The following is a 55788-nucleotide window of genomic DNA, read 5'->3' on the forward strand; positions in this document are numbered from 1 at the left end:
CGGCCGATGCCGCAGCAGCACCGGCAGCTCCGGCCCCAGGTGCCGCACCGGCCGCGCCGACAGCGGCACCGGCGGAAACGGCAGTGCCGGTCGGCCAGAAGGCGATCTTCTACGAGGAGCGCACCAGCACCGCCCAGGGCTCGGCCGAGCCCGGCAGCATCGTCTGGTCGCTGGTGCAGGAATCGCCTGGAGGCAATCTGCCGCCCGAACCGGCGATCCGCGCCGAGGCGACCATTCCCGGCAAGAACGTTCAGTTGCGCATGACCATCCGCCGCAACACCGACCAGACGCTGCCGGCGAGCCACATCATCGAGATGATCTTCCTGACACCCGAGGGCTTCGATGGCGGCGGGGTCGACAACATCCTGCGCGTCGCCATGAAGAGTTCGGAACAGGATGCCGGCAGCCCGCTGATCGGCATCCCGGCCAAGATCGCCGACGGCTTCTTCCTGGTCGCGCTCAACGACACCAAGGCGGACGAAGACGCCAATCTGACCTTACTCAGAGGCCAGGACTGGATCGACGTGCCGGTCGTCTACAAGACGGGCCGGCGGGCGCTGCTCACCATGGAAAAGGGCATTCCCGGCGAGAAGGTGTTCGACGAGGCGCTGAAGGCCTGGCAAGCCAAGACGGCGGGCTGAGGCCGGTCCGCCTGCCCAAGCTCTCCAACGGTTTAGAAGCCTTGGAACAGCATGTCGAGCGCGGCCACGATGTCGTCGTGATGCCTCGTCAGATTCAGTCGGCTTTCGCCCAGTTCAGTCGCCGCAACCGTGGCGATCAAATGGGTGGCCATGATCAATTTCCGCCCATTGATCTCGAAAATGGGATGGAGCTTTCGCATTGGTGATGGCGCCGCCGCGACCGGCAGAAGTGGAACGACCACCCGCGTCTTGAAATGGTCAAGCATGTCGGATTGCACGTCGAGTAGATAGCTGCCTTCGACGCTGCTCGCGAAGACATCATAGCGCGCCATCAGAATTGCCGATGTTCTTTCAGCGGAACACCGTGTTTTTCGACGTATTCGTTCCACGCTTCCATCGTGGCGCGGTTTTCAAGTTTCCACAGCCGCGTTTTCTCAGCAGAAACCGCTTCCGCAATGCCGGCTTCCGCCGCACGCGAGACATTCACGTCGAGCCCCTTGGCTTCCTTCATGAGCTTCGAGTCGATCGACAGGTTCGCCGGCTGGCGAACCGCATTCGCAGCTATCTTGCGCATGATGACCTCCGCAGCATGCGCATAATGTATGCGCATTTTCGTGTTGGAGCAACGGCGAAGCGTCTACCCCTCTATCTCCTCGCGCAGCATCTCCAGCTCCAGCCATTCCTCTTCCAGCGCGGCCAGCGTGGCGCGCTCCTTGTCGAGCGCGGCGATGGTCTTCTGGAACGAGGCCGGATCGCGCTCGTAATAGGCGGGGTCGGCGATGTTGTTTTCCAGCCGCGAGATCGAGGCCGTCACCGCCTCGATCTTCCTGGGCAGGGATTCCAGCGCGAATTTCTGCTTGAACGACAGTTTCTTAGCCGGCCCCTTGGGCTGTGCCGCCTCAGCCTTGCCTGTCGCTGCCGCGTCGCCGTTTTCAGGCTTTGTCCGCGCCTTGCGGTCGTCGAGCCTGGTGCCGCCGCGTTGCGCCAGCATGTCCGAATAACCGCCGGCATACTCGATCCATCGGCCGTCGCCGTCGGGAGCGATCACGCTGGTCACGGTGCGGTCGAGGAAATCGCGGTCGTGGCTGACCAGGATCACCGTTCCGGCAAAACCGGCGACCAGTTCCTGCAGCAGCTCCAGCGTCTCCATGTCGAGATCGTTGGTCGGCTCGTCGAGCACCAGGAGGTTTGCCGGCCGGGCCAGCACGCGGGCGAGCAGGAGGCGCGCCCGCTCGCCGCCGGAAAGTTCGCGTACCGGCGTGCGCGCCTGTTCCGGCTTGAACAGGAAATCCTTCATGTAGGAGATGACGTGGCGCTGCTCGCCATTGATGACGAGGTTCTCGCCGCGCCCGTCGGTCAGATATTGCGCCAGCGTCTCTTGCGGGTCGACCGCCTCGCGCTTCTGGTCGAGCGTGGCGATCTCCAGATTGGTGCCGAGCCGCACCGTGCCGGCGTCCGGCTTCAATTCGCCGGTCAACATCTTCAAGAGCGTCGTCTTGCCGGCGCCGTTCGGCCCGACCAGCCCGATGCGGTCGCCGCGCTGGATGCGGGTCGAGAACCCCTTGACCACCGTGAGATCGCCAAAGCTCTTCTCGATGTTTTTCGCCTCGATGACCAGCTTGCCGGATTCTGCCGCGTCGCTGGCCACCATGGTCGCCGAGCCCTCGGCGCCGCGATGGCCGCGAAAGCGCTGGCGCATGGTCTGCAATTCGCCGAGCCGGCGCATGTTGCGCTTGCGCCGCGCCGTTACGCCGTAGCGCAGCCAGTGCTCCTCGCGCACGATCTGGCGGCCGAGCTTGTGCTGCTCGCGCTCTTCCTCCTCCAGAACCTGGTCGCGCCATTCCTCGAAATGGGCAAAGCCCTTGTCGAGCCTGCGCGTCTGGCCGCGGTCGAGCCAGACGGTGGCGCGTGACACGCGCTCGAGGAAGCGGCGATCGTGCGAGATGACGACCAGCGCCGAGGAGGTACGGCTAAGCTCCTCCTCCAGCCATTCGATGACCGAGAGGTCCAGATGGTTGGTCGGCTCATCGAGGAGAAGAATGTCGGGCTCCGGCGCCATGACGCGGGCTAGCGCCGCGCGCCGCGCTTCGCCGCCGGAAAGGTCGTTCGACCGCTCCTCACCGGAGAGGCCGAGATGCTCCATCAGATAGGTGGCGCGGTAGGGATCGTCGGCTGGCCCGAGCCCTGCCTCGACATAGGCGCGGACATTGGCGAAACCATCCATGTCGGGCATTTGCGGCAGATAGCGCACCGTGGCCGAAGGCTGGCGGAACACCTCGCCGTCCTGCGGCTCGATCAGCCCGGCGGCGATCTTCAGCAGCGTCGACTTGCCGGAGCCGTTGCGACCGACCAAAGCGATTTTGTCGCCCGCCGATGCCGTCAATTCCGCGCCGTCGAGCAGCGGCGTGCCGCCAAAGGTCAGCTTTATCCCGTCGAGATTGAGAAGCGGCGGCGCCATAAATCAACTTTCGGGAAGCGGGTAGGGATGGGCGAGCAGCAGCGCAAGGCCATGGTCCAGCGCGATCTCGAGCCGGCCCTTGACCTCGTTGGATATGGTGAGCGACGAGCCAAATGCGACCGCGACATGGTTCAGCGGCCATTTGGCGCCGGTCACGGTCAGGCCGGAAAGATCGGAGAAGCCGAGGATCGAAAACAGCGTGCCGTCGGCATAGTTGAAGCCGGCCTTGCCCGGCAGCAAGGGGACGCCTTCCTGGGCGCCGCTGGTCAACAGCACCTTTATCCCTTCCTCAGCCAGCCGGACGCCGAGCGCCAGGTGCAGGAACGCGTGGTCGGCGCGCTTGCCGCCGAAGGCGCCGGCAAGCACGAGGCTGGTCGCGCCGCGCTCGAGGGCGGCGGCGATGGCGAGTTCGCCGTCGGTCATGTCCTTTTCGGCCGGAAATACTTTTCGCGGCACGGAAGCCAGATCGTCCGGCAAATCGGCCGGCACGGAATCGAAATCGCCGACCCAGAGTTCCGGCGTCAGGCCCAGCATCCGGGCATGGCCGATGCCGGCGTCGGCGGCGATGACGCGGGAGCCTTCGACCTGGCGGTCGAGCAGCGGCGTGCGGATGAGATCGCCGCCAAGCAAGATGGTGAATGTGCTCATATCGCGTGGCCCTTACCAGCCCTGCCCCAGAAACGGAAGACGAAACGGAAGGCGAAACGCAAGGCCCTGCCTTGAGTGCCGGCAAACTTCCGCTTGCGCGGCACTTCGGCCGGGCCTATGTGTCGAAACGCTCTAACGGGGTGCCGGACGCGATCTTCGCGGACCGGCTGAGAGGCAAGCCTGCCAACCCGCTGAACCTGATCCGGTTTGTACCGGCGGAGGGATTAGACGTTTCGGACAGCCCGACGCCTCAATTCCTTTCAACGCGAACGAAGGAGGCGCCGATGCGCACGCTTTTATACTCCCTTATCTCGGCAATTGTGCTCGCTGGCTCCGTGCCGGCATCCGCGCAGGACAAACTCACCGTCTTTACCTATGAGAGCTTCACCGCAGACTGGGGTCCAGGCCCCGTGGTAAAGAAGGAATTCGAGGCCGAATGCGGCTGTATCCTCGATTTCGTCTCGGTCGCCGACGGTGTGGCGCTGCTCAACCGCGTCAGGCTGGAAGGGGCTGCGACCAAGGCCGATATCGTGCTCGGCCTCGACACCAATCTGACGGCGGAAGCCAAGGCCACCGGCCTGTTTTCGCCGCATGGCACCGTGCCGGACGTCAACGTGCCGGGCGGCTGGAGCGACGATATTTTCGTGCCGTTCGACTATGGCTATTTCGCTGTCGTCTACGACACCGAAAAGCTGAAGAGCCCACCAAAGAGCCTCAAGGAGCTGGTCGAGGGCGATGCCGCCGACAAGATCGTCATCCAGGATCCGCGCACCTCGACGCCAGGCCTCGGCCTGCTTCTGTGGGTGAAATCGGTCTATGGCGACAAGGCGCCGGAAGCCTGGGCGAAGCTCAGGGCCAAGGTTCTTACAGTGACGCCAGGCTGGAGCGAGGCCTATGGACTGTTCACCAAGGGCGAGGCGCCGATGGTGCTGTCCTACACCACTTCGCCGGCTTACCATATGATTGCCGAAAACACCGAACGTTACCAGGCGGCCTCCTTCGAGGAGGGCGAGTATCTGCAGATCGAGGTCGCCGGCATCACCACGACCGGCGCCAAGAACCCGCTGGCGCAAAAATTCCTGACCTTCATGACCGGGCCGAAATTCCAGGACGTCATCCCCGAGACCAACTGGATGTTCCCGGCCGGCAAGACCGACAAGCCGCTCAACCCGGCCTTCGATAAACTGGTCAAGCCGACCAAGACCTTGCTGTTCAGCCCCGACGAGGTCGCGGCCAATCGCAAGGCCTGGGTCGACGAATGGCTGGCGGTGATGAGCAAGTAATCGTGGTGAGCTGATCAAGATGGTCGCTCTACGGCGCCCCCCTCTGTCCTGCCGGACATCTCCCCCACGAGGGGGGAGATCGGCCGTCACGCCGGCTTTTGCCAATCTCCAACGTTGCTGGAATGAGCGGAGCGCTGAAATTGCCAATCTCCCCCCTCGTGGGGGAGATGTCCGGCAGGACAGAGGGGGGCGCGAAGGAACGCGACGTTCGCTAAGCTCCAGTCAATCGCTGGTCTTGAGACAGGTGGTGCAGAGTGCAGCCCGCAACCCGCTCTGACTCCCGCGTCACCGCCGGCGTCATCGCGCTGGCGGCGATAGCGTTGTTGATCGGCGGGGCGTTCGCCGGTCTTGGCGTGGAGGGGGCGCGCGACCTGTCCGGCGCGGCATCGGCCTTCGATCCTTATCTCCTGCGCGTTGTTCGCTTCACGCTGTGGCAGGCGGTTCTGTCGACGCTGCTTTCCGTCGTGCCGGCGCTTTTCGTCGCTCGCGCCCTTTCGCGGCATCCGCGCTTTTTCGGCCGCGGCTTCATCCTGCAGCTTTTTGCCGTGCCGCTGGCGCTGCCGGCCATCGTCGCGGCGCTCGGCATTCTGGCCCTCTACGGCCGCGCCGGCTATTTCTCCGGCATTCTCAGCCAGATCGGCGGCCAGAGCTGGCCCGGCATCTATGGCCTGTCCGGCATCCTCGTCGCCCATATCTTCTTCAATCTGCCGCTCAGCGTGCGGCTTTTCCTTGAAGCGCTGGGAACAGTGCCGGCCGACCAGTGGCGCCTGGCGAGCCAACTCGGCATGGGTGCGGCGCCGGCCTTCCGGCTGATCGAATGGCCGGTGCTGCGGGCAGCGCTTCCCGGCGTCGCCGGACTTGTCTTCATGCTCTGCATCACCTCTTTCACCATTGTGCTCACACTGGGCGGCGGCCCGGCTGCGACGACGCTGGAGGTCGCCATCTACCAGGCGCTGCGCTTCGATTTCGATCCGGCTCGCGCGGTGACGCTGACGCTGCTGCAGATTGCCCTGACGTTTGTGGTGGCGCTGGCATTGACGCGGCTCGGCGCCAACACCGTCGGCGACGCCAACTTGCCGGTGGCGCCACGCCGGCATCTTTCGGCAGGCACCGCCGAGACAGTGCTGAACGCCCTGGTGATCGTTGCCGCGCTGCTGTTCGTCGCCGGGCCGATGGCGGCCACGGTGTTTGCAGGCCTGGGCGCCGATCTCGGCCGGCTGGCCGGTGAGAGCGCGGTGCGGCAGGCGACGCTAACCAGCGCCGTGCTCGCCTTGCTGTCGGCGCTGCTTTCGGTGGTGCTGTCGCTGTCGCTCATCATGGCGCGGCGGGCACTGGCCTTGAATCGCGGCATTGGCGCCAGGACGCTGCTCGAACATGCCACCGATACCGGCGCCGGTTTTGTCCTCGTCGTGCCGCCCATCGTCATTGGCGCCGGCTGGTTCCTGCTCCTGCGCACGGTCACCGACGTCCTTGCCATCGCTCCGGTCATGGTCGTCGCCGTCAACGCGGTGATGGCAATGCCCTTTGCCGTCAGAGCCGTCCGCCCCGCCTATGATGCGGCGAGCGAACGCCATGAACGGCTCTGCGCACAACTCGGCATTTCCGGCTGGAACCGGCTCCAGCTGGTCGACTGGCCGTCGCTCAGGCGGCCGCTCGCCACGGCCTTCGCCTTTGCCATGGCACTGTCGCTCGGCGATCTCGGCGTCATTGCGCTGTTCGGCAGCGATTCGGTGCAGACATTGCCTTATCTCTTGCTGGCGCGCATGGGCAGCTATCGCACGGCTGATGCCGCCGGGCTGGCGTTGCTGCTCGGTTTCGTCTGTCTCGCGCTGGTCCTTGTCGCGGACTGGTTGGGGCGAGGGGAGAAATCATGACGTTCACCAACAAGAGCACCGGGATCGAAAAAGGCGCGGCGGTGCGGCTGGAACAAGTCTCGTTCAGCTATGGCGAAACGCCGTTTCTGTTCGATGTCGAGTTCGCTGCGTCGAAGATCACCGCCATCATGGGGCCGAGCGGCTCGGGAAAATCGACGCTGCTCAATCTGGTGGCCGGCTTCGAGACGCCGCGATCGGGCCGCGTGCTGATCGGCGGCGCCGATGTCGGTACCGAGCCGCCTTCGGCGCGGCCGGTGTCGATGGTGTTCCAGGAAAACAATCTCTTTGCCCATCTTGCCGTCAAACGCAATGTCGGGCTCGGCCGCTCGCCCTCGCTCAGGCTGACCAAAGCCGACCATGCCGCGGTCGCCGAGGCGCTCAAGCGCGTCGGCCTCGCCGGCAAGGAGCAACGCCTGCCGCGCGAATTGTCCGGCGGCGAGCGGCAGCGCGTGGCGCTCGCCCGTGTCCTGGTGCGCGACCGACCGGTGCTTCTGCTCGACGAACCGTTCGCCTCGCTTGGGCCGGCCTTGCGCGACGACATGCTCGATCTGCTAGCCGGCGTTCATGCGGAGCGAGGCATGACTGTGCTGTTCGTCACGCACCAGCCGGAAGATGCGCGCCGCATCGGCCAGAACATGGTGTTCCTGGACAATGGCACGGTTGCCGCGACGGGTGTCGCCGAAGATTTCTTTGGCCGCTCTGGACCGGAAGCCTTCCGGCGATATCTCGGTGCAGGTCCGTTTGGCGACGGATCACGAGATGTTGCCCGGAAGCGGACATAATTTATGGCCAAACCAGCTTCAGGCGATGCGGCGTTTGCTTGCCATGGTCTGAGTAGTGTGGCTAGGTCGGCCCATACCGGTCCGGCGCAGGCCGTGATTTGCGACTACGGCGCCACGCGTCCTGTTCGAGGCGCAAAGTGTGCGGTAGCAGTTTGATTTTTACGCATGGTCTTCTCGAAAATCGGCATCGATTTTCGAAGTCATGCGTTGGGACCCGAAAGGAAGCTGTTCTGCCAATCGGCGCCGACAGACTGAGGATGAATTCGCTGGCGCGCTTTCTCGCGCTGGCCGGCTTTGCCGTGGCGCTGGCAAGCTGCCAGATGTTCACGCCTCCCGACGTCCAGGAATCCGGCTTCCAGCCTTCCGACAGGCCGATCACGGTCGACAATGTCGCCGCCAACAGCAAGCTCGCCGAAATGGCGAAGGCGCAGCATCCGCGCATCCTTGCCACCTATGGCGGCGAATATTCCGACCCCAGGCTGGAGCGCATGGTCGCCAAGGTCGTCGGCCGCCTGACCGTGGTGTCGGCCAACCCGACCCAGACCTACCGGATCACCATCCTCAATTCACCCAATGTCAACGCCTTCGCATTGCCGGGCGGCTATCTCTACATCACGCGCGGCCTGCTGGCGCTGGCCAATGATTCGGCCGAACTTGCCGCGGTCATCGCGCATGAAATGGGCCACGTCACCGCGAACCACGGCCTGCAGCGCCAGCAATTGGAGGCTGAGGAAGGGTTGGCGACCAAGGTCGTCTCCGACGTGCTCGGCGACAGCCCGACCGCCAAGGCGGCGCTGATCCGCGGCAAGCTCAGGCTGGCGCAATTCTCGCGCAACCAGGAGCTCGAGGCCGACGCCATCGGCATCAAGTCGATCGGCGAGGCGGGCTTCGACCCCTATGCCGCCGGCCGCTTCCTGCAGTCGATGTCGGCCTACACTGATTTCCGCTCGATCAGCGGCGCCACCGATGCCAGCCTCGACTTCCTCGCCACGCATCCCAACACGCCGCAGCGCATCGATCTGGCGCAGCGCCATGCCCGCCAGTTCGGCGCGCCCGGCGTCGGCTCGCGCGACCGCGATTCCTTCCTCGCCGGCATAGACGGTCTGCTCTATGGCGACACGCCGGAAGAGGGCTATGTGCGCGGCGAAACCTTCCTGCACCCGGGGCTCGGCGTGTCGTTCTCGGTGCCGGACGGCTTCATCATCGACAATTCGGCGGCGGCGGTGACGGCGACCGGGCCGGGCGACATGGCGATCCGCTTCGACGGCGTCTCGATCGACAAGACCCGCCCGCTGACCGACTATATCCGCAGCGGCTGGGTGGCCGGTCTCGACGACGGCAGCGTGCGCCAGGAGACGATCAACGGCAATGAGGCGGCGACCGCCCATGCCGGCGCCGAGGGCTGGCAGTTCGACATCGCGGTGATCCGCGCCGGCGGCCAGGTCTACCGGCTGTTGACGGCCGCCCCTTCCGCCAGCACCTCGCTGGACGCCGTGGCGCGCTCGGTCAGCGGCTCCTTCCGCATCCTGAGCGCGGCCGAGAAGGCGGCGCTGAAGCCGCTGCATATCCGCGTCGTCACGGTCCAGCCAGGCCAGAACATGGGTTCGCTCGCAGCGCAGATGGTCGGCGTCGACCGCAAGCTCGATCTGTTCCGGGTGATCAATGCGCTGTCGCCAGGCGCCGCCGTTTCGGCCGGCGACAAGGTCAAGATCGTTACGGACAAATAGCGATCAGGCGGCTGTCGCCAGAAACTCGGGGTTTTGCTCCACCAGCGCTATCCTGAGCTTTTCCATGGCGCGTGCCTCGATCTGCCGGACGCGCTCCTTGGATATGCCGAGCGCCTCGCCGAGCGCTTCGAGCGTCGCACCCTCGTCGCTCAGCCGACGCTCCTCGATGATCCTGAGCTCGCGGGCATTGAGCGCACCGAGCGCCGTCTTTAGCCAAACAGAACGGCGTTCAACATCGATCGTGTCGCCAGCCACCTCATCCGGCAACGGATCGTCCGAGATCAGGAAGTCCATCCGCTCTGTTGCCCCGGCGTCGTCGGCGAGTGGTGCGTTGAGCGAAGAGTCCGGCGCCGAAAGGCGGGAATCCATCATCGCCACGTCGGCCTCGGAGACGCCGAGCGCCACCGAGACCTCGCGGTAGAGCGAGGCATTCGAGAGCGGCTCGGCGCCGTTCGCGAGGCGAGCGCGCAAGCGCCGCAAATTGAAGAACAGCGCCTTTTGCGCCGAGCTGGTGCCGCCCCGCACGATCGACCAGTTGCGCAGGATATAATCCTGCATCGAAGCGCGGATCCACCATGTCGCATAGGTCGAAAAGCGCACCTCGCGCTCAGGCTCGAAACGGGCCGCGGCTTCGAGCAGGCCGACATGGCCTTCCTGGATCAGGTCGCCGAGCGGCAGGCCGTAGTGGCGGAATTTCGAAGCCATGGAAATGACCAGTCGCATATGCGCCATGGTGATGCAGTGCAGCGCGTGCTGGTCGTTGTCTCGCTTCCAGCGCAAGGCAAGAAGGTGTTCTTCCTCGCGCTCGAGATATGGGGCCCGCATCGCCGCCCGGACCATGGTTCGTCCTGCCGTGTCTTCGATCATGCCGGCTCCTGTTCGGCTTGCGGACGGACTGGCGGCCGCGATCTTGCCGGGCGCGGTTGAAATGTCGAAGTTACGCCCTACAACAGACAAACTCGCCATGCCGGGGAATGTTCCGACGTGGCGCCATGCAGGTTGCGTTGAGGGAAGGGCATAGTGGCAATTTGCAAAGATGCTCGCGCGCCAGTCGCTGTGGCTTTTGAGAATGGGATTTCTAAAAAGAGCTATCTTTGAAATCCAATTCCTTATTTTGCTTGCCTGCATCTGCCATTTTCCAGCCCTCCACAAAGCGCCGGATGCCGGCCAAGGACGGGATCACAGAAAAATGAAATGGCTTACATCGCTCATCATCGCCGGAACGCTGCAGGTTCTGGCCGTCACATCAGGCCATGCCGGCGCCAATCTTGATCAGATCAAGCAGGCCGGAATCTTCAAGGTCGGCACGGAAGGCACCTACGCGCCCTTCACCTATCATGACGCTTCAGGGGCGCTGGTGGGCTTCGACGTCGAGATCGCCAAGGCAATCGCGGACAAGCTCGGCGTCAAGTCCGAATTCCTCGAAGGCAAATGGGACGGGCTGATCGCCGGCCTTGACGCCAGTCGCTACGATGCCGTCATCAATCAAGTCGGCATCACCGAGGCGCGCAAGGCCAAGTATGATTTTTCCGATCCCTACATCGCCTCCAAGGCCGTGCTGATCGTGCGCGGCGACAATACCGATATCAAGACCTTCGCCGACCTCAAGGGCAAGAAGTCGGCGCAGTCGCTGACCTCGAATTTCGGCAAGCTCGCCGAAACCAACGGCGCCGAGCTGGTCGGCACAGACGGCTTCGACCAGTCGATACAGCTGCTGCTTACCGGCCGCGCCGACGCCACCATCAATGACAGCCTGTCCTTCCTCGACTTCAAGAAGCAAAAACCCGACGCCAATGTGAAGATCGCCGCGCAAGAGGAAAACGCCGACTATTCCGGCGTCATCGTACGCAAGGGTGATCCGGAACTGGTCGCTGCCATCAACAAGGCGCTGGCCGACATCAAGGCCGACGGCACTTATCAGAAGATCGCCGACATCTATTTCGGCCAGGACGTTTCGAAGTAAACGCATTCACCGAGCGGGCCGGTCGCCAGTCGGCCCGGACTGTTGCGCGGCGAGCCGTCTTTGACGGCTCGCCGCTTTTCGCATGATATGCAGGGCGATCTCGCTAAAGCGCGTCGCATTGAACGGATTCATGCGACGCGCTTTAAGTTCTTGTTTTGATGCATGTCGTTATCGCAAAACCGCTGCGCACTTTTGCGCGACATGCACTAGGAGGGGCCTCTCGTGCCGCACTGGCTGCAATTGATGCTGGACTCGTTGCCGACGCTGTTGTGGGCGGCGCTGATCTTCACCGTGCCGCTGACGCTGCTGTCGTTTGCCTTCGGCCTGTTCGTCGGGCTGGTCGTGGCGCTGGTCCGTTTGTTCGGCCCGAAACCCCTGGTCGCCGTGGTCCGCTTCTATGTCTGGATTTCCCGCGGCACGCCGCTTCTGGTGCAGCTCTTCCTGATCTTCTACGGCCTGCCGTCGGTCGGCATCCTGCTCGACGCCTTTCCAGCGGCGCTGATCGGCTTCACGCTCAATATCGGCGCCTACACGTCGGAAATCATCCGCGCCGTCATCGGCTCGGTGCCGAAGGGGCAGTGGGAGGCGGCCTATTCGATCGGCATGACCTGGAGCCAGGCGATGCGGCGCACGATTCTCCCGCAAGCCGGCCGCGTCGCGGTGCCGCCGCTGTCCAACACCTTCATCTCGCTGGTCAAGGACACCTCGCTGGCCGCCGCCATTACCGTGCCGGAAATGTTCCAGGCCGCGCAACGCATCGTCGCCACCACTTATGAACCGCTGATCCTCTATGTCGAGGCGGCGATCCTCTACCTCGTTTTGAGTTCCGTGCTGTCGGCGTTGCAGACGCGGCTGGAGGTGCGCCTCAACCGCTATGGCGGTTTCCTGGAGGCGCGGTCATGATCGGCCTCACCGATATCGAGAAGCGCTTTGGCGACAATCTCGTGCTGAAGGGGGTGACCGTCACCATCGAGGAAGGCAGCGTCACCGCCCTTGTAGGCCCCTCGGGTGGCGGCAAAAGCACGCTTTTGCGCTGCATCAACCTGCTGGAGATCCCGACCTCCGGTACGGTGCGCATCGGCGACGAGACGCTGGAATTCCGCCCGGGGATCAAGGTCTCCACAAGGGATATCCAGCGCCTGCGGTTGCAGACCGGCATGGTGTTCCAGAATTTCCAGCTGTTTCCACATCGCACCGCGCTCGAGAATGTCATGGAGGGACTGGTCACCGTGCTCAAATGGCCGACGGAGAGGGCGCGCGAGCGGGCGCTTGCGCTGCTCGAAAAGGTCGGGATGGCGCACAAGGCCGATGCCTGGCCGGCAACGCTGTCGGGCGGCCAGCAGCAGCGCGTGGCGATTGCCCGGGCGCTGGCGCCGTCGCCGAAAGTGCTGCTCTGCGACGAGCCGACCTCGGCGCTCGATCCCGAACTGGCGCAGGAGGTGGTCGACGTGCTCGGCCAGCTCGCCAGCGAGGGCACGACCATGGTGATGGCGACGCATGATCTCAGGCTTGCCTCCAAGATCGCGCAGGAGGCGGTTTTTCTCGACGCCGGGGTCATCGTCGAAAAAGGTCCGGCCGCCGTGCTGTTCAGCAATCCGCAGCAGCAGCGCACCAGGCGGTTCATTGCGACTTTGAAGCAAGAGGCGGAGAAGGAAGGTGGGGGAGAAAGTTCGGGTGCGATTTCTCCGTAGGCTGGCGCCGCACCCCACCCCGCTGCTTCGCAGCGACCCTCCCCACAAGGGGGAGGGTAATCTCAACAAAAAACCCGGCGCTAGGCCGGGTTCTTCAGAATTCAAAAGCGAAAAAGCTCAGGCTGCTTCTTCCTGCTCGGCTTCCTCGTTGTCGGCCTTGGCGCCGCGCTTGGGGCCCTTGTTGAGGTTGACCTCGATGAGGCGCACCGCTTCGGTTTCCGACATGCGGTTGACGGCGGCAATCTCGCGCGCCATGCGGTCGAGCGCCGCCTCGTAGAGCTGGCGTTCGGAATAGGACTGCTCCGGCTGGTTGTCGGCGCGGTAGAGGTCGCGCACCACTTCCGAGATCGAGATCAGGTCGCCGGAATTGATCTTGGCATCATATTCCTGGGCGCGGCGCGACCACATGGTGCGCTTGACGCGGGCGCGGCCCTGCACGACCTTCAGCGCGCGCTCGACATAATCCTCTTCCGACAGCTTGCGCATGCCGATGGAAGTCGCCTTGGCGACCGGGACCTTCAGGCGCATCTTGTCTTTCTGGAAATCGATGACGAACAGCTCAAGCTTGTGGCCCGCAACTTCCTGCTCGTCGATCGAGACTATCTGGCCGACGCCATGCGCCGGATAGACAATGTACTCGCCGGTCTTGAAACCGTGACGTGCTGCGGTGGACTTCTTCTGCGGGGTGATCGTTGCCATTACGCCCTGAACTCCTTGTTGTGGTGCCGGCATGGCGGCGCCGGCTGAACTCGTGCGGTCGGGCTACCGACCGTTAGCCGCACAACAGATGAACCCATCCGGAAAAGCGGAGACCGGCAAACCGCATAATTGCGACTGCCTGCCCCAGATTGCTCTGGTCCGGATTGAGAAATTCACCTTTCAGTGATTTGGGGCGTTGGCGCCATAAATCGACGTTGTGTCACCGGCATGTTTCGCTCGTGTAGCACAAAAAGTCGGAAGAATCAAGGTTTTGCTGCACACGCGAAGGCCGAAGGCAACCGCTGCCTGTCAGGGCGGTTAATGTATCATGGCTGTTACGCAGCGTCATGCCGGTCAAATCGGCATTGCCATTACGGTGCCGCGCGCCCTTCTGGGCACGCAAAGCTAGTCACCTTCACCAGGCTCGGCGGAGAAATATTTCTCGAACTTTCCGGCCTCGCCATCGAAGGTCTTGGCGTCTGCCGGAGGCTCTTTCTTGGCCGTGATGTTGGGCCATTTTTCGGCGTATTCGGTATTGATCCGCAGCCATTTGTCGAGGCCCGGCTCGGTGTCCGGCTTGATCGCGTCCGCTGGGCATTCCGGTTCGCAGACACCGCAGTCGATGCATTCGTCGGGATGGATGACGAGCATGTTCTCGCCTTCGTAGAAACAGTCGACCGGACAGACCTCGATACAGTCCATGTATTTGCATTTAATGCAATTGTCGGTCACGACATAGGTCATCGGTCGGGCTCCGGGACGTCCCATTTTTGTTAGAGCGACGTGCGTCCAATTGGACGCACAAAGTACGCTCTAACACTTTGAATCTACGCGTCGTGCTTCCGAAAATCGATACCGATTTTCGGGCCGATGCGGTAGCTTTTTTGGTGAGGTAACGCCTTTGCCTGCCGCTGGCAAGGGCGGCCATCCCCACCGATATCGGCGTTTCCGGAATGGAATTCCAGACTGTTGCCCTGGTGGAGGTTGGCGATTGCCTAGTCCTCGCCCAGCAGGCGGTCTGTTTCCCTGCGTTGCTTCTTGGTCGGGCGGCCGCTGCCGGCCTCGCGTAGCGCGGGAATCGCGTCGGGAATGGCTTCGCTTTTCGGCGCGGGCGGCGGCGAGATGTCCTCATAGAGCGTGCGCGCTTCCTCGGCAGGGCCGCGCCGGGTCCCCGTGCCAAGCACCTTCCAGATGAAGATGCGCCGCTCGAGCGTGATGGTGAGAACGTCGCCGGGCCGGACCATATCGGAGGCCTGCGCTGCTTTGTCGCGATTGATGCGGACGCGCCCGGCCACCACCAGCTTGGCCGCCAGTGAACGCGATTTCACCGCGCGCGAAAAGAACAGCCATTTGTCGATGCGCTGGCGGCCTTCAGCAACCATCGGACCGGGCTGAGCTATTTCTTCAGCTGGTCGCGCAATGCGGCGAGCTTGGCGAAGGGCGAGTCCGGATCGAAGCGCACCGGGCGTTCCTCACGCGGCTTCGGCTGGAAGGCGGGCTTTCCACCCTGCGGGCCGCCCTTGCCGTCCTGCCTGCCGCCCTTCCAGTCGGGCCTGTTGTCGCGGCGATCGGGACGCGCGCCTTGCGGCTTGCCATCGCGGCGTTCCGCGCCCTCACCCTGCGGCTTGGGCTTGAACTTCGAGCGGTCGAAGCGTGGCTTGCCGGCGCCGTCGCGCTGGTCGCGGCGTCCCTGATGAGCCGGCCGGCCGGCCGGAGCGTCAGCCGGCTGGCCGGCATCTGCCGGTGCATCGACGCGGCCATCCTGCGCGGCCTGGCCGTTGCGCGACCGGTTGTCCCGATGATTATCACGGGGGCGGTTGTCATGGTGGCGGTGGCGTGGGCGCTGGTCGAAGCGACCCTGCCGCCATAACAGGATGGGTTTTGGTTCTTCGGCTTCCGGAGCGGGGGCTTCCGGTGCGGGCTCGCCGGCGGCGATCTCCGGCGCCGCGGCCTCTGCCGTTGCTTCCTCGCTTGCAGGCGAAGCCTCGGCGACGGGCTCTGTCGTTGCGGCTTCTGCCGGCGCCGGTTCGGAGAGGACTGCGGCCTCTGCCGCCGGCGCAGGCTCCGCAGGCATTTCGGTGGCAGTTTCGGCCACGGGCAGGTTTTCTACCGTGACTTCGGCCTGAGCTTCCGGGGCCTGAGCCTCCGGCTGGTCCTCCGCGACAGACTCCGCTGCCGCTTCGGCGGTGGCTTCCGCCGGAATTTCGGCCGCGGTCTCCGCAATGATGGCCGCATCCGACGCTGGTTCCGAACTCTCGGCCGGAGTCTCGATGGCTGCGTCGGCGGTCGCCGCTTCCGCAGCCCTGACCTGCTCGGCTTTCGCCGCCTCTTCCGCCGCCAGCCTGGCCGCGACGGCTTCACGCGCGGCGTTGTCCTGGGCTTCGAGCCGCGCCTTCACCTCGATCGCCGGCTTCGGCTCGGCGCGGTAGCCGAGGCCTTTCAGAATCTCTTCCATGTCATCGGCGGTGGCGCCAAGGATCGACATCATCGGCGGCGTCACCATGAAGGACTGACCGTCATAGGCGCCGTCGGGGCGCTGTCCCAGGCCCGGCTTCCAGTTGGTCGCCGGCCTGATCAGGTCGGCCAGCCGCTCAAGGATGTCGACGCGCACCGCGCGCCGGCCGAGATTGCGATAGCCGGCGAGCTTGTAGAAGGTCTTGTCGAAAGTGGGGTCGATGACCACCGAGGTGCGGCCCGAGGCCAGCGCATGAACCACGTCGCCGAAGCCCGGCTTGTCCTTGCCGTCGTTCTTCAGCGCCCACAACAGCGTCACCAGTCCGGCCGGCGCCGGCTTGATCAGGGCCGGCACGAAGACATGGTAGGCGCCGAAGCGCACGCCGAGCCGGCGCAGCGCCGCACGACCTTCCTGGTCCAGCGACTTCATCTCCTCGGCGATGTCGCGGCGATTGATAAGGCCAAAATGCTCGACGAGCTGGAAGGCGATGCCGCGGCCGATACCGGTGATCTGCTCGGCGTTCTTGAGGTCGACCAAGGGCTTCAGCAAGGACTCGACCTGGAAATTGACGAAGCGCTCCGCACGCGCCGCAACCTTGTCGCGGGCCGGACCGGTGAGCTGCTCGTCGGCCAGCAAAACAAGGCGCGGCTTCAGCGGCTCGTCACCCGCGACCAGCGTGCCAACCGGCGCACCGATCCAGCGCAGCGTGCCGTCGGAGCCGAGCGCGATATCGCCGTTGGCGCAGGCGCCGAAGCGTTCGGCCCGCGCCTCGAATTCGGCTGCAAGCGCCTTCTGCGCCGCCGTGCGCACCGCCTTGGCGTCCTCGCCGCCGGCGCTCTGGTCGGCGGTGAAGCGAAACCCCTGCAACTCGCCGACATGATGGCCTTCGACGAGGACGGTTCCGGTTGGGCTGATTTCGGCTTCAGGCATGGTATTTTCTCTAAGGCGCCGCATGAGGACGGAAGTCCTGCGGTCTACGAAGCGTTTCGTCAACCGCTCATGCAGCGCATCCGACAATCTGTCTTCGATTTCGCGCGTCTTTTCCTGCCAGTGTGCCTGATCGGCCAGCCAGCCGGGCCGGTTGGAAACGAAAGTCCAGGTGCGGATCTGGGCAATCCGGTGCGACAGCGTGTCGATGTCGCCCTCTGTCGTGTCGGCACGGCGCACCTGCTCGGCCATGTAATTTTCATCGACATGACCATGCCTGGCAAGGTCCATGTAGATCGAGGCGATCAAGTCCGCATGCTGGGCCGGGGCGATCTTCCTGTAGTCGGGAAGCGCGCAGGCTTCCCACAGCAGCGCCACGCGCCCGGGATCGGTGGCGAGCGCCCTTATTTCCTCGTCGCGGGAAAGATGCTCCAGCGCCTGCGCGTCCACCGCCGGCAATGCGCGCGTCAGGCCTTCGACCGGCGCGTTGGTCTCGATCGAGCGCTTCAGCGCATCGAGGCTGGCGAAATCGAAATGCGCGGTGCGCCACTGCAGCACTTTCACCGGGTCGAAATCATGGCCTTCGATCTTCTTGACCAGTTCCTCGTCCAGCGGATCGACCTGGCCGGTGACACCGAAGGTGCCGTCGCGCAGGTGCCGGCCGGCGCGGCCGGCAATCTGGCCGAGCTCGGCCGCCGTCAGATTGCGGTACTGGTAGCCGTCGAATTTACGGTTCTGGGCGAAGGCGACATGGTCGAGATCGAGGTTGAGCCCCATGCCAATGGCATCGGTGGCGACGAGGTAGTCGACATCACCCGCCTGGAACAGCGCCACCTGCGCGTTGCGGGTGCGGGGGCTGAGCGCGCCAAGCACGACGGCGGCCCCGCCCTGCTGGCGGCGGATCAGTTCGGCGATGGCGTAGACTTCGTCGGCGGAGAAGGCGACGATCGCCGTGCGCCTGGGTAAGCGGGTCAGTTTCTTCGAGCCGGCATAGGCCAGATGCGACAGCCGTGGCCGGGTCACCACAGACACGCCCTTCAACAGGCGCTGGAGGATGCTGTGCATTGTGGCAGCACCCAGCAGCAGCGTCTCCTGGCGGCCGCGCAGATGCAGGATGCGGTCGGTAAAGATGTGGCCGCGTTCGAGATCGCCGGCAAGCTGGACCTCGTCGATGGCGACGAAGGCGGCGTCGGTCTCGCGCGGCATGGCTTCCACCGTGCAGACCGAGTATTTCGCTCCGGCCGGCTGGATCTTTTCCTCGCCGGTGATGAGCGCCACCTTGTGGGCGCCGACCTTCTCGCAGACACGGCTGTAGACCTCGCGGGCAAGCAGCCTGAGCGGCAGGCCGATGACCCCGCTGTCATGCGCCACCATGCGTTCAATGGCGAGATGGGTCTTGCCGGTGTTGGTCGGACCGAGCACCGCGGTCACGTCGCGGCCCGACAGGATCAGCGGCTCAGTGTGTTTCGGCTGGATGTTCATCGGCTCGGAAATAACGCTTCTGCCGCTCGTTGCCGGGGAGCACGCCAATGGTGGCGCGTGTGACAGGGCACACATAGGGATTTCGCGCGCGAAGCGAAAGCGGAATGTTCCGCCGGCGGGCCGAAGCTGCCTGCCACGCGCTTTTAAGCACGTCGCGTTTGGGCGGATTCATGCGACGCGCTTTAAGTTCTCGTTTTACGCATGTCGTTATCGCAAAACCGCTGCGCACTTTTGCGCGAATTAACAGTTGGAACGAGTCTGGAACGAATCGGCGACGAATCACTGACTCACGCGGATTCAGGTTTTGTTCACGGCTACATCTGGGTTTTTCATCGATGAGTCTCACCACATGCTGAATCGGTGAATTGGCCCGATTCATGCTAGGAGAACGCTGTCGTTAATCTTTGCCGGGGAACGATCCTGGCGAACCGGTCACCTTGTCCAAGATTATGAAATTATTGATGTTTCCTAATGCGCCTTAACTTTTCCGGCGATGGTTTCGGGCCTTGTCGTTAACGTCCCGGTCAAAGCCGGAACGAAACGGCGACGAATCAGAGATAGCTCGATATTCCTGTTTTGTTCACCCCAACATGTTGTGTTGTGAACAGGTTTTCCACCGAGAATCCACAGGTTGTGGAAGAGGTTTTGCACACGCGGCGCAGCCGCCCTTAACCTTTGCGTGCCGGATTGGGTCAGGGCGTTGCGCATGGCGGCGAATGGACAAGACATTCCCGCTTGGTCGCTGTCGAAGGCTCAGGTGATGTACTGGCCGCCGTTGGCGGTAAGGGTCGAGCCGGTGATGAAGCCGGCGTCCTCGGAGGCGAGGAAGACGACGCAGCGCGCGATCTCTTCCGGCTCGCCGAGACGGCCCGCGGGGATTTGTGCGATGATCGATTCCCGCACCTTTTCAGGCACGGCCATGACCATGTCGGTGGCGATGTAGCCGGGGCAGATGACATTGACGGTGATGCCGGCCCGCGCCCCTTCCTGGGCGAGCGCCTTGGTGAAGCCGATGTCGCCTGCCTTGGATGCCGAATAGTTGACCTGGCCGGTCTGGCCCTTCTGGCCGTTGATCGAGGAGATGGTGATGACGCGGCCGAATTTGCGGTCGCGCATGCCGCCCCACAGCGGATGCGTCATGTTGAAGACACCCGACAGGTTGGTGTCGAGGACCTCCTTCCACTGCTCGCGCGTCATCTTGTGGAACATGGCGTCGCGGGTGATGCCGGCATTATTGACCAGCACGGAAACCGGACCGAGATCGGCCTCGACCCGCCCGATGCCGGCGGCGCAGGCATCGTAGTCGGCGACCGACCATTTATAAACGGGGATGCCGGTCTCGGCCTTGAATTTCTGCGCCGCTTCGTCATTGCCGGCGTAATTCGCGGCAACCGAATAGCCGGCATTCTTCAACGCGATCGATATGGCCGCGCCAATGCCGCGCGACCCGCCTGTGACGATTGCAACCTTGCTCACGCGTTTCCCCTTTTTTGATACCGCCCTTTTTCGGGCTTTTTATGCATTGAAGAAAGTGCGGGCGGCTCGCGCCGCCCCGGTCATCAATATCAATATCGTTAGAGTGTTTCCACGCACATGGCGACACCCATGCCGCCGCCGATGCACAGCGTGGCAAGGCCCTTCTTTGCACCGCGTCGCCGCATTTCGTAAACCAGCGTGTTGAAGACGCGGGCGCCGGATGCCCCGACCGGGTGGCCGATGGCGATGGCGCCGCCATTGACGTTGACGATCGAGGGATCCCAGCCCATGTCCTTGTTGACGGCGCAGGCCTGCGCGGCAAAGGCCTCGTTGGCCTCGACCAGATCGAGATCGCCGACCGACCAGCCGGCCTTGGCCAGCGCCTTGCGCGACGCGGGAATGGGGCCGGTGCCCATGATCTGCGGGTCGACGCCGGCAGTGGCCCAGGAAACGATGCGGACCAGCGGCGTGATGCCGCGTTTTGCGGCTTCCGCTTCGGTCATCAGCACGGCGGCGGCGGCGCCGTCGTTGATGCCGGAGGCATTGGCGGCGGTCACCGTGCCTTCCTTATCGAAGGCGGGCTTGAGCTTGGTGATGGCTTCGAGGGTCGCGCCGTGGCGGATGTATTCGTCCTGGTCGACGATCGTGTCGCCCTTCTTGCCCTTGATGGTGACGGAGACGATCTCGTCCTTGAACTTGCCGGCCTTTTGCGCGGCCTCTGCCTTGTTTTGCGAACCGACGGCGAACTTGTCCTGGTCGTCACGGGTCAGTTGCCACTGGCGGGCGACGTTCTCGGCCGTATTGCCCATGTGGTAGCCGTAGAAGGCATCGGTCAGGCCGTCCTTGATCATGGTGTCGATCAACTTGAAGTCGCCCATCTTGACGCCGCCACGCAGATGCTGCGCGTGCGGAGCCATCGACATCGATTCCTGGCCGCCGGCGACGATGATCTTCGCATCTCCCATAGCGATCTGCTGCATGCCGAGCGCGATGGCGCGCAGGCCCGAGCCGCAGAGCTGGTTGAGGCCCCAGGCGGTCGCCTCCTGCGGCACGCCGGCCGCCATCGCCGCCTGACGCGCCGGGTTCTGGCCTTGCGCCGCGGTCAGGATCTGGCCGAGGATCACCTCGTCGACCTCCTTGCCGTCGACACCGGCGCGGGCCAGCGCTTCCTTGACAGCGATGGCGCCCAGTTCATGGGCCGGCGTGTTGGCGAAAGCGCCGTTGAAGGAGCCGACCGGGGTGCGCGCCGCGCTGGCGACGACGATGGTGTTGGAAGCGGACATGTTCTTCTCCAGACTTCAGGGGATCGTGTTTTTGAGTGTCGTTAGGGACTTTTCTTGCCCGTTCCACAACTCAAGTCAAACCGGAAATGGGCATGCCGGCCACGCGCCGCAAGCAGCTTGCCTGTGCTCATGGGAAGCGTGCCGTCGTTGCTGCGCAGCATATTTAGCCCGCCATGCAGCATTAATTGATCCCGCACTGCACAAACCGCTTGGAATTGTGACGCTTTTGCGCATATCCTTGAAAAGGCGCAATCGTTATCGGCTGCTTACTCAAGGCGCCGGTGTCCGGGGAGGGATGCAGATGGCCGCGAAAGACGAACCAATCATCATCAAGAAATATGCCAACCGCCGCCTCTACAATACGGGCACCAGCACCTATGTGACGCTCGAGGATCTGGCCGACATGGTCAAGAAGGGCGAGGAGTTCACCGTCCAGGACGCCAAGACCGGCGACGACATAACGCATCCGGTGCTGACCCAGATCATCTTCGAACTGGAGAACAAGGATGGGCAGAACATGCTGCCGATCCCGTTCCTGCGGCAGCTGATCGCCTTCTACGGCGACCAGATGCAGATGATCGTGCCGAGTTTCCTCGAACAGTCGATGATCGCGTTTGCAAAGGAACAGGAACGGTTCCGCGAGCAGATGAAGGGCGCGCTCGGCAAGTCACCGCTGGACATGATGAAGATCGCCACGCCGATCAAGGCGCTGGAAGAGCAGACGCGCCGCAACATGGAGATGTTCCAGAACGCCATGCGCCTGTTCACGCCATTCCCGCCCGCTGGCTCGAATGGTCCTGCCGCGGCGCCGGCCGAACCGGCCAGGAAGGATGCTCCGGAAAAGCCCGACGACCTTCAGGAGCTGAAGGATCAGATCGCCGCCATGCAGCGCAAGCTCGACACGATGTCGTGATCCATCCTTCGTCATCCTCGGGCTTGACCCGAGGATCCATGCCGTGACCGTCGTCAACGAGCGCGGCGAGACAGAATTCTGCGCCGCCGCAACGCCTTGACGTCACGGCATGGATCCTGGGGTCTGCGCTGCGTCGCTTGGCTCCTTGCTTCGCCCCAGGATGACGACGTTAGAGACGTTTCCGCTAACCTCGAAAGACTCATTCCGGCCAAAGCGGCCCCTCGTAGCGGGCGCGTGGCCTGATCACGCTGTTGCTCACGACCTGCTCCACGGCATGCGCCGTCCAGCCGACGCTGCGGCCAAGTGCGAACAGGCGAAACGGTGCGTCGGGGGGCAGATGCAGGCTGCGCGTCAGCGCGGCGAGCGCGAAATCGACGTTGGGGCGCATTCCCGTTTCCGCAAAAACGGCATCGCGTAGCCGCACGAGTCCGCTGTCCATGTCGATGCCGGACAGCAGCGCCTGGGCGCGCGGGTCGCCGTCGGGATAGAGCGCATGGCCAAATCCGGGCAGCGGCCTGTCGTGGCCAAGCCAGCGCCCGATAGCCGCGTCCGGCCCGAGCCGCGTCGCATCGTCGACAAGCACCATCAGCGCTTCGGCAGCGCCGCCATGGCGCGGTCCGGAAAGGGCGGCAATGCCGGCAAGCAGGCAAGCGGCAACAGGCGCGCCGGTGGAAGCGGCGACGCGGGCGGCGAAGGTCGACGCGTTCAATTCGTGATCGGCCAGCAAGACCAGCGCCCGGCGGATCAAATCCGCGCCTGCGCCGTCGACGGACCAGCCCTGCGCCAGCCTTTGGTGCATGACGCCGCTGCCTGGCATCGCACCCAGCGCCAGGGCCAGGGCGCCTATGGCGCCGGCGCCATCTTCATGCAGTGAAGCCGAATTGCGTCCGAGCGAGGCCCTGCCTTCAGCGGCCAGCGCGGCCAGTCTCGCAAAAGCCGCCGCCCGGCCGGTTTCAATGCCGTCATCCGAGCCCGGCGAAGTGAGCGATACGGCAGCGCCGGAAGCCCAGAGCAGCCTTGCCGTTTCCTCCAGCGTGGCCGTGGCGGAAAGAACTGCCGCGTCCTCGCCCCGATAGATCAGGCGGCCATGCTCGACGGTCGAGATCGAAGTCGATATCGCCGGTTCGCCCCAGGCGATGGCGCTTTCGGCGATTGCCTGAGGGCTTCGTCCGCGCGCCCGGCGGGTCGCCAACGCCGCGATATCGTCGGCGCGATACTGGCTGCGGCGTGGGTCCAGCCGATCCGGCCTGACGCCGATGCGCCCGCGGCTGACATAGGCATAGAGCGTCTGCGCCCGCACTTTGAGCCTTTCCAGCGCCTCTTCCCGTGTCAGCCACTCAGACATGTCCCACCCCTTGGCATATCGGCTCCGGCACATTGATTCACTTGATCAATATTGATGGATTTGTCGCTCACCATTATCTCCAATGCGAAATCGGTCAAGGAGACAACCATGGCAAACGGGCTCGACGACGTGGTCGCGGCGGAAACAGTGCTCTCCGATGTCGACGGTCTTGGCGGTCGTCTCATCATCCGAGGCCAATCGCTGCAGGAACTGGCTGGCCGATGGTCCTATTCCCAGGTGGTTCGCCTGCTGCTCGACGGCTTCTTCGAGGATCTTCAGGGTGACGGACAACTGGCAGACGCAATCGGGCAGGCGCGTGTCGAGGTGTTCGAGCAGATCGAACCCGTGCTGCCCTATCTTGCCTCGCTCGACATCTACAGCGGCATGCGCGCCGGCGTCGCGCTGATGCCGGACGGCGATGGGCTGATCGATGCACTCCGGCTGATCGCCGCGCCCGCGGTGCTGACACCGGCCTTGCTGCGCCTGCGGCGCGGCGAAAGCTCGATTGCACCGGAGGTGAAGGCCGATCATGCCGCGGATATGCTGCGGATGCTGACCGGCATACCCGCTTCGCCGACACCGGCCAGAGCCCTCGATGCCTATCTGGTCACGGTCTGCGACCATGGCCTCAATGCATCGACCTTCGCGACCCGCGTGGTGGCGTCGACGCAGGCCGGCCTGACGTCTTCGGTATTGGCCGGGCTCGGAGCGCTCAAGGGGCCGCTGCATGGCGGCGCGCCCGGCCCGGTGATCGAGATGCTGGACGCGATCGAGGCAAGCGGCGACGCGGCCGGCTGGCTGCGCGCCGAAATCGCGCGCGGCGGGCGCATCATGGGGTTTGGCCACCGCATCTACCGCGTGCGCGATCCGCGCGCCGACGTGCTGAAAGCCGTGGTTCGGCAACTCGGTAGCGAGGATGGAGTTGGTCGTCGTCTGGCGTTCGCCGAAAAAGTGGAGCAGGCAGCGCTCGAGGTGCTTCGGGTCGCCAAGCCGTCACGCTCGCTCCAGACCAATGTCGAATTCTATACCGCGCTGCTGCTGGAGGCGGCAGGCTTCCCGAAAGAGGCGTTCACCAACGTCTTTGCCGCCGGGCGCGTGGCCGGCTGGATCGCCCATGCGCGCGAGCAGCAAACGACCGGACGCCTCATCCGCCCGCAGTCACGCTATATCGGGCCGATGCCGGAGCTTGTCGCCTGAGGCTTGTTCCCACGCCAAAGACGACGGGATCCGGTTAAACCAGCTCCCGTTGCTTTGGCTGCTGCCGGCGTCCTTTCATGACGAAAATTTCATCTGTTTGCCCAAATGCGCTGATGTTATTGCGTTGCACAAGACATATATGCTGCACTGCAATATAGCCGACCGAGAGCAATCCGGCCGATAATCAGGGACAACGCCCAAGGACAAACGCCATGACGACGAACGGCAAGGCGGAGGAGAAAAAGAAGATCAACATCGCGCTGCAGGGCGGCGGCTCGCACGGGGCGTTTTCCTGGGGCGTGCTCGATCGGCTGCTGGAGGACGGGCGGCTTGAGATAGCGGCGGTTTCGGGCACCAGCGCCGGCGCCATGAACGCGGTGGCGCTGGCCGACGGTTTCGTGCGTGGCGGCGTCGATGGCGCGCGGCAAAAGCTCGACGATTTCTGGCGCGCGGTGGCGCTGAAGGGCCGCTTCAGCCCGGTGCAGCGCATGCCGTGGGACGTCGCCTGGGGCAATTGGTCGATCGAGAACACGCCCGGCTATCTGTTCTTCGACACGATGTCGCGGGTGTTTTCACCCTATGTCGCCAACCCGCTTGGCCTCAACCCGCTGCGCGACGTGATCGAGCAGGAGATCGATTTCGGCAATGTGCGCGCCTGCAAGTCGATGGAACTGTTCATCTCGGCGACCAATGTCGAGACCGGTCAGCTGCGCGTCTTCTCCGATGGCGAGATCGACCTCGACACGGTGATGGCGTCGGCCTGCCTGCCGCAATTGTTCCGCGCCGTCGAGATCAAGGGCGTGCCCTACTGGGATGGCGGCTATGGCGGCAATCCGGCGTTGTTCCCGTTCTTCAAGACGGCCGCCACCGAGGACGTGCTTTTGGTGCAGATCAATCCGGTGGTGCGCGAAGGGACGCCGAAGAGCGCCAACGAAATCCAGAACCGCATCGACGAGATCACCTTCAACGCCGGGCTGCTGCGCGAATTCCGTTCGATCGCCTTCGTCAAGGAGCTGATCGCGGCCGGCCGGCTGCCGCATGGCGAATATCGCGACATCCGCATGCACCGCATCGACGCCGACGAGGCGTTCAAGGACCTGTCGGCGTCATCCAAGGTCAATGCCGAATGGGCCTTCCTGACCTATCTGCGCGACCTCGGACGCACCGCCGCCAGCGACTGGCTGGAAGAGAATTACGACGCCGTCGGCAAACGGCCGACGCTCGATCTCTCCGGCGAGCTCGACGACGGCTTCAAGCCGGTGCGCGGCCCGGCGCCCGGCCGGCGGGTCAAGGAATTCCTCGCGGCGCGCAAAAAGCCGGAGACGGCGCGCCGCCAGGCCTGAGGCGCCAAGCCTGAAACGCCTGGGACCGTCAGCCTTTTTGCAAGGCTAGATCGATCACCCTGATCAGTGCGGCCGCCGCCTGCCGTTGTTGGTCCGGATCGCTGATGCGCGTCTTCATGCCTTCCAGCCCGTCGAGCAGCATGTCGGCCAGCAATTTTGCCGACAAGCCCTTGGCGGCAAGATCGACGCCGTTTCCGACTGCCTCGTCCTCGATCGCCGTGGCGACGTGCTCGACAAGACCGCCGCGCCAGCATCCGACCAGATCAGCCACACTCGATTTCATGTCGAGGAGCTCGGCGCCATGTGGAGAGGTGACGACGGCGCGCATCATCGAGATCAGCGCTTCGTCGATGGCCCGCGTCATGCGCTCGGCGAAGGCGCCGTCGGCGGCAAGTGCCGTTTTCGCCTGCTCGATCGAACGGCCGAGCAGCATCATGGCTATGGCGCGGAAAATGTCGGTCTTGTTCTTGAACAGAAGGTAGAGTGCCGGCCGCGACATGTCGGCGGCGCGCGCAATATCGTCCATGGTGGTGCGGGCAAAGCCATAGGCCAGAAACACCTTCATCGCGCCGTCGAGGATACGGGCGCGTTTGGGGTCGATGTCGGCGATGTCTTCAATTTCGATCATGGGCAAACACTATCTGCCACGTCTCTATTGACAAAATAACGAAATTTGTCAAGATGTATGAGGACGAAATGGCCAGATAGCCATTTCGCCTCGGGCAGTGGACGACAACAAGGGTATCCCCATGCGCCTCACCGTCGACGGGCAATCGTTCGATATCAATGCCGATCCCGAAATGCCGCTGCTGTGGGCGCTGCGCGATCTCATGGGCAAGACCGGGCCGAAGTTCGGCTGCGGCATTGCCGCTTGTGGCGCCTGCACCGTGCATCTCGACGGCCAGCCGGTGCGTTCCTGCTCATTGCCGGTCGGTCAGGTCAGCGGCGCGGTGACCACCATCGAAGGCATCGGCATCGAGGGCAAGCTGCATCCGGTGCAGCAGGCCTGGCTGGAAGAGCAGGTGGCGCAATGCGGCTATTGCCAGGCCGGCCAGATCATGAGCGCGGTGGCGCTGCTTGATGAGGTCGCGGAGCCGAGCGATGCCGACATCGACAATGCAATGGGCGGCAATCTCTGCCGCTGCGGCACCTATCCGAAGATCCGCGCGGCGATCAGACGAGCCGCCGTTCTCAAGACGGCGGGGCTCTGATCATGGCCAGTGTCGGAAAGATCGCCCGCCGCACGTTTCTCATCGGTGCGGCTGCTATCGCGGGCGGTGTCGCCGTCGGCTATTATTACTACCGCAAACCCTTTCCCAATCCGCTGCAAGGCGATCTCGCCGTGGGTGAGGCGACCTTCAATCCCTATGTGAAGATCGGCGCCGACAACACCATCACCATCGTCGCGCCGCGCGCCGAGATGGGCCAAGGCATTTCGACAACGCTTGCCGCGATGGTCGCCGAAGAACTCGATGTCAGCCTCGATCAGGTCAAGGTCGAGCCCGGCCCGGCGTCCCATGCCTATTACAATGCGGCGATCCTGGAAGAGGGCGGCCCCTTCGCCTTCTTCGACGAGAGCATGACCGCCGAAGCGGTGCGCGCCGGCATGGGCGTCGCCGGAAAATTCCTTGCCTTGCAGGCCACCGGCGGTTCGGCCTCGACACGTGATGGCTTCGACAAGATGCGGCAGGCGGGTGCCGCCGCGCGGCAGATGCTGATTGCGGCGGCCGCGCAAAAGCTCGGTGTCGCTGCCGCCGATCTGGAAACGGCCAATGGCAGGATCCTGCACAAGGCGTCGGGCAAATCGCTGACCTATGGCGATGTCGCTGCAAGCGCTGCCGTAATGGCGCCGCCCGCGGATATCAGGCTCAAGGACAGAGCCGACTGGAAATTGCTGGGGAAGCCGCAAAAGCGGATCGACATGCTGGCCAAGGTCACCGGCGCGCCGATCTTCGGCATCGATGTGACGCTGCCGGACATATTGTTCGGCACGGTCAAGATGAGCCCGCGCTTCTGGGCAAAGCCGGTCAAGGCCGATCTGTCAAAGGCCGAAAAAATGCCTGGCGTGGTCAAGATCGTGCCGATCGAAACGAATTATGGCCACGGCTTCGGCATCATCGCGGAAAACACCTGGGCGGCGTTCAAGGCGGCCGACGCCATCGAGGCCGAATGGGCCGATCCCGAATACCCGCTGGACAGCGCCGCCATTTCCGATGCGCTGAAGCAGGCGCTCGGCACCAAGGGCTCAGTGATGCGCGACAATGGCAACGTCGACACCGCCTTCGCCGATGCGCCGCGCGAAAGGATCGTCGAGGCCGACTATGCCGTGCCGTATCTGGCGCATGCGACGATGGAACCGATGAACGCCACGGCGCGGCTGAAGGACGGCGTGCTCGACATCTGGTGCGGCAACCAGGCGCCGACACTGGTGCGGCAGCTTTGCGCCAATCTGGTCGGTATCGAGCAGAACAAGGTCAACGTCCACACCACCTTCCTCGGCGGCGGCTTCGGCCGGCGCGTCGAGGTCGATTATGCGCTGTGCGCCGCGCTGATGGCGAAGGAGACGGGCGGGCGTCCGATCAAGGTAACCTGGACGCGCGAGGAGGACATGCGCCACGACGCCTACCGCCCGGCAGCCGTCGGCAGGTTCCAGGCGCGGCTTGACGATAACGGCCTGCCGGTCGCAGTCGACATGAAGATCTCCTCGCCGTCGATGATCGCCAGCACCTTGCGCCGGCTGTTTCCCTCGATACCGGCGCTCGGCAACGACAAGTCCATTGTCGACGGCGCCTACAACCAACCCTATACGATCCCGAATTACAGGGTGGCCGGCATAGCGGCCCCCGTCACCATCCCAGTCGGCTCCTGGCGGTCGGTCGGCAGCTCGATCAACGGTTTCTTCCATGAAGGCTTTCTCGACGAGATCGCCGTCGCAGGGAAAACCGACCCGGTCGTACTGCGCAAGACGCTGATGGCCGCCTATCCCGCAGCGGTGAAGGTGGTCGAGAAGGTCGCCGAGATGGCGAAATGGGGCGAGGCGCTGCCCGCCGGCAAGGCCAGGGGCATGGCGTTTACGCTCTCCTTCGGCAGTTGGGTCGGCGAGATCGTCCAGGTCGCCGACACGCCGGCCGGCATCCGCATCGAGAAAGTGTGGATTGCCGCCGATGTCGGCACCGCGCTCGATCCCGGCATCATCGAGGCACAGCTCATCTCCGCCGCCATCTACGGCCTGTCGGCGGCGATGGGTCAGGAAATCACCTTCGCCGACGGCATGGTCGAACAGTCGAATTTCCACGACTACGACGCCATGCGCATCTTCCAGTGCCCGGCCTTCGAAGTCGCCATCCTGGAAAATTTCCACAAGATGGGCGGTGTCGGCGAAGTCGGCACACCGCCGGCCGCTCCGGCGCTCGCCAATGCCGTCTTTGCGCTGACCGGCAAGCGCATCCGCACGCTGCCCTTGTCGAAGGAGGTGGCCTTCGCATGAGATTCTTTGCCACCCTGCTGACGGCTGCTGCCATGCCGTTTACGGCAGCTCCGTTCGCGAGCGCACAGGAAGACCGGGCAAAGCCATCCGCAATGGCCGATGCGGCCAAGGGTCTGGCTGAGTGGGACAAGATCCAGGCGGTGTTCTCGCATCCGCGCTGCGCCGGCTGCCATGTCGCCGACGATCGGCCGCGCTGGTCCGGCGCGCATTATGGCGGAACGCGCGTTCATGCCTTCAATGTCCAGCGCGGCGCCGGCGGCTCGGGCTTCGGCAATCCGGGCCTGCGCTGTACGACCTGCCATTTCTCCAGCAATTCCAATGTGCTGCATGGGCCTCCCGGCGCCGAGAACTGGCATTTGGCGCCGGTCGAGATGGCCTGGTTCGGACAGTCCTCGGCGCAAATCTGCGCCCAGATCAAGGATCCCGCCCGCAATGGCGGCCGCAGCCTCAGGGATGTCGCGCTGCATGTCCGCAACGACAGGTTGGTGGGCTGGGGCTGGGCGCCGGGAAAGGATCGCGAGCCGGCGCCGGGCTCGGCGGAGGAAACTTATCAAGCGATCGAGAACTGGATGGCAGCGGGTGCACCGTGCCCGGCACCGCAATAATCCATCAACTTTTCTGACTATATTGCGGTGCAACTTTGATGTAGAAGCGCGTTTCGCCGATCACGGCAATTTGAACACGGCCTTGCGCGCACCCATATCGGCAGCGCGTCCGAGTTTAGAAGACGCGGTAGTTGTTAGTAGACACGGTCTGGCCAAACCCGCGCACTGGAAAACGACGATGCCGAAATTCAGGTTCCACAAGCTTGCAGCCATTATTGTGCTTATCGGTTTCGCTGCCTGGATGGCGACGGGACAGTTCTCGTCCGTCGGCAGCGCCGTCGCCGACGGCAAGCCCAAGGCAGGCGAAGTCGAGCAGTCCAAGGCCGACGCGGGCAAGCCCCAGACTGGCGAACAGGGGACTGCCAAACCGGGGACAGCCGAAGCCGAACAGCCCAAGGCGGTCTTGCGCACTGTCGCTGTGGTGACGCCGCCGCGGCGGACCTATGCGCGCGCCATCCGCATTTCCGGACTGACCGAGGCCGACAAGCGCGCGGTCCTGGCGACACGCGTTGCCGGCGTCATCGACAAGCTGCCGGTCAAGCAGGGGCAGCATGTCAAGACCGGCGACCTCGTGCTGATGCTCGCTGCCGAGGAAAAGCTTTCGGCGGTCGGCAACGCCAAGCAGCTTGTCGTGCAGAGGCAGGCCGAACTCGCTGCCGCCCAGCGGCTGATGAAAACCGGCAATCTGCCCAAGCTGCAGCTTGATACGGCCCGCTCCAACCTGACGCTGGCCCAGTCGCAACTGGAAGCCGCGCAAGCCGAGCTCGACCGCAATGAAGTCAAGGCGCCCTTCGACGGCGTCATCGACCGGGTGCCGGTGGAGCTTGGCAGTTCGGTGATGCAGGGCGGCGAGGTGGCGACCATCCTGAAGCTCGATCCGGTGATCGCCCGCGGCGAAGTCAGCGAACGTGATCTCGGCTATCTCAAGATCGGCGACGAAGCCAATGTGAGTCTGGTCAGCGGTCAGATCGTCAAGGGCACGGTGCGCTACATCAGCCGGGATGCGTCTTCGGCAACCCGCACCTTCCGCGTCGAGGTCGCCATCCCCAATGGCGATGGCTCCGTGCCGGCCGGCATGACGGCAGAAATCGCGCTCAGCGCCCAGCCGACCGACGCCGTGATGCTGCCGCGCTCGGTGGTGACGCTTGGCGACAAGGGCGATCTCGGCATCCGCGCCGTCGACAAGGACGACAAGGTGGCGTTCTTCCCGATTGACCTGGTCGACGACACACCGACCGGCCTGGTGCTTGGCGGCATTCCCGCCGATGCGCGCATCATCGTCGCCGGCCAGGAACTGGTGAAGGAAGGCGAAGTGGTCAAGCCGGTCGAGGCCGACCAGGCGACCATCCAGAAGCTCTTGGGCGAAGCGACGACCGGGACGCAGTAATCATGGATATCGTCAAACTCGCAATCAACAATGCCCGCCTGACCATTTCGGTGCTGGTGTTCCTCATCCTTGCGGGTGCGGTCGCCTATCAGTCGACACCGAAGGAAGCGGAACCCGACGTTCCGATTCCGATGATGTATGTCAGCCTGATCTATCAAGGCATCTCGCCTGAGGATTCGGAGCGTCTGCTGCTGCGGCCGATGGAAGCCAAGCTGAAAAGCCTCAAAGGCCTGAAAGAGATGCGCTCCGCCGCCTTCCAGGGGGGCGGTTATGTGCTGGTCGAATTCCAGCCGCAGACGGATCTGGCGACGGCACTGCAGGATACGCGCAGCAAGGTGCAGGACGGCAAGGCCGACCTGCCGCAGGCGGCCGAGGAGCCTGTGGTTACCGAAGTCAACATCTCCGAATTTCCCGTTCTCGTCGTGACGCTGTCGGGAGAATTGCCCGAACGCGTGCTGACGGCTGCGGCGCGCGAACTGCGCGACCGCATCGAGGAGGTGCCCGGCGTGCTGGAAGGCGCGCTGCAGGGTGCGCGCGACGACCTCGTCGAAGTCGTCATCGATCCGATGAAACTGTCTTCCTACGGGCTGCAGCTCGACCAGTTGATCGCCGCCGTCGGCGCCTCCAACAGCCTCGTTGCCGCCGGCAACATCGAAGGCTCCGAAGGCAAGTACGCCGTCAAGGTGCCGTCGCTGATCGAGACGCCCGAGGATGTGGCCGCACTTCCGGTCGTCGCCACGCCCAATGCCGTGGTGCAGGCCAAGGACATCGCCACCATCCGCTCGACCTTCGCGGACGCCGAAACGATCACTCGTCTTAACGGCAAGCCTGCCATCGCCATCGAAGTCAAGAAGCGCATCGGCTCCAACCTGATCGACACGATCGGCCAGGTCACGGCCGTGTCCGACGCCTTCGTCAAGACGATGCCGGAAGGCATGCATGTCACCTACACGCAGGACAAGTCGGTCTTCGTCAACCAACTGCTCAGCGATCTGCAGAACCACGTCATGATCGCCGTGATCCTGGTGTTCATCGTCATTCTCTATGCGCTGTCGGGTCGCGCGTCGGTGCTGATCGGGCTGGCCATTCCGTCGTCCTTCCTGATCGGCATCCTGCTGCTCGCGATGATGGGCTACACGATCAACATGATCGTGCTGTTCAGCCTCATCCTGGCTGTCGGCATGCTGGTCGACGACGCCATCATCGTCACCGAATTCGCCGAGCGGCGCATGAGCGAAGGCATGCCGAAGGAAGAAGCCTTCGCGCTTGCCGCCAAGCGCATGGCCGGTCCGGTCATTGCCGCGACGATGACGCGTATCGCAGCCTTTTCGCCGCTGCTGTTCTGGCCAGGCATCATCGGCGACTTCATGAAATACATGCCGATCACGCTGATCGTCACGCTGTCGGCGTCGATGCTCTATGCGCTGGTTTTCGCGCCGACGCTGGGCGCCCTGTTCGCCAAGGCGCCGCCGCATCACGAGGATGACAATGGCGACGGCTGGTACATGGCGGTGGTCAAGCAGGCGGTGCGCTTTCCGATCACCGTGCTTGTCCTCACCGTCGCCCTTCTGTTCGGCGTCGGCTTTGCCTATTCGAAATATGGCGCCGGCGTCGAGTTCTTCCCGAACGTCGAGCCCGACTACGGCCTGCTCTATGTGCATGCCCGCGGCAATCTCTCGCTCGCCGAAATGGATGCCGCCACCAAGACCGCGGAGAACCGGCTGCTCGGCTGGCCGGGCGTGAAATCGGTCTATACCCGTGTCGGCAAGACGCAAGGCGGCGGCCAGGATATTCCCGAGGACGTGGTCGGCGTCATCCAGTACGAATTCGTCGACTGGCGCGAGCGCAAATCCGCGAACCTGATCCTCGACGAATTGCGCGGCGTCATGGCTGGCATTCCCGGCGTCGATGTCGAGGTCCGTGTGCCCGAGGCCGGTCCGCCGACAGGCAAGCCGATCCAGATCAGGCTCTCGGCCGTCGACCCGAAAGGGCTCGACGACAAGGCCCGCGCCGTTGCCGCGCGCATCGCCAAGGTGCCCGGCGTCATCGACATATCCGACGGCCTGCCACCGCCCGGCGTCGACTGGGCGCTCGAGGTCGATCGCGCCAAGGCGGCGCAATATGGCATCAGCCCGACCTCGGTTGGCACAGTGGTGCAACTGGTGACGAACGGGCTGAAGCTCAGCGAGTACCGGCCCGCCGGGGCGGACGACGCCGTCGACATCAGGCTGCGCCTGCCTGAGGACCGGCGTACGCTGTCGACGCTCGACGAACTCAGGGTGCAGACCTCGCAGGGATCGGTGCCGATCTCGAACTTCGTCGTGCGCAAGCCGGAGCCGACGGTCGGCATCCTCAACCGCATCGACGGCGCGCGCACGGTGGTCGTCCAGGCCAACGTCGCCGCCGGCGCCCAGGTCGCGAATGTGCAGCAACAGGTCACCCAGGCTGTCACCGAGATGGATCTCGGCAGCGGCATACGCTGGAAGCTCGCCGGCTCGAACGAGGACAGCGCGGAAGCCAGCGCCTTCCTCAGCAAGGCCTTCGGCGCGGCGATCTTCCTGATCTTCCTCGTGCTTCTGGCGCAGTTCAACAAATTCACCAGCGTCTGGCTGGTGCTGTCCTGCGTGGTCATGGCGACGATCGGCGTGTTCCTCGGGCTTCTGCTGACGGGCGAGGCATTCGGCATCGTCATGTCGGGTATCGGCGTCATCGCGCTGGCCGGCGTGGTGGTGAACAACAACATCGTGCTGATCGACACTTACGACCGGCTGCGCGAGGAAGGCTGGGACAAGGTCGAAGCGGTGCTGCAGACCTGCCGCGAGCGTGCCCGCCCGGTGGTGCTGACGGCGGTCTCGGCGATCCTCGGCGTGCTGCCGATCGCCTTCGGCCTCGGCCTCGAAATCTTCCGTCACGAGACCACGATCAACGCGCCGTCGACGCAATGGTGGATTTCGCTGTCCTCCGCGATCGTCTTCGGCCTGTCCTTCGCCACAGTGCTGACGCTGGTGGTGACGCCGTCGATGCTGATGGTGTTCACCCGCGCCAAGGTCAAGCCCGGAGCACGGCGCGGCTGGTTCAGCCGCCTGTTCCGGCGCGGCAAGGGCGAGGTTTCCGCACCGGAGGCTTCGGAGCCAGAACTGGGTGTGGAACCCGAGACAGCCTTCCCGAAGGCGGCCGAATAGGCCCTCTCTTTAGCCAGATAAGATAAAAGGCCGCCGGGGAACAACCCGGCGGCCTTTTGCATTGTCCTGTCATCCAAGACCTCAAAGCGGGGATTTTCACATGACGCTAAGCACCATTCTCATCATCATTCTGATCCTCATCCTGATCGGCGCGGTGCCGGCATGGCCGCATTCGCGTGCCTGGGGCTATGGGCCGTCCGGTATCGTCGGCGTCCTTCTGGTGGTGCTTCTGATATTGCTGCTGATGGGCAGGATCTGATCAGGCAGCCTTTTGCTCGCCTGTGTCCGCTACAGGCAAGATGCCGATATCGAAAAGGGCTTCGGCGACTGCCTTGTCCCGCGGCGTATGCGGGACACCGCCGATGATCTCAACGAGCCTGGCGGAAACAAGGCGGTGCGGCTCAAAACGCAGATAGGACATCGCGACGATCTCGCGCCACATCGCCACGAACGGGCTGCCGGCGCGCAGCACCCACCACGGCATCGAAGTCAGTTTCAAATTGCGTCCCAAGGCCTTTTCCGATGCCGCCTTGATCTCCAGGTCGGTGACGGCATGGCCCGGAAAGTTCAGCGCTTCGTAGGAGCCGAGCTTGTCCAGATTCTGCGCCAGCCCGACGAATGCCTTGGCGAGGTCCGGCAGGTAGGCCCATTCATGCACGAGGTCGACCGGCCCGGGAGCGGTATAGACGCCCTTGTTCATCTTGGCGGCAACGATCAGGTCGAACCACGATCCAGTGCCGGTGCCGCCGAAGAAATCGCCGGCCCTGAGAAGAATGGTGCGCACCCGGCCGGCCTCGGCCTCGCGCCGAAAAAGCTCTTCCATGGCGACGCGGATGCGGCCCTTTTCGGTCGTCGGATGGAACGGCGTGTCTTCGCCGATCACCGCTGGCATTGGCGATCCGTAATTGTAGACATTGCCTGGCGCGAGGTGCAGGGCGCCGTTCGCCCGGCAGGCTGCCATGACGTTCTCAGCCATCGGCAGGCACTTGCCCCAGTCGGTGTAGATCGGGTTGAGGCCGTTGAAGATGATGTCGACGCCTTCTGTGGCGCGAATCAGCGCTTCGCGGTCGAGCCCGTCGCCGGCGACGGCCGTGGCGCCGTTGAGTTCCGCCGGCACCTTGCCGCCGCGGGTGACAGCGCGCACATCGTAGCCTGCCTCGATGAAGGCCTTGGCCACCACGCGGCCGAGCCTGCCATTGGCGCCGAGAATTGCGATCTTGGTCATTGTTCGTCTCCGTGTTTGCGTTAGAACCCCAATGTGATGCCTTTGCGAATGAATGAAAATTGACTGAAATCGGCGATCTGATATTCATTATTGAATGGATATCGACTGGAACCTGATCAAGAGTTTCGTCACCGTGGCGGAAACCGGCAGCCTGTCGGCCGCCGCGCGAAAACTGGCCGCGGGCCAGCCGACGCTCGGCCGCCATATCGGCGAGCTGGAGCAGGCGCTTGGCGTCACGCTGTTCAGGCGCGGGCGGCGCGGCTATGCGCTGACTGAAGCCGGCAGCACGCTCTATGAGCGCGGCCGGGCGGTAAGCGAGCAGGCGAGCGCCTTTTCGCTGCTGGCGCTGGGGTCGGTCGAGGCGATCGAAGGCGCCGTGCGCATCGCCGCCAGCGAAGTGGTGGCGGCCTATGTCCTGCCGGAGATGACGGCGCGGCTCGGGATGGAGGAACCCGGCATCGAGGTCGAGATCGTGGCGTCGAACCAGGTCGAGAATCTCCTGCGCCGCGACGCCGACATCGCCATCCGCATGGTCAAGCCGGCGCAGAACGAGCTGCTGGCGCGCAAGGTCACCGACATTCCGCTGCGCGCCTGCGGGGCAAGATCCTATCTCGACCGGCGTGGCCGTCCGCGCCAAGCCGGCGATCTTGCCGGCCACGATCTGATCGGCTTCGACCGTGGCGACGAGATCATTCGCGGCTTTGCCCAGCTCGGCGTCCCGCTCACCCGCAACGCCTTCCGCTTCAGGACCGACAACCAGATCGTGCTGTGGGAGGCAGTGCGGGCGGGAAACGGCATCGGCTTCGGCCAGGAGCCGCTGGCCGAGCGCGATCCGCTGGTGGAGACGCTGCTGCCCGGCCTCTCATTGCCAACGCTGCCGGTGTGGCTGGCCATGCATCGCGATGTGCGCACCAGCGTACGCATCCGCCGGGTGGCGGATTTTCTCCACGAAGAGCTGAAACGCTATTCGGCCGGGGCCGGCTCCGGAGCGAATTCGGCGCGGTGAGCAAGCCCGGCCATCAGAAGAACGATCACCAGCAGCCCCGACAGCGCGACGAAGATCGGGCCGAAGCTCGAATGCTCGGCGACGAAGCCGATTGCCGATGGCGCCACCAGAATGCCTGAGTAACCCATGGTGGTGACGACGCTCATGCCGGTGCCCGACGACATGCCTTCCTGGTTGCCGCCGGCCGAAAACAGGATCGGCACCATGTTGGCGATGCCGAGGCCGCAAAAGGCAAAAGCCGCGATGGCGATGTAAGGCGAGGGCGCCAGCCCGGCCACCAGCATGCCGGCGGCGGCGGCAAGGGCCGAGATGCGCAGCGTCATCACCGCACCGAAGCGGTTGCGCACGCCGTCGCCAAAGAAACGCATGACGGCCATGATGCCGGAAAAGGCGGCGTAAGCCAGGCCGGCGATGGCAAGATCGGCGCCGAGCTCCTGCTGGAGATACAGCGCCGCCCAATCCAGCACCGCGCCTTCGGAGATCATCGTCAGCAGCGCCATCAGCCCGATCAGATAGACCAGCGGATTTCCAGGCAGCGTGAATTTGCGATGCCCGGCGACCGGTCCTGGAGACGGTTTGTCCTCGGCGATCAGGTAGCGGACCGCTGCGGCAACCGCAACAAAGGCCAGAGCCGTCACCACCGTCGCATGGGCGAGATGACCATAGTTCTGGATGGCGAAACCACCGAGAGCGCCGCCGGCGAAACCACCAAGGCTCCAGAAGCCGTGCGACGACGACATGATGGCGCGGGACAGCCGCCGTTCCACCACCACCGCATTGGCGTTCATGGCGACGTCCATGCCGCCGATCGAACCACCGAAGATGAACATGGCGATGGCCGCCAGCGGCACATTAGGGGCAAGCGCCACCGCCAGCAGGCCGAAGCTGCCGCACAGACCGAACCAGCGCAGCACGGTGCGCGAACCATGCCTGGAGATCAGGTGGCCGCACCAGGTCATTGCCACAACGGCGCCGGCGCCGAACAGAAGGATCAGCAGACCGAGCGTGAACTTCGAGATGTCGAGCCGGGTCAGGAACACCGGGATCTGCGGCGCCCAGCTACCGGTCAGGAAGCCGTTGGCGAGGAAGATGGCGGCCACGGCCCATCGCCCGCGAATGGCGGTCTGCATGACGTTTTGCGCGTGCATCGCGTAGAATCCGGTCAAAATTGGCTTTGCGCGGCAAATTAGATCGATTCAATTTTCAGTCAAGCGCTGGTCGTAAGGAAATGCTTGGACCAACGGCCGAAATAGGATCGGCATCGTTCTTGGCGGACTACCTACGTTGGAGATTAGCGGAAACGCTTCTCTCTTCGTCATCCACGGGCAGAGCAAGGAGCGTAGCGACGCGGCGCAGACCCGAGGATCCATACCACGACTTCTGAGCGATACTATGGTGCAGAACTAGCTCTGGCTGGAGCGCCACAACCATCATCCTGAACCGCTGTGCTCGTGCCGACCGTCACGGCAGGGATACTAGGGTCTCCGCGACGTCGCTTCGCGACTGCTTCGCCCTAGGATGACGAAGCCGCGAAAGCTTGGCCCATCCCAGAAGCCGGAAGAAGGTGGCCAGAGGCCGCTCGCCCTACAAGGTTCGCTAATGATCCCTGGGACGTCTTGCCTCGAATTCCGCCTTCTTGGCGTCGGAGGCGTCAAGCTGGTTGAGCGCCTGCCATTCGGCATAGGGCATGCCGTAGATGATCTCGCGCGACTGGTCATTGCTAAGGTCGACGCCCTCGGCCTCGGCGGCCTCGCGATACCAGTTGGACAGGCAGTTGCGGCAGAAGCCGGCGAGGTTCATCAGGTCGATGTTCTGGACATCGCCGCGCTCGCGCAGATGCGCGACCAGACGGCGGAAGGCGGCGGCCTCGAAATCGCGTCTTTGCTCGTCGCTGAGTTCGGTCATGGCTTGTCGGCCTCCTTGGGCCTCCTTCACAGCGGCCCGGTGCGCGAGCCGAACATTTTCACCTGACGTATATCGGGACGGCGGTCGATCGCGTCAACGATCGGCGCCAGCCGTTCGGCCCATGCCAGCGCGCCCTTGCTATCGGCGATCAGATCCTGGCGGATCTCGATCAGCGCATGGGCAAAGCCGTTGACGATGGCATGCCTGAACATGGTGTCGCCGCGCAAGGCGCCGTCATAGGGTTCGTTGTCGCCGACGACGAGGCTCTCGTCGGCCGCCAGCATGTCGACCAGCGGCCGCGCCACCCGGTCGTCGCGATCCCATAGGATGCCGACATGCCATGGGCGCACAAAGCCCTGCATGACCGGGGTAAACGAATGCACCGAGAAGATGAAAGGCGCGTGTGCGGAAGCCCGCGCCACCGAGGCGATCATGGCGCCGACCGCGTCGTGATAGGGCCGGTAGAAGCGGTCGAGCCGCCTTTCGCGCTCTTCCCAGGCAATAGGATAGTTTCCCGGCACGACGGTGCCGTCATAGAGCTGGCGGATCAGCGTCGGGTCGTCCTCGCCACGATTGGGATCGATCAGCAGCCGCGAAAAATTGGCGAGCACCGCCGGCGCGCCGAGCAGGGCCGCCAGTTCGCGCGTCACCATCTCAACGCCGATGTCATAGGCGATGTGGCGGTCGAATTCCGCCGCCGGCAGGCCGAGGCTGCCATATTCTTGCGGCAGGTCGCGGCGGGCATGGTCGGCCAAAAGCACGATGCCTCGCTTGCGGTCGCCCTCGACGATATCGAAAGGCGCGAAAACTGTGGATCGGGTCATTGGCGGGAAATGGTCTGTTCGCTGGCTTCCGGGGAGGGTGGTATCGTCATTCCACGAAGCGGACGCCTGCGCAATGCCGTTGTTTGGCCAAGGTTTCCGCGGAAATCTGGCGGATGGCGGCGGACACTGCGCCAGGGCGTTTCTAAATCGATTGGAATTGGGCAAAACGGCGCGTTGACATGCGCCCGGACTTTTCCGAAAAGGGGCGTTGAGAGATGCAAATGTGGTTCTTGAGGGGTTTCAGGATGGGTTCCGCCGGCAGGCCGCGCGTGCGCACCGCCTTCGCCATGCCGCTCCTGAGCCTTGCCGCCGGCCTGTCGGCGCTGGTTGCCGCCTCGCCGGCGCGCGCCGATTTCCGCGTCTGCAACGCCACGCAGAACCTGGTTGGCGTCGGCATCGGCTATCGCGCCAAGGCCGGCTGGATCACCGAGGGCTGGTGGCACATCGAAGGGTCGAGCTGCAAGACGCTGATCGAAGGGCCGCTGTCATCAAGGTTTTACTATCTTTATGCAGAAGACGCCGAGCGCGGCGGACGCTGGGATGGCCCGATCAACATGTGCGTGGCCGAAAAAGAGTTCAAGATCGCCGGCGTTACCGATTGCGTCGCCCGGGGCTTCCAGCGCGCCGGATTCCAGGAATATGACACGGGCGAGCAGGCAAGCTGGATGGTCCAACTCACCGACGAGCCCGCAACGGAAGGCGCTCCAGCCGCCCCGGGAACGAACAGTCAATGAGACGCAGCCGCAAGGTCAAGATCCTCGCCACCATCGGTCCGGCTTCCTCTTCCGAGGAGATGCTGAAGAAGCTTTTCGAAGCCGGCGCCGACGTGTTCCGCATCAATATGAGCCACACCGATCACGAGCTGATGCGCACGCTTGTCGGCCGCATCCGCAACGTCGAGAAAGCGGTCGGCCGGCCGATCGGCATTCTCGCCGACCTGCAAGGGCCGAAGCTGCGCGTCGGCAAATTCGCCAATGGCAAGGAGGTGCTGAAGCCTGGCCAGACCTTCACGCTCGACGACAATCCCGAGCCCGGCACCTCGACAAGGGTCTATCTGCCGCATCCCGAAATCCTGAGCTCGGTCGAGGCCGGTGACCGTCTCTTGATCGACGACGGCAAGCTCGAGCTGAAGGCGGTGAAGAGCAACGGCAAGGCGATCGTCTGCACAGTCGTTGCCGGCACCACCATTTCCGACAAGAAGGGCGTCAGCCTGCCCGATACCGACCTGCCGGTCGGGGCGCTGACCGAAAAGGACCGCAAGGACCTCGACGCGGTGCTGGCCGAGAGCGTCGACTGGGTGGCGCTGTCGTTCGTGCAGCGGCCGGAGGATCTGGCGGAGGCTCGCAAGATCGCGCGTGGCCGGGCGCTGATCATGGCCAAGATCGAAAAGCCGCAAGCCGTCGCCCGGCTGGCCGAGATCATCGACCTTTCGGATGCGCTGATGGTCGCCCGCGGCGATCTCGGCGTCGAGATGCCGCTCGAGGCGGTGCCCGGCATCCAGAAGCAGATCACGCGCGCCGCGCGCCGCGCCGGCAAGCCGGTGGTGGTCGCCACGCAGATGCTGGAATCGATGATCACCGCACCGGTGCCGACCCGCGCCGAAGTGTCTGACGTGTCGATCGCCGTGTTCGAAGGCGCCGACGCCATCATGCTGTCGGCCGAATCCGCCGCCGGCGCCTATCCGGTCGAGGCAGTGGCGATGATGAACCGGATCGCCACCAAGGTCGAAACCGATCCGACCTATGCCGGCATCATCAACGCGCAGCGCTCGGAGCCGGAAGCGACCGGCGCCGACGCCATTTCGCTCGCCGCCCGCGAAATCGCCGAGACGCTGAAACTGTCGGCGATCATCACCTATACGGCGTCCGGCACGACCGGCCTGCGCGCCGCGCGCGAACGGCCGCAGGTGCCGATCATAGCGCTGTCGCCGATCCTCAACACGGCGCGGCGGCTGTCGCTGTTGTGGGGCACGCATTGTGTTGTTTCGCCCGATGCGACCGACCTCGACGACATGGTCGACCGCGCCTGCCGCATCGCTTTGGACGAGGGGTTCGGCAAGCCGGGCGACCGGGTCATCATCACGGCCGGCGTGCCGCTGAGGACGCCGGGCTCCACCAACATGCTGCGCATCGCCTATGTCGGGTCGGACGTGCAGGCCAGCCGTTAGGCTGGCTCTTTGGCGAGTCGAACACCAGGCCAGTACTGCAACCGTCTCACGGAACTTGTCGACGTCGGCAGCGCTTCGCTGAAAGTCTCTAGCTGCGGCGGGAGAGCCACTCAAATCGGCGCGAGTTCGGCCTCCGGCACCTTGAGGTCGGCGCATTTGCCGGCGCCGTAAGTGTCGCTGGCGATCCGTGCTTCCACGGTCTTTGCCATTGCCGGCAGGTCCACGTCCTTGCCCGCGACCTTTTCGATCGCGCCGATGACGAGATCGGGTGCGATCCAGTCGGGCTTGTGGCCGAGATTGTGGACCCAGACCAGCTCGGCGCCTTGTATGTCACGCTCAAGGCCGACCGAATGGATCGTCGCGTAGACCACCTTGTCGCGGTCGCCCGAGATGACCACCGTCGGCGCCTTGATGTCGCCGTAGCGCGGCGCGGCGCCGAGCACGTAGCGATAGAGCCCCGCGACATCAACGGCATTGGCGCGGAAGGCGCTCGGCCGCAGTACCAGCGGGATCGAAGTCGCGTCGACATAGTTGTCCGGCACCCTGTTGGGCGCGAAGACGCAGGCGGTGGCGTCGGCCATCCGCAGCGTTCCAGCCGGATAGCTCAGCGTCTCCGAGAACAGCCAGCCGATCACCGGAATGGCCGTCAAATTGTAATACCAGGCGGTCGCACCGCCCGGCCAGGGATGGGTGGCGGGCGAAATGAAGACCAGGCCGAGCGTCTTGTCGGGATGCCCGCGGCCGAAGGCGGTGGTTATCGCGCCACCGAAGGAATGGCCGACGATGATGGCCTGCTTGATGCCGAGACGGTCCATCAGTACCGCGATGGTGTTCGCCTGCGCCTCCGGGGTCTCGTTGTTGCCGGGACCGCGCCCCGACCAGCCGAAACCCGGGCGGTCGAGGAACAGGATCTCGGCGCGGCCTTCAAGCAACGGCCTCAGCGGCAGCATCTGATCCCGAAGGTTGGCGCTGGCGCCGTGGATGAAGACGATCGGCGGCAGGTCCGCATTGGCGGGTGCTGGAACATGGACGTAGTGGATGCGGGCGCCATCGACATCGGCGAACTCACCGACAGGCGGGTTGCGGCGCTCGATCAGCCATGCGCCCGCGCGAGTAACGCCTCCAAGGGCGAACACAAGCGCCATCAGGAAGGCGAGCGCGGCATAGATCAGGTTCATGGGGGCAGGTACGGAGCGGAGCGGAATTAGTTTGGGAGTAGGGGAGTAGGGGAGTAGGGGAGTAGGGGAGGGTGCATGTGTTTCACAGTGCAATCCAACCCACTCACATATTGCCTTACTCCCCTATTCCCTTACAGATATCAAATGCCTTCGCCGGCAAGTTCTTCCGAAAGCGTGGCGACCTGATCCTGGGCGTTGCGCATCATCGGATAGATGGTGAGCACGCGTTGCCAGGCTTCCAGCGCGGACTGCTTGTGGCCGGTCGCGGCCATGATCTGCGCCAGGCCGGAAAGCGCACCGAAATGGCGTGGCTCGAGCCGCAGCGTCTGGTCGATGTCCGACATCGATTTTCCAAAGTTCTTCATCATGAAATGCACGGTGGCGCGCCGGTTCCAGCCTTCGGCATAGTTCGGCTGCAAGGTCACCACCTGATCGAGGAAATCGAGCGCCACGTCGAACTTCTGGTTTTCGATCGCCTTTTGCGACCACTGCATCATCAGGTCGATGGAGGCGCTGCCGGATTGGAACCATTCGCTCCAGATGCGGCCGGCGATGCGCTCCGCGGCCTTTTCGTTGCGCTCGCGCTTCAGGTCGACAAACAGTTGGTCGAGCCTTGCCTCTTTGGTCGTGACAACCGGAGGAGTGGCCGGGTCTTCCGCTTGAGCCGGAAGCGAGATCGAACCGAAAAGAAAAAGGGCCGCGAGAAATGCAAAACGAATCCGCATCGCCGGAATTTAACCCCGGACGGCGGATCGTCAAACTGAATTTAGCGTGAGAGGGCCGGTATACCGGCAATTACATCATGCGAGCGGAGGCACGCAGCCTCCGGCCGCAAGCTCAGCCCTGGCGCGCCTTGTAACGTGGGGCAGTCTTGTTGATGATGTAGACGCGGCCCTTGCGACGAACCAGCTGGTTGTCGCGATGACGCGCCTTCAGCGCCTTGAGCGAATTCTTGATCTTCATGGTCTTGCCCGTCGGTCTGGGCCCGGTCTCGGGCCGAATTATTAAGGCGCGCCCGGAAAGCGCGCCTTTGAATGTGTGCGTGGCTCATAAACGAGGAGTCTTGCCCGTGTCAACCGCAAGCATGCTTCATAGATGCAGCTAGTGGTGAAAGTCTGACACTTGGTACCGGTGGACGGCAAGAACCGACCCTTCTCAGACCTTCCATCGAGCTCAGCCTACGGCAGGCCTTGACCCGTTGCGGTCGTCGCGCAGCCCGTTCCGAATATCCGACATGGGTGGAAAGCGGACACTGGCCTTCCAGATGTCTTCGTGCCGAACGTACACTCCGCTATGACAAAGCGCGTCGCCCACCAAGGACGGCAAGTTAGCGTCGCAAAAGGAAACACCCACCTTTGACAACTCTTTCGATAGGCCAAACAGCGAGAAAATTGTAAATATAACTCCAAAGATCGCAAACAATATAGCCAAGCTTCTGGATGCTCGACGCGAGCTAAGACTCTCAATCCTCCCAGTCGCAGGCTCGAAGAAGCCACGGGATCGCTCACCTTCTGCGTGGATGGGAGTGCTAGATCCATAGGCTGACGTGCGGTTTCGTCCTGCGAACTCGCCGTCGTTTCAAACATCGGGCTGAACGTACTGCCTTCTCCGTCTTGATTTTCTACAAGACCGGTGACTAGGACGTTGACAGGCAGAGTTTCCCTGGAAAATCGAACTTCGTTCCGATAGAGTCTAATGCCCGCAGCGCAGATAACGACGCCTACACCTGCAAGAAAAAGGCAGATCAGAACACCCATCTTACTCGCTCCAGTTAGACCTCCGCCTGCTCCGACATAACACGGTAGCCGGACGCTCTAAAGTCGCGATCTTTCTTGTAAATTGCCCCGACCATGTTCGCTGCTCATCCTTAGTACAAAAAGGCCTCGCCAGCATTCGTTTAGCCGGCCGGATACAGGCAAGGAAAGCTTGCCGTCGGCGATCTCGACGCGACGGGCGCTGCAATGCAGTCGGGACACTCCCAGCGACGGCGCTGCTTGCGGTTAGCTGAAGGTGTGTGACGGCAATGTCCGCAACGGGGTCGGAAGCAGTCAAATGTCCAACTGCCACCAAATTCCGCTCCTGGCTCGACCAAGTCGATCCAGCGAGTAACCGAAACGACAAAGAACCACCCTGCGCTGCCTTACGCGTCGGGTACCAAGCGTCAGGCTTTTCTGCTCTATCGACGGCCTCAGCGCGACGACGTTCAATAGCCTTCAACCGCGACGGCTGATCCGCGTGAAATGGCCCATCTTGCGGCCAGGCCGGGCCTCGGCCTTGCCATAGAGATGCAGCATCAGGTCGGGCTCGGCGAGCAGGGCTGGAACGCGCAAGACATCGTCGCCGATCAGGTTTTCCATGACGCAGTCAAAATGGCGGCCGGGATTTCCCAGCGGCAGGCCGGCGACGGCGCGAATGTGCTGCTCGAACTGCGAGACGGTGCAGGCGGCTTCAGTCCAGTGGCCGGAATTGTGGACGCGCGGCGCGATCTCGTTGGCCAGCAACGAACCGTCGGCAAGGACAAAGAATTCGACGCCGATGACGCCGACATAGTCCAGCGCCGCGAGTATCCTTGCCGCCGCCGCCTGCGCTGTCGCTGCTGTTTCGGACCTTATCCTGGCCGGCAGGGTCGAGCTGTGCAGTATGCCGTCGCGGTGGACATTCTCGGCCGGATCATAGGCGGCGAGCGAACCGTCGATGCCGCGCGCCGCGATCACCGAAATCTCGCGCTCGAAGGCGACGAAGGATTCGAGGATCAGCGGCACATTGCCCAGCGCCTCGCAGGTGCCGGCAAAGCCGCCCGTTTCCATGTTGCGGAAGACGCGCTGGCCCTTGCCGTCGTAGCCCATGCGCCGCGTCTTCAATATGCCGCTGCCGTCGAACTTTTTCAGCGCCACCGTCAGTTCATCGTCATTGTCGACGGGACGGAAATCCGCGGTTTGTATGCCGCTGCCGTTGAGGAATTTTTTCTCCGCCACCCGGTCCTGCGCCACTTCCAGCGCGCGCGCCGGCGGATAGACCGGAACCGTGGCGGCAAGCGCGCTGGCTGCCACGACCGGCACGTTCTCGAACTCGTAGGTGACGACGGCGCTGACTGCTGCCAGTTCGGCAAGTGCCGCCGTATCGTCATAGGCAGCAACAATCTGCCGGTTGGCAACCTGTGCGGCCGGGCAATCCGCCTGCGGCTCGAGGATAACGATGCGGTAGCCGAGACGTGCCGCTGATATGGCCAGCATGCGGCCGAGCTGGCCGCCGCCGATGATCCCGATGGTCGATCCCGCGGGCAGGCTCACGGCGCGTCCGTGGGTTCGGCTGCGACCTTGGCGGTCTGGGCGGCGCGCCAGCTATCCAGCCGGGCAGCCAGTTCTTCGTCGTTCAGCGCCAGCACGGCTGCGGCCAAAAGGGCGGCGTTGGTGGCACCCGCCTTGCCGATGGCCAGCGTGCCGACCGGAATGCCGGCCGGCATCTGCACGATGGAGAGCAACGAATCCTGTCCGGACAGCACCTTCGATTCCACCGGCACGCCGAAAACCGGCAGCGGCGTCATCGCCGCCGTCATGCCGGGCAGGTGTGCTGCACCGCCGGCGCCGGCAATAATCACCTGAAAACCGGCCGCCTTGGCGCCCTTGGCGAAATCATAGAGCCGGTCGGGGGTGCGATGCGCCGAGACGATCAGCCTTTTGTGCGGGATGCCCAGCGCCTCCAGCGTCTCGGCGGCGTGGCGCATCGTCGCCCAGTCGGACTGGCTGCCCATGATGATGGCGACGTCGGCGCGTTGATCGTCCAAGCTTCTGCTCCCGGCGGCAAAGGCGCGCATTAGCCGAATTCGGTGAGAGCCGCAAGGATTGCCGCCGCCAGCCAGCATTCGCGCGCATGGTTCCGTCGTTGTCGAAGCAACAGCCGAACGAGTCGACCAGCTCTAATCCGGCCAGCGCAAGGCGCCGGACGACACCTTGCGCGCCTCTTTCATGGCGTCCGCAGGTCGCTCGGACGCGGTCAACACCGCCCGCATGCGCTCGGCGACGATCTCCGCCTCGCCGGGATGAAGATTGCAGGGGTCGAGGAAGAAGTGGCCGCGCTCCACCTCGTGGTTGCGCACGATGATGGGAGGCGAGCCTGCCGCCAGCGCCGAGGCGAGGCCGGCGGCGCTGAAGCGGCTTTCCGGCCGGACGAAGACCTGCAGGCGGTCGAGCGGGTTGGCGGTCGGATCGGGGATGATCTCGGCGCTAATTCCGGCAATGTCTTGCAAGGCGTCCTTCCACAGATTGAGCGCCGCTTCCTCCCTCTGCCGGATGCCGGCATGGTCACGCTTTTCCCAGGCTTCGAGTGCCGCCATGGTGCCGGCGATGCTTTCCTTGCCGATCTTCATGGCGCGCGCAACACCACGGTTCTGGAGATAGGCGGCGCGTACCAGATCCTTGCGCCCTGTCACGATGCCGCTGGTCGGCCCCGAGAGGAATTTGTGCCCGCTGTAGATGACGATGTCGGCGCCGCGCGCAAGGAATCCGCGCAGATCATATTCCGAGGCGGCGTCGACAATCACCGGAACACCCTTGGCGTGGCAGATCTCGCAGAATTCCTCCAGCGACAGCATGCCGTATTGCACGGTGTGGTGGGCAACGACGTAGAGGCCGGCCGCCGTGCGGTCCCGGATCGCGTCGCGCACATGGTAATCCTGCGTGACACTGACCGTGCCGGCCGGGATGGTCCTGGCCCCGGCAAGGCGGATCGACTGGTCGATCGGCGCGCCGTAATTGACGATGTGGCCGAGCTGTACGATGACCTCCGACTTCAGCCCTTCCGTGTCGTCCGGCAGCCGCTCGATCGCGAGCAGATTGGTGCCGGTCATGGCGCCGGCAATCGCCATGGTGATGCCGCTGGCACAGCAAGCGGTGATGAAGCCGGCCTCACCGCCGGTGAGGCGCGCGACGACCGTGCTTGCGGCACGTTGCAGATCGTCCATCTCCACCCACTGCGAGGCGATTTCCGCCATCGCGCTGATCGCTTCCGGAACGATGATCGAAGCGCCGAGCGCCGTCATCGTGCCGGAAACATTGATGATCGGGCGAAGGCCGAGCCGTTCGCGGATTGTCGTGTTGGAGCCGTTTGCGGAATAGGTTTTCATCGTTCGCTTATCCATGGGTGAAAAGTCAGGCGGCGATCTCGACGACCGCCTCGATTTCGACTGTGATGTTCCCCGGCAAGGAGCCGACGCCGATCGCCGAGCGGGCATGCCCGCCAATATTATCGAAAACATCGGCGAAAAGATCGGAGCAGCCGTTCACCACTTTCGGGTGGTCGCTGAAGGTCGGGATCGCATTGACGAAGCCAAGCAGCTTGACGATGCGCACGATACGGCTGAGGTCGCCGGCGGCTGCATGCATGACGGCGAGCAGGTTCAAGCCGGTAAGACGGGCATGCGCATAGGCCTCTTCCACCGTGACGTCGTCGCCGACCTTGCCGGTGTAGAACGTGCCATCGGCGCGTAATGGCCCCTGGCCGGAGAGGAAGATGAGCCGTCCGCTCTCGGCATGGGTGACGAAGTTGGCGATGGGTGTCGGCGGCTCGGGCAGGGTCAGGCCCAGTTCGGCGAGCCGGATGTAAGGCGTCATAAAAAGCTCCTTGCGACAGCTTTCGCTGCCCAGTGTCAGAAATGCGAGGCGCGGAACCGCGCCAGGAAGTTGCGAAGGCGTTCGTTCTCGATCTCCGCCCCCAGAATCTCGGCCGGCGGCCCGGCAGCGCTGACGCTGCCATCCGCCATGAAGACGATGCGGCTCGAGGCGTCGCGCGCAAAGGCCATCTCATGCGTGACCATCAGCATCGTCATGCCGTCCTCGGCCAGGCGGCGCACGACCTCGAGCACCTCGCCGACGAGTTCCGGGTCGAGCGCGGAGGTTATTTCGTCAAGGAGCAGGATCTTCGGCTCCATCGCCACGGCGCGGGCAATGCCGACGCGCTGCTGCTGGCCGCCGGAAAGCTCGGCCGGCAAACTGTCGGCCTTGTGGGCGAGGCCGACCCGGCCAAGCCAGTGCTCGGCGATCTGGCGGGCCTCGGCGTCGCTCTTGCCACGCACCTTGCGGAGCCCGAGCATGATGTTACCGGCCGCGGTCAGATGCGGAAAAAGGTTGAAGCTCTGGAACACCATGCCGGTCTCGGCGCGCATCGCCGCCAGATCGCGCTCGCTGCGGCGCTGGCGTGTTGCGGCCTCGCGGTAGCCGACCTCCCTGCCGTCGATGCGGATGGAGCCGCTGTCATAGCTCTCGAGGAAGTTGACGCAGCGCAGCAGCGTGGTCTTGCCGCTGCCGGACGGCCCGATGACCGACACCACCTCGCCGCGCTTTACCTCAAGGCTGACGGCTCGCAGCACCTCGACGGCGCCGAAGGCCTTGGAGACATCGCGTACATCGAGCAGCGCGGCATTGGCGTTTGCGGACATATTGCTATTCCCGAATGAAGGAGAAACGCCGCTCCAACCGCCGGCTGGCGAGCGAAAGGGCATAGTTGACCGCGAAGTAGACGAGCGCGCCGAAGATGTAGAGCGGCATAGCCTCGTAGGTGCGGCCGATGACCTGGTTGATGGCCTGCATCAGGTCGGTGATGCCGAGCAGCGAGACCAGCGCGCTGCCCTTCACCGCATCGGTGACGCCATTGATCCATGGCGGCAGGAAGCGCCTGAACGCCTGCGGGAAGATGACATAGGCCAGGCGCTGGCGAAAGGTCAGGCCGATCGCCATCGCCGCTTCGGACTGCCCCTTCGGGATGGAGGCGACCGCGCCCCTGAGATACTCGACGACCTGCGCCGTCTTGAACAAGGTGAGCGCCAGCACGGCCGCCCAGAAGGACTGCAAATGGACGCCGACGGCGGGCAGGCCGTAATAGACGAAGAAGATGAGCACCAGGATCGGAATGCCGCGGATGGTGTCGCTGAAAATGCGCACCGCCCAGCGCAGTGGAACCGGACCGTAGACGAGCCCGACGCCCATCAATACGCCAGCGATGAGCGACAGCACCACGACCAGCAGCGACACCCAGAGCGTCAGGGCGAAACCCTCGGCCAGGAAGGGCAAGGCGTAGAGAATCTGGCCGAGCATCTAGCGTGCCGCCCTGAACCGGCGCTCGACAAGCCGAAGCGCGAAAAGCAGCACATAGCCCGTCAGCAGATACATGGCCGTCACCACCAGGTAGACCTCCACGATCCGGAACGTGTTGAAGTTGATCCATTGAGCGCCGTAAGTGAGTTCGGGCACCGAGATGACGGAGGCGACCGAGGTGTCCTTGAACAGCGACAGGAAGGTGTTGGAGAGCGCCGGCAGCGTGATGCGCAGCATGGTCGGCAGCCGCACATGGATGAGCCTTTGCCAGGGCGTCAGGCCGATCGCCTTGCCGGCGTCGATCTGGCCGCGCGGAACGGCTTCGAGCCCCGAGCGAAACACCTCGACCAGATAGGCGCCGCTATAGAGCGAGAGCGTGGCGATGAATGAGGTCTGCGCGGAGTAGGCGATGTCGACCACGGTCGGCAGGCCGTAGAAGACCAGATAGACAAGCAGGATCAACGGCACGTTGCGGATGAACTCGACATAGGCGGCGATGACGGCCCGCACCACGCGCCCGGCCGAAACGTACCAGACCGCCAGAACGAGGCCGATGACGATGCCGATGGCGATCGAGATCACGGCGAGCTCGAGGCTGAGCAGCAGCCCGCCCCAGAGCTTGTCGAAATGCCGCCAGATCAGGTTGAAATTGAGGGCATAGCCCATGCGTCCGCCTCAGTGCCAAGGGCCATCGAGGAGAAAGAGGCGGAAGGGCGCCAATTGCCGCCCTTCCGCCAGCTATTCAGATGACCGGAAAGCCGGGATGGCGAGCCGGCGGCTCCAACCCGAAATAGTCCTTGAACGCCGCGTCGTAGAGCGCCGTTTCATGACCGAACATTGCAGTCGCGAAGCTTGTGTTGACGAAGGCCAGCCAGTCGGGATCGCCTTGCCGCAGCGCCGCACCATAAAGCATCGAGAACCAGCTCTTGCCAGCGTCGAAATATTTGTCCGGATTGCGCGAGGCGAGCCAGCGCACCGTCGACAGATCGACCGCGGCCGCGTCGGCGCGCTTCGATTCCAGCGCCTGCAGCACGTTGGCCTGGGTGTCGATTTGCATCACCTGCGACTCCGGCAGGACGATATGCACATTTGCCTCGGCATCGACGTTCTGCAGGATGGAAATCCGCGTCGCCGAACCACCGGCGAGCAGCTTGTCGAAGGTCTTGTTCTCAGCGGTCGGCAGGGTCAGCAACGCCACACCTTCAACATAATAGGGCCTGGAGAAGTTGATCAGCTGCGAGCGCTGGGCGGTCATGGTCATGAACTGGATGGTGATGTCGACCTTGTTGGTGGTCACGTTGGGAATGCGCTGCGCCGGATCCTGCATGACGAATTCAACCTTGGTCGGATCGTCGAAGAGACCCTTGGCGAGAATGCGTCCCATGGTGATGTCCATGCCGACGAGTTCGCCGGCATCGTTTTCGAAGTGCCAGGGCGCGTTGGTGCTGCCGGTGCCGACGATCAGCTTGCCGCGATCGAGAACGGTGCGCAGCAGGCTGTCTGAGGCTGCCTGAGCCGCGGCCTTCTGGACATCGACCGCTGTGGCCGCGCCCATCACGCCCGCCGTTGCCAGCCCGGCCATTCCCAGTTTCAGAAAATCACGTCTCTTGGATGTGTCGTTCACTGCGACCTCCTTTTCGTGTTGTATTCCCCTTTGCAACACATGCGTCAGTGGCAATTTGTCTCTTACAAAAGACACATGTATCCTGTACAAGACAGATACTAACATCGGGAATCAACAATGCAAGATGGCAATGCCTTGGCGGCTCGGCTGGATACTGGCCCGGGCGAGGACAGGACTTCGGGCTCTCGCGAGAAGGGTCTCAACCGGGTGCTCCATATTCTGGAGTTCCTGCACGCAACCCAGCGCGCGGTCGGCATCGGCGACCTCGCCAAGGGCGTGAATGCGCCCCGTTCGACGACCTACACGCTGGTGCGCGAACTCGTCGATGCGGGCCTGCTGGAAATGGCTGGCGACGGCAATCGGGTCTATTTCGGCAAGAAGCTCTATCTCTACGGAATGGATTATGTCAGGGGCAACGACCTGCTCAGGAGAGGCCGTCAGGAGGTCGACAATTTGTCGCGCGAGACCGGCGAGACCTCCGAATTGTGCATGCTGCAAAGTGGCCGCTACACGATCGTCCATTCCAGCCCGGGCACCAGGCCGTTCCGCATCAGCTCGGCCACCGGCCTGCAGATCCCGCTTCCCTGGACCGCCTCCGGCCGTCTGCTGCTGGCGGGTCTCGAACGGGCCGCGATCGAAGACATGGTGTCGGAAGACGACCTCGTCCTGCCGGACGGTCGCAGATTGCGGCTCGACGATTTCATAGCCGATATCGCTACCGCCAAGGCGACCGGCCATTGCATCACGTCGGGGTTGGTCGATGCCTACACAAAATGCCTGGCCGCGCCGGTCTTCTCGGCGCCCGGCAAGGTGGAGGCGACGATGTGCCTGGTGGTGCCGATAGACACATCCGAGGCAAAGACCGGCGAGCTCATTGCCTTGCTGCGGGGCCGTGCGGCTAGCCTGTCGATCCCAGGGTGATTTTTTACCCCCTGGATGCCAGCGCTCTAACGGTGAGATTTGCGTTCAACCGCCATGATGTCGTCGGCGACTCGCATAGCCTCCCGCGAGATCTCGCGCAGCAATCCGGTGACAGGATTGTGGAATCCGATGAGATAGAGGCGCAGGGCCGAGGCTCTTTCGTTGACGCCGCCGCGGACCGGTTGCACGTCCGCCTGCAGGAATTTCGGATAGCTTGGCCGGTAGCCGGTGGCGAGGATGACGGTATCCAGCTCGACCTCTGTACCGTCGTTGAACAAGGCGCCGGTTTGCATGATCCGCCTCACATCCGGCGCGACCTTGATGGCGCCGCTGGAGATTGCCCGGACAGTGCCGACATCGATGACCGGTATTCTCGACGCGGTGGCGATCTGTTCCAGCAAGCCCTGTTTCGGTCGCCGGATGCCGTGCTTTTCAAGGTTGCCGAGCGCGAGGTCGAGGACAATCGGGAACAGTCTGTCGTTGGCGCGCTGGGGCAGCACCTTGGTTGCAAGCATTCCGACAAGCTGGATCGGCACGCCGAAAAGTTCGCGCGGCACGATATGGACGCCACTGCGCACCGAGATCGTCGGGTGTGCACCGGCTTCGGCGAGATCGAGCGCGATCTCCGCGCCGGTGTTGCCCATGCCGATGACCAGCACCGATTGGCCGGCAAAGGGCACTGCGTTGGCATAGTCGGCGCTGTGCAGCACCTTGCCCCTGAAAGTACCCAATCCCGCAATATCCGGGACGATTGGTTCGGCATTGTTGCCGGTCGCAATGACAATATGGTGCGATCGAAGACAGGTTGATGTGGCCTCCACAAGCCAATGGCCGTCATCGCGGCGAACCTGGCGCACCGTTTCGCCGAAGCGCGGATGCAGATCGAAGCTGGCGGCATAGGCTTCGAAGTACTGGGTCACCAGATCGCGTGGCACGTAGCGCGGAAAAGCTCGGGGAAATGGCTGAAGGGAGTGAGGAATACGCCTTGACCGTGTGCAGATGCAGCCGCTCGTAATGTCGCCGCCATGCCGGGGCGACCTCATGGTCCTTTTCGAGAATGACGAAATCCAGCCCCGCCCGCGTGAGACAGGCGCTAACGGCCAATCCGGCCGGGCCGGCGCCGATGACGGCAACGGTCGTCTTCTCTTCCAAGCGAACCTCCCTTCGCCGGAAGGGTTTCCGACGGCCGCGTGGCAAAAGAGTGTCGCAGGCAGACCGGGATCGTGACCCGCGGCTTTACTGAAAAGCCGCCGGTGGCGTTTGCTCACGCAATGATGTCGGGAATGATCCGGTCTTCCAGCGCCATCAGCCTGTCCTTCAGGAAAAGCTTCTTCTTCTTCATGCGCTGGATCTGCAGCGGATCGCAGCTCATGGCGATCATCGCGTTGATGGCGGCGTCGAAATCGGCGTGCTCCTGCTTCAGCCGAGAATATTCGAGGCGGATATCAGCCTGTTCCTGTTCGGACATTATCTACCGTCTGCACGTCTGCGGCGCCCAAAATGGGCTTGATTTGGGCGGGGGCGGCATCTTTTGCCACCGGCGCGCAGCCCTTACCACATTTCACATTGTCGTGGAATGCTACCACGCGGCATTCGACATCGATGCCCGATGGTGGCACACTGTCACTATGCCGTCACAGAGCGAGCCTGCGGTGGACGTGCGTTGACGGCTGCAATCGAGGAAACCATGAAAGGGAGAACCAATCATGTCTCTTGCATCCCATCTTGATGAGTTGCAGCGGAAACACGGCGACATCGAGCGCGAAATCGACGATGCGATGAACCATCCGTCGGTCGACGACCTCGAAATCGTGAATCTCAAGCGGCGCAAGCTGGCTATCAAGGACGAGATTGAAAAACTGAAGGCGAAACCGACGACGCACTGACGTTCCTCCAGGACTAGCCGCGCCGCTTACGGCGCGCGACCATCTCTCCGGCGGCAGCCATGCCGCCGGGAGCGGTGTAGTATTTTAGACTCTGAATGGCTCGGCCATCGGCGACATCGAAGGTGTTTGCCGCCGCTTTCCTGTTATGGATTTGCTAGGTCTGCCGGACTGTCGCCATTGACAAGCCATCTTTGCTCCTCCACCTCATGCCCGGACCTTCAAGATAAAAGGCAGCCGGCATGACCGGATATTTTTCCTCTCCCTTTCCGCGCCGCGCATCGGTCGGCGTCGATGTCGGCGGCGTGTTGGTCGGCGGGAGTGCTCCTGTCGTCGTGCAGTCGATGACCAACACCGACACCGCCGATGTCGACCAGACGGTCACTCAGGTTGCCGCGCTGCATCGCGCCGGCTCCGAGATCGTGCGCATCACCGTCGACCGTGATGAGAGCGCCGCCGCCGTACCTTCTATTCGCGACCGGCTTGCCCGGCTCGGCATCAACGTGCCGCTGGTCGGCGATTTCCACTATATCGGCCACAAGCTGCTGGCCGACCATCCGGCCTGTGCCGAGGCGCTGGCCAAATACCGCATCAACCCCGGCAATGTCGGCTTCAAGGACAAGAAGGACCGGCAGTTCGCGGCGATCGTCGAGATGGCGATCAAATATGACAAGCCGGTGCGCATCGGCGTCAACTGGGGCTCGCTCGACCAGGAGTTGCTGACCCGGTTGATGGACGACAACCAGGCCCAGGGCTTTCCGCTGACCGCGCAGGAGGTCACCCGCGAGGCGATCGTGCAGTCGGCCATTCTCTCGGCCGAAATGGCCGAGGAGATCGGCCTTGGCCGCGACAAGATCATCCTGTCGGCCAAGGTCAGCGGTGTGCAGGACCTGATCGCCGTCTATACCGAACTCGCCACCCGCTCCAATCATGCGCTGCATCTCGGCCTGACCGAGGCCGGCATGGGCTCAAAAGGCATCGTCGCCTCGTCCGCCGCGATGGGCATCCTTTTGCAGCAAGGCATTGGCGACACCATCCGCATCTCGCTGACGCCGGAACCGAATGGCGACCGCACCCGCGAGGTGCAGGTGTCGCAGGAACTGCTGCAGACCATGGGCT

At 63.7% G+C, this 55788-nt stretch carries 53 protein-coding genes, 1 pseudogene and 1 riboswitch (1 of these 55 only partly in view); of the genes and pseudogenes, 23 read left to right on the forward strand and 31 right to left on the reverse strand.

The window, feature by feature from the left end; all coding sequences use genetic code 11:
- A pseudogene (locus tag MESS4_RS06095) lies at window positions 1–641 on the forward strand (hypothetical protein); the annotation flags it as partial.
- 32 nt (window positions 642–673) lie between these two features.
- Here the strand turns inward: MESS4_RS06095 and MESS4_RS06100 are convergent.
- The 4 genes from MESS4_RS06100 to MESS4_RS06115 all read right to left on the reverse strand — a co-directional run bounded on the left by MESS4_RS06100 (window position 674) and on the right by MESS4_RS06115 (window position 3747).
- On the reverse strand, window positions 674–973 hold the full coding sequence (locus MESS4_RS06100) for a CcdB family protein (RefSeq protein ID WP_006327770.1): 300 nt from the start codon (window positions 971–973) through the stop codon (window positions 674–676).
- On the reverse strand, window positions 973–1215 hold the full coding sequence (locus MESS4_RS06105; RefSeq protein ID WP_036240797.1) for a type II toxin-antitoxin system CcdA family antitoxin: 243 nt from the start codon (window positions 1213–1215) through the stop codon (window positions 973–975). Before MESS4_RS06105 ends, MESS4_RS06100 begins: the two co-directional genes overlap by 1 nt.
- Before the next feature lie 63 nt (window positions 1216–1278).
- Window positions 1279–3099 (reverse strand): ABC-F family ATP-binding cassette domain-containing protein, encoded by a 1821-nt coding sequence (locus MESS4_RS06110; RefSeq protein ID WP_006327772.1) that lies wholly within the window; start codon window positions 3097–3099, stop codon window positions 1279–1281.
- 3 nt (window positions 3100–3102) lie between these two features.
- Window positions 3103–3747 carry a thiamine diphosphokinase gene (locus MESS4_RS06115; RefSeq protein ID WP_006327777.1) on the reverse strand — a complete coding sequence of 215 codons (645 nt, stop codon included), beginning with the start codon at window positions 3745–3747 and terminating at the stop codon, window positions 3103–3105.
- Between the two features lie 126 nt (window positions 3748–3873).
- Window positions 3874–3988: riboswitch (TPP riboswitch) on the forward strand.
- Window positions 3989–4031: 43 nt separating this feature from the next.
- On the opposite strand from MESS4_RS06115, the gene thiB reads away from it, so the two are divergent.
- The 4 genes from thiB to MESS4_RS06135 all read left to right on the forward strand — a co-directional run bounded on the left by thiB (window position 4032) and on the right by MESS4_RS06135 (window position 9413).
- Complete coding sequence (gene thiB / locus MESS4_RS06120) at window positions 4032–5030, forward strand: thiamine ABC transporter substrate binding subunit (RefSeq protein ID WP_006327787.1); 999 nt, start codon at window positions 4032–4034, stop codon at window positions 5028–5030.
- Window positions 5031–5284: 254 nt separating this feature from the next.
- Entirely contained in the window at window positions 5285–6904 is a 1620-nt protein-coding gene (thiP, locus tag MESS4_RS06125) for a thiamine/thiamine pyrophosphate ABC transporter permease (protein ID WP_006327788.1), read from the forward strand.
- A complete protein-coding gene (gene thiQ, locus MESS4_RS06130; protein ID WP_006327789.1) occupies window positions 6901–7686 on the forward strand; it encodes a thiamine ABC transporter ATP-binding protein in 786 nt (261 codons plus the stop codon). The genes thiP and thiQ overlap by 4 nt, the downstream gene beginning before the upstream one ends.
- A 257-nt stretch (window positions 7687–7943) precedes the next feature.
- Entirely contained in the window at window positions 7944–9413 is a 1470-nt protein-coding gene (locus MESS4_RS06135; protein WP_006327790.1) for a M48 family metalloprotease, read from the forward strand.
- A 3-nt stretch (window positions 9414–9416) separates the two neighbouring features.
- On the opposite strand, the gene MESS4_RS06140 is transcribed toward MESS4_RS06135, so the two are convergent.
- Window positions 9417–10280 (reverse strand): RNA polymerase factor sigma-32, encoded by an 864-nt coding sequence (locus MESS4_RS06140; protein ID WP_006327791.1) that lies wholly within the window; start codon window positions 10278–10280, stop codon window positions 9417–9419.
- A gap of 322 nt (window positions 10281–10602) precedes the next feature.
- Here MESS4_RS06140 and MESS4_RS06145 point away from each other — a divergent pair, with 322 nt between their 5' ends.
- From MESS4_RS06145 to MESS4_RS06155, 3 genes are all read left to right on the forward strand, one after another.
- Window positions 10603–11376 (forward strand): amino acid ABC transporter substrate-binding protein, encoded by a 774-nt coding sequence (locus MESS4_RS06145; protein WP_006327794.1) that lies wholly within the window; start codon window positions 10603–10605, stop codon window positions 11374–11376.
- A gap of 222 nt (window positions 11377–11598) precedes the next feature.
- Entirely contained in the window at window positions 11599–12279 is a 681-nt protein-coding gene (locus MESS4_RS06150) for an ABC transporter permease subunit (RefSeq protein ID WP_006327795.1), read from the forward strand.
- Window positions 12276–13067, forward strand: coding sequence for an amino acid ABC transporter ATP-binding protein (locus MESS4_RS06155; protein WP_006327796.1), 792 nt, complete (start codon window positions 12276–12278; stop codon window positions 13065–13067). The genes MESS4_RS06150 and MESS4_RS06155 overlap by 4 nt, the downstream gene beginning before the upstream one ends.
- 117 nt (window positions 13068–13184) lie before the next feature.
- Here the strand turns inward: MESS4_RS06155 and MESS4_RS06160 are convergent, their stop codons facing one another.
- From MESS4_RS06160 to MESS4_RS06185, 6 genes are all read right to left on the reverse strand, one after another.
- On the reverse strand, window positions 13185–13766 hold the full coding sequence (locus MESS4_RS06160) for a CarD family transcriptional regulator (protein ID WP_006327799.1): 582 nt from the start codon (window positions 13764–13766) through the stop codon (window positions 13185–13187).
- Between the two features lie 405 nt (window positions 13767–14171).
- A complete protein-coding gene (gene fdxA / locus MESS4_RS06165) occupies window positions 14172–14510 on the reverse strand; it encodes a ferredoxin FdxA (RefSeq protein WP_006327800.1) in 339 nt (112 codons plus the stop codon).
- A 251-nt stretch (window positions 14511–14761) separates the two neighbouring features.
- The gene (locus tag MESS4_RS06170) at window positions 14762–15148 is read right to left on the reverse strand and encodes an RNA-binding S4 domain-containing protein (RefSeq protein WP_006327802.1); all 387 of its coding nucleotides are present in this window, start codon (window positions 15146–15148) and stop codon (window positions 14762–14764) included.
- Between the two features lie 14 nt (window positions 15149–15162).
- A complete protein-coding gene (locus MESS4_RS06175) occupies window positions 15163–18630 on the reverse strand; it encodes a helicase-related protein (RefSeq protein WP_006327804.1) in 3468 nt (1155 codons plus the stop codon).
- Window positions 18631–19383: 753 nt separating this feature from the next.
- Window positions 19384–20106: an acetoacetyl-CoA reductase gene (gene phbB, locus MESS4_RS06180; protein ID WP_006327806.1), complete on the reverse strand. Its 723-nt coding sequence runs from the start codon at window positions 20104–20106 to the stop codon at window positions 19384–19386.
- A 98-nt stretch (window positions 20107–20204) separates the two neighbouring features.
- On the reverse strand, window positions 20205–21389 hold the full coding sequence (locus tag MESS4_RS06185; protein ID WP_006327807.1) for an acetyl-CoA C-acetyltransferase: 1185 nt from the start codon (window positions 21387–21389) through the stop codon (window positions 20205–20207).
- 301 nt (window positions 21390–21690) lie between these two features.
- Here MESS4_RS06185 and phaR point away from each other — a divergent pair, with 301 nt between their 5' ends.
- On the forward strand, window positions 21691–22302 hold the full coding sequence (phaR, locus tag MESS4_RS06190; protein ID WP_006327808.1) for a polyhydroxyalkanoate synthesis repressor PhaR: 612 nt from the start codon (window positions 21691–21693) through the stop codon (window positions 22300–22302).
- Window positions 22303–22501: 199 nt separating this feature from the next.
- On the opposite strand, the gene MESS4_RS06195 is transcribed toward phaR, so the two are convergent.
- On the reverse strand, window positions 22502–23647 hold the full coding sequence (locus MESS4_RS06195; protein ID WP_006327809.1) for a citrate synthase: 1146 nt from the start codon (window positions 23645–23647) through the stop codon (window positions 22502–22504).
- A gap of 108 nt (window positions 23648–23755) precedes the next feature.
- Between MESS4_RS06195 and MESS4_RS06200 the strand changes: the two genes are divergently transcribed.
- Both MESS4_RS06200 and MESS4_RS06205 read left to right on the forward strand, forming a co-directional pair.
- A complete protein-coding gene (locus MESS4_RS06200; protein WP_006327815.1) occupies window positions 23756–24844 on the forward strand; it encodes a citrate synthase/methylcitrate synthase in 1089 nt (362 codons plus the stop codon).
- Window positions 24845–25056: 212 nt separating this feature from the next.
- Window positions 25057–26187 (forward strand): patatin-like phospholipase family protein, encoded by a 1131-nt coding sequence (locus MESS4_RS06205; RefSeq protein ID WP_006327816.1) that lies wholly within the window; start codon window positions 25057–25059, stop codon window positions 26185–26187.
- Between the two features lie 28 nt (window positions 26188–26215).
- Here MESS4_RS06205 and MESS4_RS06210 read toward each other — a convergent pair whose 3' ends face one another.
- The gene (locus MESS4_RS06210; protein ID WP_006327817.1) at window positions 26216–26815 is read right to left on the reverse strand and encodes a TetR/AcrR family transcriptional regulator; all 600 of its coding nucleotides are present in this window, start codon (window positions 26813–26815) and stop codon (window positions 26216–26218) included.
- A gap of 121 nt (window positions 26816–26936) precedes the next feature.
- Here MESS4_RS06210 and MESS4_RS06215 point away from each other — a divergent pair, with 121 nt between their 5' ends.
- The 6 genes from MESS4_RS06215 (at window position 26937) to MESS4_RS31785 (ending at window position 35107) form a co-directional block, all read left to right on the forward strand.
- A complete protein-coding gene (locus MESS4_RS06215) occupies window positions 26937–27398 on the forward strand; it encodes a (2Fe-2S)-binding protein (RefSeq protein ID WP_006327818.1) in 462 nt (153 codons plus the stop codon).
- A gap of 2 nt (window positions 27399–27400) precedes the next feature.
- Window positions 27401–29674 (forward strand): xanthine dehydrogenase family protein molybdopterin-binding subunit, encoded by a 2274-nt coding sequence (locus MESS4_RS06220; RefSeq protein WP_006327819.1) that lies wholly within the window; start codon window positions 27401–27403, stop codon window positions 29672–29674.
- Window positions 29671–30279: a hypothetical protein gene (locus MESS4_RS06225; RefSeq protein ID WP_006327822.1), complete on the forward strand. Its 609-nt coding sequence runs from the start codon at window positions 29671–29673 to the stop codon at window positions 30277–30279. Before MESS4_RS06220 ends, MESS4_RS06225 begins: the two co-directional genes overlap by 4 nt.
- A 178-nt stretch (window positions 30280–30457) precedes the next feature.
- Complete coding sequence (locus MESS4_RS06230; RefSeq protein ID WP_006327824.1) at window positions 30458–31666, forward strand: efflux RND transporter periplasmic adaptor subunit; 1209 nt, start codon at window positions 30458–30460, stop codon at window positions 31664–31666.
- Window positions 31667–31668: 2 nt separating this feature from the next.
- Complete coding sequence (locus MESS4_RS06235) at window positions 31669–34848, forward strand: efflux RND transporter permease subunit (protein ID WP_006327826.1); 3180 nt, start codon at window positions 31669–31671, stop codon at window positions 34846–34848.
- A gap of 100 nt (window positions 34849–34948) precedes the next feature.
- A complete protein-coding gene (locus MESS4_RS31785) occupies window positions 34949–35107 on the forward strand; it encodes a DUF3309 family protein (protein WP_006327827.1) in 159 nt (52 codons plus the stop codon).
- Here the strand turns inward: MESS4_RS31785 and MESS4_RS06245 are convergent, their stop codons facing one another.
- Entirely contained in the window at window positions 35108–36073 is a 966-nt protein-coding gene (locus MESS4_RS06245; protein ID WP_006327828.1) for an NAD-dependent epimerase/dehydratase family protein, read from the reverse strand.
- A gap of 94 nt (window positions 36074–36167) precedes the next feature.
- Between MESS4_RS06245 and MESS4_RS06250 the strand changes: the two genes are divergently transcribed.
- Window positions 36168–37079 carry a LysR family transcriptional regulator gene (locus tag MESS4_RS06250; RefSeq protein ID WP_006327829.1) on the forward strand — a complete coding sequence of 304 codons (912 nt, stop codon included), beginning with the start codon at window positions 36168–36170 and terminating at the stop codon, window positions 37077–37079.
- Here the strand turns inward: MESS4_RS06250 and MESS4_RS06255 are convergent.
- The 3 genes from MESS4_RS06255 to MESS4_RS06265 all read right to left on the reverse strand — a co-directional run bounded on the left by MESS4_RS06255 (window position 37037) and on the right by MESS4_RS06265 (window position 39808).
- On the reverse strand, window positions 37037–38227 hold the full coding sequence (locus MESS4_RS06255; RefSeq protein WP_006327830.1) for an MFS transporter: 1191 nt from the start codon (window positions 38225–38227) through the stop codon (window positions 37037–37039). The genes MESS4_RS06250 and MESS4_RS06255 overlap by 43 nt on opposite strands.
- A gap of 448 nt (window positions 38228–38675) precedes the next feature.
- Window positions 38676–38984: a DUF1244 domain-containing protein gene (locus MESS4_RS06260; RefSeq protein ID WP_006327831.1), complete on the reverse strand. Its 309-nt coding sequence runs from the start codon at window positions 38982–38984 to the stop codon at window positions 38676–38678.
- A gap of 26 nt (window positions 38985–39010) precedes the next feature.
- Window positions 39011–39808 (reverse strand): N-formylglutamate amidohydrolase, encoded by a 798-nt coding sequence (locus MESS4_RS06265; RefSeq protein WP_006327832.1) that lies wholly within the window; start codon window positions 39806–39808, stop codon window positions 39011–39013.
- Between the two features lie 287 nt (window positions 39809–40095).
- On the opposite strand from MESS4_RS06265, the gene MESS4_RS06270 reads away from it, so the two are divergent.
- A complete protein-coding gene (locus MESS4_RS06270) occupies window positions 40096–40542 on the forward strand; it encodes a DUF1036 domain-containing protein (protein WP_244441056.1) in 447 nt (148 codons plus the stop codon).
- Complete coding sequence (pyk, locus tag MESS4_RS06275; protein WP_006327834.1) at window positions 40539–41975, forward strand: pyruvate kinase; 1437 nt, start codon at window positions 40539–40541, stop codon at window positions 41973–41975. Before MESS4_RS06270 ends, pyk begins: the two co-directional genes overlap by 4 nt.
- A 110-nt stretch (window positions 41976–42085) precedes the next feature.
- Here pyk and MESS4_RS06280 read toward each other — a convergent pair whose 3' ends face one another.
- The 11 genes from MESS4_RS06280 to MESS4_RS06330 all read right to left on the reverse strand — a co-directional run bounded on the left by MESS4_RS06280 (window position 42086) and on the right by MESS4_RS06330 (window position 51823).
- Complete coding sequence (locus tag MESS4_RS06280) at window positions 42086–43153, reverse strand: alpha/beta hydrolase (protein ID WP_006327835.1); 1068 nt, start codon at window positions 43151–43153, stop codon at window positions 42086–42088.
- A gap of 140 nt (window positions 43154–43293) precedes the next feature.
- A complete protein-coding gene (locus MESS4_RS06285) occupies window positions 43294–43878 on the reverse strand; it encodes a hypothetical protein (RefSeq protein ID WP_006327836.1) in 585 nt (194 codons plus the stop codon).
- A 112-nt stretch (window positions 43879–43990) separates the two neighbouring features.
- A complete protein-coding gene (gene ykgO, locus MESS4_RS06290; RefSeq protein ID WP_006327841.1) occupies window positions 43991–44116 on the reverse strand; it encodes a type B 50S ribosomal protein L36 in 126 nt (41 codons plus the stop codon).
- A gap of 1250 nt (window positions 44117–45366) precedes the next feature.
- Window positions 45367–46443, reverse strand: coding sequence for a 5-(carboxyamino)imidazole ribonucleotide synthase (locus MESS4_RS06295; RefSeq protein WP_006327845.1), 1077 nt, complete (start codon window positions 46441–46443; stop codon window positions 45367–45369).
- Complete coding sequence (gene purE / locus MESS4_RS06300; protein WP_006327847.1) at window positions 46440–46937, reverse strand: 5-(carboxyamino)imidazole ribonucleotide mutase; 498 nt, start codon at window positions 46935–46937, stop codon at window positions 46440–46442. The genes MESS4_RS06295 and purE overlap by 4 nt, the downstream gene beginning before the upstream one ends.
- A gap of 132 nt (window positions 46938–47069) precedes the next feature.
- Window positions 47070–48275, reverse strand: a complete 1206-nt coding sequence (locus MESS4_RS06305; protein WP_006327849.1) for an aminotransferase class V-fold PLP-dependent enzyme — start codon at window positions 48273–48275, stop codon at window positions 47070–47072.
- A 25-nt stretch (window positions 48276–48300) separates the two neighbouring features.
- Window positions 48301–48762, reverse strand: a complete 462-nt coding sequence (locus MESS4_RS06310) for a RidA family protein (protein WP_006327850.1) — start codon at window positions 48760–48762, stop codon at window positions 48301–48303.
- Between the two features lie 35 nt (window positions 48763–48797).
- Window positions 48798–49586, reverse strand: coding sequence for an amino acid ABC transporter ATP-binding protein (locus MESS4_RS06315; protein ID WP_006327851.1), 789 nt, complete (start codon window positions 49584–49586; stop codon window positions 48798–48800).
- 4 nt (window positions 49587–49590) lie between these two features.
- Entirely contained in the window at window positions 49591–50241 is a 651-nt protein-coding gene (locus MESS4_RS06320) for an amino acid ABC transporter permease (protein ID WP_006327852.1), read from the reverse strand.
- Window positions 50242–50907, reverse strand: coding sequence for an amino acid ABC transporter permease (locus MESS4_RS06325; protein WP_006327853.1), 666 nt, complete (start codon window positions 50905–50907; stop codon window positions 50242–50244).
- A 76-nt stretch (window positions 50908–50983) separates the two neighbouring features.
- Window positions 50984–51823 (reverse strand): transporter substrate-binding domain-containing protein, encoded by an 840-nt coding sequence (locus MESS4_RS06330; RefSeq protein ID WP_198292732.1) that lies wholly within the window; start codon window positions 51821–51823, stop codon window positions 50984–50986.
- A gap of 159 nt (window positions 51824–51982) precedes the next feature.
- Here MESS4_RS06330 and MESS4_RS06335 point away from each other — a divergent pair, with 159 nt between their 5' ends.
- A complete protein-coding gene (locus MESS4_RS06335) occupies window positions 51983–52786 on the forward strand; it encodes an IclR family transcriptional regulator (RefSeq protein WP_006327856.1) in 804 nt (267 codons plus the stop codon).
- Window positions 52787–52812: 26 nt separating this feature from the next.
- Here MESS4_RS06335 and MESS4_RS06340 read toward each other — a convergent pair whose 3' ends face one another.
- The 3 genes from MESS4_RS06340 to MESS4_RS06345 all read right to left on the reverse strand — a co-directional run bounded on the left by MESS4_RS06340 (window position 52813) and on the right by MESS4_RS06345 (window position 54254).
- Complete coding sequence (locus MESS4_RS06340; protein ID WP_348259371.1) at window positions 52813–53706, reverse strand: NAD(P)/FAD-dependent oxidoreductase; 894 nt, start codon at window positions 53704–53706, stop codon at window positions 52813–52815.
- On the reverse strand, window positions 53621–53983 hold the full coding sequence (locus MESS4_RS35105) for an FAD-dependent monooxygenase (protein WP_006327866.1): 363 nt from the start codon (window positions 53981–53983) through the stop codon (window positions 53621–53623). The genes MESS4_RS06340 and MESS4_RS35105 overlap by 86 nt, the downstream gene beginning before the upstream one ends.
- A gap of 67 nt (window positions 53984–54050) precedes the next feature.
- Window positions 54051–54254, reverse strand: a complete 204-nt coding sequence (locus MESS4_RS06345) for a YdcH family protein (RefSeq protein ID WP_006327868.1) — start codon at window positions 54252–54254, stop codon at window positions 54051–54053.
- Window positions 54255–54492: 238 nt separating this feature from the next.
- On the opposite strand from MESS4_RS06345, the gene MESS4_RS06350 reads away from it, so the two are divergent.
- Together MESS4_RS06350 and ispG are read left to right on the forward strand one after the other, a co-directional pair.
- Complete coding sequence (locus MESS4_RS06350; protein ID WP_006327870.1) at window positions 54493–54672, forward strand: YdcH family protein; 180 nt, start codon at window positions 54493–54495, stop codon at window positions 54670–54672.
- A 239-nt stretch (window positions 54673–54911) separates the two neighbouring features.
- Window positions 54912–55788 carry the 5' portion of a flavodoxin-dependent (E)-4-hydroxy-3-methylbut-2-enyl-diphosphate synthase gene (gene ispG, locus MESS4_RS06355; RefSeq protein WP_006327871.1) on the forward strand. 377 nt of this gene lie beyond the right edge of the window, so 877 of the gene's 1254 nt are visible here — the first part of the coding sequence; the start codon lies at window positions 54912–54914; its stop codon lies off the right edge, out of view.

Origin of the sequence: Mesorhizobium sp. STM 4661, assembly GCF_000359125.1 — a bacterium.
In the GTDB taxonomy this organism is placed as follows: domain Bacteria; phylum Pseudomonadota; class Alphaproteobacteria; order Rhizobiales; family Rhizobiaceae; genus Mesorhizobium.

What these genes read in the sequence shown, in the direction of transcription:
- MESS4_RS06280 (WP_006327835.1), bottom strand. Translation starts at nt 43,153, where the DNA reads ATGAACCTGATCTATGCCGCGCTCGCCTTCCTGATGGCGCTTGTGTTC.
- MESS4_RS06220 (WP_006327819.1), top strand. Translation starts at nt 27,401, where the DNA reads ATGGCCAGTGTCGGAAAGATCGCCCGCCGCACGTTTCTCATCGGTGCG.
- MESS4_RS06210 (WP_006327817.1), bottom strand. Translation starts at nt 26,815, where the DNA reads ATGATCGAAATTGAAGACATCGCCGACATCGACCCCAAACGCGCCCGT.
- MESS4_RS06265 (WP_006327832.1), bottom strand. Translation starts at nt 39,808, where the DNA reads ATGACCCGATCCACAGTTTTCGCGCCTTTCGATATCGTCGAGGGCGAC.
- fdxA (WP_006327800.1), bottom strand. Translation starts at nt 14,510, where the DNA reads ATGACCTATGTCGTGACCGACAATTGCATTAAATGCAAATACATGGAC.
- MESS4_RS06205 (WP_006327816.1), top strand. Translation starts at nt 25,057, where the DNA reads ATGACGACGAACGGCAAGGCGGAGGAGAAAAAGAAGATCAACATCGCG.
- MESS4_RS06170 (WP_006327802.1), bottom strand. Translation starts at nt 15,148, where the DNA reads ATGGTTGCTGAAGGCCGCCAGCGCATCGACAAATGGCTGTTCTTTTCG.
- MESS4_RS06350 (WP_006327870.1), top strand. Translation starts at nt 54,493, where the DNA reads ATGTCTCTTGCATCCCATCTTGATGAGTTGCAGCGGAAACACGGCGAC.
- MESS4_RS06260 (WP_006327831.1), bottom strand. Translation starts at nt 38,984, where the DNA reads ATGACCGAACTCAGCGACGAGCAAAGACGCGATTTCGAGGCCGCCGCC.
- MESS4_RS06135 (WP_006327790.1), top strand. Translation starts at nt 7,944, where the DNA reads ATGAATTCGCTGGCGCGCTTTCTCGCGCTGGCCGGCTTTGCCGTGGCG.
- MESS4_RS06215 (WP_006327818.1), top strand. Translation starts at nt 26,937, where the DNA reads ATGCGCCTCACCGTCGACGGGCAATCGTTCGATATCAATGCCGATCCC.
- MESS4_RS06155 (WP_006327796.1), top strand. Translation starts at nt 12,276, where the DNA reads ATGATCGGCCTCACCGATATCGAGAAGCGCTTTGGCGACAATCTCGTG.
- MESS4_RS06255 (WP_006327830.1), bottom strand. Translation starts at nt 38,227, where the DNA reads ATGCACGCGCAAAACGTCATGCAGACCGCCATTCGCGGGCGATGGGCC.
- MESS4_RS06335 (WP_006327856.1), top strand. Translation starts at nt 51,983, where the DNA reads ATGCAAGATGGCAATGCCTTGGCGGCTCGGCTGGATACTGGCCCGGGC.
- thiQ (WP_006327789.1), top strand. Translation starts at nt 6,901, where the DNA reads ATGACGTTCACCAACAAGAGCACCGGGATCGAAAAAGGCGCGGCGGTG.
- MESS4_RS06105 (WP_036240797.1), bottom strand. Translation starts at nt 1,215, where the DNA reads ATGCGCAAGATAGCTGCGAATGCGGTTCGCCAGCCGGCGAACCTGTCG.
- MESS4_RS06145 (WP_006327794.1), top strand. Translation starts at nt 10,603, where the DNA reads ATGAAATGGCTTACATCGCTCATCATCGCCGGAACGCTGCAGGTTCTG.
- MESS4_RS06230 (WP_006327824.1), top strand. Translation starts at nt 30,458, where the DNA reads ATGCCGAAATTCAGGTTCCACAAGCTTGCAGCCATTATTGTGCTTATC.
- MESS4_RS06235 (WP_006327826.1), top strand. Translation starts at nt 31,669, where the DNA reads ATGGATATCGTCAAACTCGCAATCAACAATGCCCGCCTGACCATTTCG.
- MESS4_RS06175 (WP_006327804.1), bottom strand. Translation starts at nt 18,630, where the DNA reads ATGAACATCCAGCCGAAACACACTGAGCCGCTGATCCTGTCGGGCCGC.
- phaR (WP_006327808.1), top strand. Translation starts at nt 21,691, where the DNA reads ATGGCCGCGAAAGACGAACCAATCATCATCAAGAAATATGCCAACCGC.
- MESS4_RS06310 (WP_006327850.1), bottom strand. Translation starts at nt 48,762, where the DNA reads ATGACGCCTTACATCCGGCTCGCCGAACTGGGCCTGACCCTGCCCGAG.
- MESS4_RS06320 (WP_006327852.1), bottom strand. Translation starts at nt 50,241, where the DNA reads ATGCTCGGCCAGATTCTCTACGCCTTGCCCTTCCTGGCCGAGGGTTTC.
- MESS4_RS06195 (WP_006327809.1), bottom strand. Translation starts at nt 23,647, where the DNA reads ATGTCTGAGTGGCTGACACGGGAAGAGGCGCTGGAAAGGCTCAAAGTG.
- MESS4_RS06325 (WP_006327853.1), bottom strand. Translation starts at nt 50,907, where the DNA reads ATGGGCTATGCCCTCAATTTCAACCTGATCTGGCGGCATTTCGACAAG.
- MESS4_RS06200 (WP_006327815.1), top strand. Translation starts at nt 23,756, where the DNA reads ATGGCAAACGGGCTCGACGACGTGGTCGCGGCGGAAACAGTGCTCTCC.
- MESS4_RS06140 (WP_006327791.1), bottom strand. Translation starts at nt 10,280, where the DNA reads ATGATCGAAGACACGGCAGGACGAACCATGGTCCGGGCGGCGATGCGG.
- MESS4_RS06250 (WP_006327829.1), top strand. Translation starts at nt 36,168, where the DNA reads ATGGATATCGACTGGAACCTGATCAAGAGTTTCGTCACCGTGGCGGAA.
- MESS4_RS06225 (WP_006327822.1), top strand. Translation starts at nt 29,671, where the DNA reads ATGAGATTCTTTGCCACCCTGCTGACGGCTGCTGCCATGCCGTTTACG.
- MESS4_RS06160 (WP_006327799.1), bottom strand. Translation starts at nt 13,766, where the DNA reads ATGGCAACGATCACCCCGCAGAAGAAGTCCACCGCAGCACGTCACGGT.
- MESS4_RS06305 (WP_006327849.1), bottom strand. Translation starts at nt 48,275, where the DNA reads ATGAAAACCTATTCCGCAAACGGCTCCAACACGACAATCCGCGAACGG.
- MESS4_RS06315 (WP_006327851.1), bottom strand. Translation starts at nt 49,586, where the DNA reads ATGTCCGCAAACGCCAATGCCGCGCTGCTCGATGTACGCGATGTCTCC.
- thiB (WP_006327787.1), top strand. Translation starts at nt 4,032, where the DNA reads ATGCGCACGCTTTTATACTCCCTTATCTCGGCAATTGTGCTCGCTGGC.
- MESS4_RS06270 (WP_244441056.1), top strand. Translation starts at nt 40,096, where the DNA reads ATGCCGCTCCTGAGCCTTGCCGCCGGCCTGTCGGCGCTGGTTGCCGCC.
- MESS4_RS06330 (WP_198292732.1), bottom strand. Translation starts at nt 51,823, where the DNA reads ATGGCCGGGCTGGCAACGGCGGGCGTGATGGGCGCGGCCACAGCGGTC.
- MESS4_RS06100 (WP_006327770.1), bottom strand. Translation starts at nt 973, where the DNA reads ATGGCGCGCTATGATGTCTTCGCGAGCAGCGTCGAAGGCAGCTATCTA.
- MESS4_RS06185 (WP_006327807.1), bottom strand. Translation starts at nt 21,389, where the DNA reads ATGTCCGCTTCCAACACCATCGTCGTCGCCAGCGCGGCGCGCACCCCG.
- MESS4_RS31785 (WP_006327827.1), top strand. Translation starts at nt 34,949, where the DNA reads ATGACGCTAAGCACCATTCTCATCATCATTCTGATCCTCATCCTGATC.
- MESS4_RS06115 (WP_006327777.1), bottom strand. Translation starts at nt 3,747, where the DNA reads ATGAGCACATTCACCATCTTGCTTGGCGGCGATCTCATCCGCACGCCG.
- MESS4_RS06285 (WP_006327836.1), bottom strand. Translation starts at nt 43,878, where the DNA reads ATGCGGATTCGTTTTGCATTTCTCGCGGCCCTTTTTCTTTTCGGTTCG.
- MESS4_RS06245 (WP_006327828.1), bottom strand. Translation starts at nt 36,073, where the DNA reads ATGACCAAGATCGCAATTCTCGGCGCCAATGGCAGGCTCGGCCGCGTG.
- MESS4_RS06345 (WP_006327868.1), bottom strand. Translation starts at nt 54,254, where the DNA reads ATGTCCGAACAGGAACAGGCTGATATCCGCCTCGAATATTCTCGGCTG.
- MESS4_RS06110 (WP_006327772.1), bottom strand. Translation starts at nt 3,099, where the DNA reads ATGGCGCCGCCGCTTCTCAATCTCGACGGGATAAAGCTGACCTTTGGC.
- pyk (WP_006327834.1), top strand. Translation starts at nt 40,539, where the DNA reads ATGAGACGCAGCCGCAAGGTCAAGATCCTCGCCACCATCGGTCCGGCT.
- ykgO (WP_006327841.1), bottom strand. Translation starts at nt 44,116, where the DNA reads ATGAAGATCAAGAATTCGCTCAAGGCGCTGAAGGCGCGTCATCGCGAC.